At 73.7% G+C, this 55,740-nt stretch carries 54 protein-coding genes, 1 tRNA gene and 2 pseudogenes (2 of these 57 running past the window's edge); 30 read left to right on the plus strand and 27 right to left on the minus strand.

The window, feature by feature from the left end; genetic code table 11:
* Positions 1-260: the 3' portion of a 30S ribosomal protein S14 gene (gene rpsN, locus ACH4B3_RS19985; protein ID WP_398464356.1), read on the plus strand. Its footprint begins 46 nt before the window's first position; the window shows 260 of its 306 coding nt (coding positions 47-306); its start codon lies off the left edge, out of view; the stop codon is at positions 258-260.
* 370 nt (positions 261-630) lie between these two features.
* Here the strand turns inward: rpsN and ACH4B3_RS19990 are convergent, their stop codons facing one another.
* Complete coding sequence (locus ACH4B3_RS19990) at positions 631-1,995, minus strand: GTP-binding protein (protein WP_398464358.1); 1,365 nt, start codon at positions 1,993-1,995, stop codon at positions 631-633.
* Entirely contained in the window at positions 1,988-2,158 is a 171-nt protein-coding gene (rpmF, locus tag ACH4B3_RS19995; protein WP_398464360.1) for a 50S ribosomal protein L32, read from the minus strand. Before rpmF ends, ACH4B3_RS19990 begins: the two co-directional genes overlap by 8 nt.
* A gap of 156 nt (positions 2,159-2,314) precedes the next feature.
* Between rpmF and ACH4B3_RS20000 the strand changes: the two genes are divergently transcribed.
* The 3 genes from ACH4B3_RS20000 to ACH4B3_RS20010 all read left to right on the plus strand — a co-directional run bounded on the left by ACH4B3_RS20000 (position 2,315) and on the right by ACH4B3_RS20010 (position 5,974).
* Positions 2,315-4,075: a bifunctional 3'-5' exonuclease/DNA polymerase gene (locus ACH4B3_RS20000; protein WP_398464362.1), complete on the plus strand. Its 1,761-nt coding sequence runs from the start codon at positions 2,315-2,317 to the stop codon at positions 4,073-4,075.
* Positions 4,076-4,394: 319 nt separating this feature from the next.
* Positions 4,395-5,420 (plus strand): rod shape-determining protein, encoded by a 1,026-nt coding sequence (locus tag ACH4B3_RS20005; RefSeq protein ID WP_398464364.1) that lies wholly within the window; start codon positions 4,395-4,397, stop codon positions 5,418-5,420.
* A 98-nt stretch (positions 5,421-5,518) separates the two neighbouring features.
* Positions 5,519-5,974 carry a tellurite resistance TerB family protein gene (locus ACH4B3_RS20010; protein ID WP_398464366.1) on the plus strand — a complete coding sequence of 152 codons (456 nt, stop codon included), beginning with the start codon at positions 5,519-5,521 and terminating at the stop codon, positions 5,972-5,974.
* An 87-nt stretch (positions 5,975-6,061) separates the two neighbouring features.
* Here the strand turns inward: ACH4B3_RS20010 and ACH4B3_RS20015 are convergent, their stop codons facing one another.
* From ACH4B3_RS20015 to ACH4B3_RS20040, 6 genes are all read right to left on the minus strand, one after another.
* The gene (locus ACH4B3_RS20015; protein ID WP_398464367.1) at positions 6,062-7,297 is read right to left on the minus strand and encodes a hypothetical protein; all 1,236 of its coding nucleotides are present in this window, start codon (positions 7,295-7,297) and stop codon (positions 6,062-6,064) included.
* Positions 7,298-7,541: 244 nt separating this feature from the next.
* A complete protein-coding gene (locus tag ACH4B3_RS20020) occupies positions 7,542-8,060 on the minus strand; it encodes a SigE family RNA polymerase sigma factor (protein ID WP_398464369.1) in 519 nt (172 codons plus the stop codon).
* Between the two features lie 209 nt (positions 8,061-8,269).
* The gene (locus ACH4B3_RS20025; RefSeq protein WP_398464371.1) at positions 8,270-9,082 is read right to left on the minus strand and encodes an alpha-ketoglutarate-dependent dioxygenase AlkB family protein; all 813 of its coding nucleotides are present in this window, start codon (positions 9,080-9,082) and stop codon (positions 8,270-8,272) included.
* Between the two features lie 125 nt (positions 9,083-9,207).
* Positions 9,208-9,939: a 2OG-Fe(II) oxygenase gene (locus ACH4B3_RS20030; protein WP_398464373.1), complete on the minus strand. Its 732-nt coding sequence runs from the start codon at positions 9,937-9,939 to the stop codon at positions 9,208-9,210.
* A gap of 251 nt (positions 9,940-10,190) precedes the next feature.
* Entirely contained in the window at positions 10,191-10,703 is a 513-nt protein-coding gene (locus tag ACH4B3_RS20035) for a methylated-DNA--[protein]-cysteine S-methyltransferase (protein ID WP_398464375.1), read from the minus strand.
* Between the two features lie 538 nt (positions 10,704-11,241).
* Complete coding sequence (locus tag ACH4B3_RS20040; protein WP_398464377.1) at positions 11,242-13,029, minus strand: SpoIIE family protein phosphatase; 1,788 nt, start codon at positions 13,027-13,029, stop codon at positions 11,242-11,244.
* 346 nt (positions 13,030-13,375) lie between these two features.
* On the opposite strand from ACH4B3_RS20040, the gene ACH4B3_RS20045 reads away from it, so the two are divergent.
* Both ACH4B3_RS20045 and ACH4B3_RS20050 read left to right on the plus strand, forming a co-directional pair.
* On the plus strand, positions 13,376-13,951 hold the full coding sequence (locus tag ACH4B3_RS20045) for a PAS domain-containing protein (protein WP_398464379.1): 576 nt from the start codon (positions 13,376-13,378) through the stop codon (positions 13,949-13,951).
* Positions 13,952-14,601: 650 nt separating this feature from the next.
* Entirely contained in the window at positions 14,602-16,212 is a 1,611-nt protein-coding gene (locus ACH4B3_RS20050) for an FAD-binding oxidoreductase (RefSeq protein ID WP_398464381.1), read from the plus strand.
* A 383-nt stretch (positions 16,213-16,595) separates the two neighbouring features.
* Here the strand turns inward: ACH4B3_RS20050 and ACH4B3_RS20055 are convergent.
* From ACH4B3_RS20055 to bldG, 12 genes and pseudogenes are all read right to left on the minus strand, one after another.
* A tRNA-Thr gene (locus ACH4B3_RS20055) sits at positions 16,596-16,669 on the minus strand.
* A 98-nt stretch (positions 16,670-16,767) separates the two neighbouring features.
* Complete coding sequence (locus ACH4B3_RS20060; RefSeq protein ID WP_398464383.1) at positions 16,768-18,342, minus strand: alpha/beta hydrolase; 1,575 nt, start codon at positions 18,340-18,342, stop codon at positions 16,768-16,770.
* A 213-nt stretch (positions 18,343-18,555) separates the two neighbouring features.
* Positions 18,556-18,657 (minus strand): annotated as a pseudogene (locus ACH4B3_RS20065) (DNA-binding protein WhiA); the annotation flags it as partial.
* A gap of 58 nt (positions 18,658-18,715) precedes the next feature.
* Complete coding sequence (locus ACH4B3_RS20070) at positions 18,716-19,996, minus strand: DNA polymerase III subunit delta' (protein WP_398464648.1); 1,281 nt, start codon at positions 19,994-19,996, stop codon at positions 18,716-18,718.
* Positions 19,997-20,522: 526 nt separating this feature from the next.
* Positions 20,523-24,074 carry a dTMP kinase gene (gene tmk, locus ACH4B3_RS20075; RefSeq protein ID WP_398464385.1) on the minus strand — a complete coding sequence of 1,184 codons (3,552 nt, stop codon included), beginning with the start codon at positions 24,072-24,074 and terminating at the stop codon, positions 20,523-20,525.
* Between the two features lie 291 nt (positions 24,075-24,365).
* A complete protein-coding gene (gene topA, locus ACH4B3_RS20080; RefSeq protein WP_398464386.1) occupies positions 24,366-27,227 on the minus strand; it encodes a type I DNA topoisomerase in 2,862 nt (953 codons plus the stop codon).
* Positions 27,228-27,566: 339 nt separating this feature from the next.
* A complete protein-coding gene (locus ACH4B3_RS20085; RefSeq protein WP_398464387.1) occupies positions 27,567-27,764 on the minus strand; it encodes a hypothetical protein in 198 nt (65 codons plus the stop codon).
* Positions 27,765-27,999: 235 nt separating this feature from the next.
* Complete coding sequence (locus tag ACH4B3_RS20090; RefSeq protein WP_398464389.1) at positions 28,000-29,589, minus strand: methyltransferase; 1,590 nt, start codon at positions 29,587-29,589, stop codon at positions 28,000-28,002.
* Positions 29,590-30,095: 506 nt separating this feature from the next.
* The gene (locus tag ACH4B3_RS20095; RefSeq protein ID WP_398464650.1) at positions 30,096-30,662 is read right to left on the minus strand and encodes a small secreted protein; all 567 of its coding nucleotides are present in this window, start codon (positions 30,660-30,662) and stop codon (positions 30,096-30,098) included.
* Positions 30,663-30,866: 204 nt separating this feature from the next.
* The gene (locus ACH4B3_RS20100; protein ID WP_398464391.1) at positions 30,867-33,305 is read right to left on the minus strand and encodes a sodium-translocating pyrophosphatase; all 2,439 of its coding nucleotides are present in this window, start codon (positions 33,303-33,305) and stop codon (positions 30,867-30,869) included.
* Positions 33,306-34,472: 1,167 nt separating this feature from the next.
* A complete protein-coding gene (locus ACH4B3_RS20105; protein ID WP_398464393.1) occupies positions 34,473-34,931 on the minus strand; it encodes an ATP-binding protein in 459 nt (152 codons plus the stop codon).
* 98 nt (positions 34,932-35,029) lie between these two features.
* Positions 35,030-35,371 (minus strand): anti-sigma factor antagonist BldG, encoded by a 342-nt coding sequence (gene bldG, locus ACH4B3_RS20110; RefSeq protein ID WP_009716787.1) that lies wholly within the window; start codon positions 35,369-35,371, stop codon positions 35,030-35,032.
* 54 nt (positions 35,372-35,425) lie between these two features.
* Between bldG and ACH4B3_RS20115 the strand changes: the two genes are divergently transcribed.
* Positions 35,426-37,933, plus strand: coding sequence for a DEAD/DEAH box helicase (locus tag ACH4B3_RS20115; RefSeq protein ID WP_398464395.1), 2,508 nt, complete (start codon positions 35,426-35,428; stop codon positions 37,931-37,933).
* 389 nt (positions 37,934-38,322) lie between these two features.
* Here the strand turns inward: ACH4B3_RS20115 and ACH4B3_RS20120 are convergent, their stop codons facing one another.
* From ACH4B3_RS20120 to ACH4B3_RS20145, 6 genes and pseudogenes are all read right to left on the minus strand, one after another.
* Complete coding sequence (locus ACH4B3_RS20120) at positions 38,323-39,228, minus strand: Rv3654c family TadE-like protein (RefSeq protein ID WP_398464397.1); 906 nt, start codon at positions 39,226-39,228, stop codon at positions 38,323-38,325.
* Positions 39,225-39,764 carry a TadE family type IV pilus minor pilin gene (locus tag ACH4B3_RS20125; protein ID WP_398464399.1) on the minus strand — a complete coding sequence of 180 codons (540 nt, stop codon included), beginning with the start codon at positions 39,762-39,764 and terminating at the stop codon, positions 39,225-39,227. Before ACH4B3_RS20125 ends, ACH4B3_RS20120 begins: the two co-directional genes overlap by 4 nt.
* Positions 39,751-39,972, minus strand: coding sequence for a DUF4244 domain-containing protein (locus ACH4B3_RS20130; protein WP_398464401.1), 222 nt, complete (start codon positions 39,970-39,972; stop codon positions 39,751-39,753). Before ACH4B3_RS20130 ends, ACH4B3_RS20125 begins: the two co-directional genes overlap by 14 nt.
* 315 nt (positions 39,973-40,287) lie before the next feature.
* Positions 40,288-41,094 carry a type II secretion system F family protein gene (locus ACH4B3_RS20135; RefSeq protein ID WP_398464403.1) on the minus strand — a complete coding sequence of 269 codons (807 nt, stop codon included), beginning with the start codon at positions 41,092-41,094 and terminating at the stop codon, positions 40,288-40,290.
* Positions 41,091-42,014 (minus strand): type II secretion system F family protein, encoded by a 924-nt coding sequence (locus tag ACH4B3_RS20140; protein WP_398464405.1) that lies wholly within the window; start codon positions 42,012-42,014, stop codon positions 41,091-41,093. Before ACH4B3_RS20140 ends, ACH4B3_RS20135 begins: the two co-directional genes overlap by 4 nt.
* Positions 42,011-42,766, minus strand: a pseudogene (locus tag ACH4B3_RS20145) (ATPase, T2SS/T4P/T4SS family); the annotation flags it as partial. The pseudogene ACH4B3_RS20145 and the gene ACH4B3_RS20140, both read right to left, overlap by 4 nt.
* On the opposite strand from ACH4B3_RS20145, the gene ACH4B3_RS20150 reads away from it, so the two are divergent.
* The gene (locus tag ACH4B3_RS20150) at positions 42,680-44,131 is read left to right on the plus strand and encodes a recombinase family protein (protein ID WP_398464652.1); all 1,452 of its coding nucleotides are present in this window, start codon (positions 42,680-42,682) and stop codon (positions 44,129-44,131) included. The pseudogene ACH4B3_RS20145 and the gene ACH4B3_RS20150 overlap by 87 nt on opposite strands.
* A 9-nt stretch (positions 44,132-44,140) precedes the next feature.
* Here the strand turns inward: ACH4B3_RS20150 and ACH4B3_RS20155 are convergent, their stop codons facing one another.
* Entirely contained in the window at positions 44,141-44,968 is an 828-nt protein-coding gene (locus ACH4B3_RS20155; RefSeq protein WP_398464407.1) for a helix-turn-helix domain-containing protein, read from the minus strand.
* A gap of 141 nt (positions 44,969-45,109) precedes the next feature.
* Here ACH4B3_RS20155 and ACH4B3_RS20160 point away from each other — a divergent pair, with 141 nt between their 5' ends.
* From ACH4B3_RS20160 to ACH4B3_RS20265, 22 genes are all read left to right on the plus strand, one after another.
* Complete coding sequence (locus ACH4B3_RS20160) at positions 45,110-45,397, plus strand: helix-turn-helix domain-containing protein (protein ID WP_398464409.1); 288 nt, start codon at positions 45,110-45,112, stop codon at positions 45,395-45,397.
* Positions 45,394-46,074, plus strand: coding sequence for a DUF6907 domain-containing protein (locus ACH4B3_RS20165; protein ID WP_398464411.1), 681 nt, complete (start codon positions 45,394-45,396; stop codon positions 46,072-46,074). The genes ACH4B3_RS20160 and ACH4B3_RS20165 overlap by 4 nt, the downstream gene beginning before the upstream one ends.
* On the plus strand, positions 46,071-46,556 hold the full coding sequence (locus tag ACH4B3_RS20170) for a DUF6907 domain-containing protein (RefSeq protein ID WP_398464413.1): 486 nt from the start codon (positions 46,071-46,073) through the stop codon (positions 46,554-46,556). Before ACH4B3_RS20165 ends, ACH4B3_RS20170 begins: the two co-directional genes overlap by 4 nt.
* Positions 46,538-46,897, plus strand: a complete 360-nt coding sequence (locus ACH4B3_RS20175; protein WP_398464415.1) for a hypothetical protein — start codon at positions 46,538-46,540, stop codon at positions 46,895-46,897. The genes ACH4B3_RS20170 and ACH4B3_RS20175 overlap by 19 nt, the downstream gene beginning before the upstream one ends.
* Positions 46,887-47,054: a hypothetical protein gene (locus tag ACH4B3_RS20180; protein WP_398464417.1), complete on the plus strand. Its 168-nt coding sequence runs from the start codon at positions 46,887-46,889 to the stop codon at positions 47,052-47,054. Before ACH4B3_RS20175 ends, ACH4B3_RS20180 begins: the two co-directional genes overlap by 11 nt.
* Complete coding sequence (locus ACH4B3_RS20185) at positions 47,051-47,494, plus strand: hypothetical protein (protein ID WP_398464418.1); 444 nt, start codon at positions 47,051-47,053, stop codon at positions 47,492-47,494. Before ACH4B3_RS20180 ends, ACH4B3_RS20185 begins: the two co-directional genes overlap by 4 nt.
* Before the next feature lie 97 nt (positions 47,495-47,591).
* Positions 47,592-47,879: a hypothetical protein gene (locus tag ACH4B3_RS20190; protein ID WP_398464420.1), complete on the plus strand. Its 288-nt coding sequence runs from the start codon at positions 47,592-47,594 to the stop codon at positions 47,877-47,879.
* A gap of 14 nt (positions 47,880-47,893) precedes the next feature.
* Entirely contained in the window at positions 47,894-48,502 is a 609-nt protein-coding gene (locus tag ACH4B3_RS20195; protein ID WP_398464422.1) for a bifunctional DNA primase/polymerase, read from the plus strand.
* Entirely contained in the window at positions 48,499-50,358 is a 1,860-nt protein-coding gene (locus ACH4B3_RS20200; RefSeq protein ID WP_398464424.1) for a hypothetical protein, read from the plus strand. Before ACH4B3_RS20195 ends, ACH4B3_RS20200 begins: the two co-directional genes overlap by 4 nt.
* Before the next feature lie 236 nt (positions 50,359-50,594).
* Entirely contained in the window at positions 50,595-51,122 is a 528-nt protein-coding gene (locus ACH4B3_RS20205; RefSeq protein ID WP_398464426.1) for a hypothetical protein, read from the plus strand.
* Positions 51,123-51,223: 101 nt separating this feature from the next.
* Entirely contained in the window at positions 51,224-51,739 is a 516-nt protein-coding gene (locus tag ACH4B3_RS20210; protein ID WP_398464428.1) for a single-stranded DNA-binding protein, read from the plus strand.
* Positions 51,740-51,753: 14 nt separating this feature from the next.
* Positions 51,754-51,987 carry a hypothetical protein gene (locus ACH4B3_RS20215; RefSeq protein ID WP_398464430.1) on the plus strand — a complete coding sequence of 78 codons (234 nt, stop codon included), beginning with the start codon at positions 51,754-51,756 and terminating at the stop codon, positions 51,985-51,987.
* On the plus strand, positions 51,984-52,643 hold the full coding sequence (locus tag ACH4B3_RS20220) for a hypothetical protein (protein ID WP_398464432.1): 660 nt from the start codon (positions 51,984-51,986) through the stop codon (positions 52,641-52,643). The genes ACH4B3_RS20215 and ACH4B3_RS20220 overlap by 4 nt, the downstream gene beginning before the upstream one ends.
* 42 nt (positions 52,644-52,685) lie before the next feature.
* Positions 52,686-52,925 (plus strand): hypothetical protein, encoded by a 240-nt coding sequence (locus tag ACH4B3_RS20225; protein WP_398464433.1) that lies wholly within the window; start codon positions 52,686-52,688, stop codon positions 52,923-52,925.
* 114 nt (positions 52,926-53,039) lie between these two features.
* Complete coding sequence (locus tag ACH4B3_RS20230; RefSeq protein WP_398464435.1) at positions 53,040-53,204, plus strand: hypothetical protein; 165 nt, start codon at positions 53,040-53,042, stop codon at positions 53,202-53,204.
* Entirely contained in the window at positions 53,201-53,512 is a 312-nt protein-coding gene (locus tag ACH4B3_RS20235; protein WP_398464437.1) for a hypothetical protein, read from the plus strand. Before ACH4B3_RS20230 ends, ACH4B3_RS20235 begins: the two co-directional genes overlap by 4 nt.
* The gene (locus tag ACH4B3_RS20240; RefSeq protein WP_398464439.1) at positions 53,512-53,703 is read left to right on the plus strand and encodes a hypothetical protein; all 192 of its coding nucleotides are present in this window, start codon (positions 53,512-53,514) and stop codon (positions 53,701-53,703) included. Before ACH4B3_RS20235 ends, ACH4B3_RS20240 begins: the two co-directional genes overlap by 1 nt.
* Positions 53,700-53,861, plus strand: coding sequence for a hypothetical protein (locus ACH4B3_RS20245; protein ID WP_398464441.1), 162 nt, complete (start codon positions 53,700-53,702; stop codon positions 53,859-53,861). Before ACH4B3_RS20240 ends, ACH4B3_RS20245 begins: the two co-directional genes overlap by 4 nt.
* Positions 53,858-54,229 carry a DUF6907 domain-containing protein gene (locus ACH4B3_RS20250; protein WP_398464443.1) on the plus strand — a complete coding sequence of 124 codons (372 nt, stop codon included), beginning with the start codon at positions 53,858-53,860 and terminating at the stop codon, positions 54,227-54,229. The genes ACH4B3_RS20245 and ACH4B3_RS20250 overlap by 4 nt, the downstream gene beginning before the upstream one ends.
* 58 nt (positions 54,230-54,287) lie before the next feature.
* Positions 54,288-54,995 (plus strand): hypothetical protein, encoded by a 708-nt coding sequence (locus ACH4B3_RS20255; RefSeq protein WP_398464445.1) that lies wholly within the window; start codon positions 54,288-54,290, stop codon positions 54,993-54,995.
* Positions 54,992-55,414, plus strand: a complete 423-nt coding sequence (locus tag ACH4B3_RS20260; RefSeq protein WP_398464447.1) for a hypothetical protein — start codon at positions 54,992-54,994, stop codon at positions 55,412-55,414. Before ACH4B3_RS20255 ends, ACH4B3_RS20260 begins: the two co-directional genes overlap by 4 nt.
* On the plus strand, positions 55,414-55,740 hold the 5' portion of the coding sequence (locus tag ACH4B3_RS20265) for a hypothetical protein (protein WP_398464449.1). 180 nt of this gene lie beyond the right edge of the window; the window shows 327 of its 507 coding nt (coding positions 1-327); it begins with the start codon at positions 55,414-55,416; the stop codon falls past the right edge of the window. Before ACH4B3_RS20260 ends, ACH4B3_RS20265 begins: the two co-directional genes overlap by 1 nt.

Consider the following 55,740-nt stretch of genomic DNA (forward strand, 5'->3'; position numbering starts at 1 on the left):
TGGCCGCCCGGTACGCCGCCCGCCGCGCGGAGCTGAAGGAGCTGATCCGCAACCCCGCCACCGCCGAGGAGCAGCGGACCGCCGCCCGGCGCGAACTGGGCCGCCAGCCCAGGGACGCCAGCGCCACCCGGATCCGCAACCGCGACAGCGTGGACGGCCGCCCGCGCGGCTACTTCCGCGCGTTCGGACTCTCCCGGGTGAACCTGCGCGGTCAGGCGCACGCGGGCTTCCTGCCGGGGGTACGCAAGTCCAGCTGGTAGCCGCCGCACCACGGCGGTGCACCGGAACGGGCCGCGGGGCGTCCGGGGGGACGTCCCGCGGCCCGTGGCCCGTGGCCATGCGGCCCGAAGGGGACACCACGGCCAGCGGCCATGCGGCACGAAGCCGACACCACGGCCGGTTGCCAGGGGCGCGAAGCCGACACCGCGGGCCCGTGGCCATGCGGCGCGGAAGGGGACACCACGGCCGGTGGCCGGGGGCGCGAAGGTGACGCCACGGCTCGCGGCCTGGCGGCACAAGAGCCTGGCGGCACAAGAGAGGACACCACGGCCCGCGGCCATGCCGTCGTCCGCAGGGGACACCGCGGCCGGGCGGCGGGTCGCCCGCCGCTCCCCGCAGGGGGCCGCCCGGTCAGCTGCCGGCCGGGTGCGTCCGCTCCGCCGGACCGGCGGGCCGCGCCGGCGCCGGCAGGTCCGCGGGCCGGGGCCGGGCCGGGTGCTCGTGCGCGCGGCCGTCGTCGGCACCGTGGATGTCCCAGGCCGGGAAGGGGTCCTCGCCGGGTGCCTCGCCGCCCGCGAGCAGGCAGGCGTCCAGCGCGGCGCGCAGCGCGGCCGCCGCCAGGCCGGTGCCGATGAAGACGAGTTCCTGGCCCTGTTCCCGGGCCCGCTCCTCGCCCCCCTCGTCCGGGGCGTATCCCTCGCCCCCCTCGTCCCGTACCGCCCCGCCGGCCCGCGCGAGGGTGTCGAGCGCCGCCGGACCGGAGAGCTCCGGGTGCGTCCCGGACGGCTCGAACCGCGCCACCGCCCCGGCCTGCGACCACAGCCCGGTGACACGCGGTCGGGAGCCGAGCCGGAAGAAGCCCTTGGAACGCAGGATCGTGCCGTACGCCCCGCTGTCCAGCCCGCGGGTGACGAACTCCCACAGCCTGCCCGGGTGGAAGGGGCGGTCGGCGCGGTAGACGGTGGAGGAGATGCCGTACTCCTCGGTCTCGGGCACATGGTCGCCGTTGAGCTCCCGCACCCAGCCCGGGGCCTGCTGGGCCCGCTCCAGGTCGAAGCTGCCGGTGCCGAGGATGTCGGCCGGGGCGACCCGGCCGTGGCGCGCGGTGACGACGCGGGCGACCGGGTTGAGCCGGGTGAGGACCGCCCGCAGTCGCTCGGCCTCCGCCTCGTCGACCAGGTCCGTCTTGTTGACCACGATGACGTCCGCGAACTCCACCTGGTCCATCAGCAGGTCGCTGACCGTCCGCTCGTCGTCCTCGTACTGGTCCAGGCCGCGCTCGGCGAGTTCGTCCCCGCTGTCCAGTTCCCGGCCGAAGTCGGCGGCGTCCACCACGGTGACCATGGTGTCGAGCCGGGCCACGTCGCCGAGCGTCGCGCCGTCGTCGCGCGGAAAGGCGAACGTCGCGGCGACCGGCATCGGTTCGGAGATCCCGCTGGACTCGATGAGCAGGTAGTCGAAGCGGCCCTCGCGGGCGAGCCGGTCGACCTCCTCCAGCAGATCGTCGCGGAGGGTGCAGCAGATGCACCCGTTGGTCATCTCGACGAGCCGTTCCTCGGTCCGGGACAGGGCCGCTCCGCCTTCGCGCACCAGCGCGGCGTCGATGTTGACCTCGCTCATGTCGTTGACGATGACCGCCACCCGCAGCCCGTCCCGGTTCGCCAGGACGTGGTTGAGCAGGGTCGTCTTGCCCGCGCCGAGGAATCCCGAGAGCACGGTCACCGGCAGCCGGGGCGTGCCGGCCGGGGCCTGGCGGGCCGTGGTCCGCTCAGCCATCGGGGCGGAGCAGACCGCGCTCGTAGGCGCGGACCAGCCGCTGCGGCACCCGCAGTTCCCGGCCGTCGACGGTGATGGTCACCAGCGCGGCCGGGGCGGCCTTCCACTGGGCCCGGCGGTGGCGGGTGTTGCTGCGGGACATCTTGCGCTTGGGGACTGCCATGGGGGCCTCTCGGAAACCGGATCGATGGACCGCCCAGGCTATATGAAAATGGATTCCATTTCCATGGGTGGGTTGCCGACGCCGCCGCGACACCGCGCCGGCCGCTGCCCGCGCAGGTCAGGGCCCGTTGTCAGACCCTGCTGCCAGACTTCGTTCATGAGGTGGGCGCTGGCAGAGACGGACGACGGGGGTGTTCGTCTCTGCCCGCTCGACTCCTCCGGGCGGGCCGCCGGACCGGTCGTGACGGACGCGGGCGGCCTCGCGTCGGCCATCCGGTCCCGCCCGGGGGTTGATCGCTGGGTCTGGCGGTCCACGGCCGCGGTCTACCCTCGGCTGCTCGCCGCCGGCCTGCGGGTGGAACGGTGCTACGACGTGGAGGCCGCGGAGAACCTGCTGCTCGGCCACGAAGGGCGGTCGGGCCACCCGCGATCGCTGGCCGCCGCGTGGGCCCGGCTGCACGGCCTGCCGGTGCCCGAGGACCCGCCCCAGGCGGCGGCCGGGCGGGGCCCGCACCGGGCCGCGGACAGCCAGCCGTCGCTGTTCGAGACCGAGGGGTCGCCGCTGCCCGCGGGCACCGATCCCCTGGAGGCCCTGCTCGCGGTCTACGCCGGACAGTTGGCCCGCGCCGGGGAGGCCGAGCACCCGGGCCGCATGCGGCTGCTCATCGCCGCCGAGTCCGCGGGCATGCTGGTGGCCGCCGAGATGCGGCGGGCGGGCCTGCCCTGGCGCGCCGACGTGCACCGGGAGTTGCTGGACGAACTGCTCGGCGAGCGCTATCCGGGCGGGCTGGAACCGCAGCGGCTGGCGGAACTGGCGGACGAGGTGTCGCGCGCCTTCGCGGGCTCCCCGGGGGCGCCCGCCGGGGGCACCGGCCGGACCGGCACCGGGACGGCCGGCCTCGCCCGGGTCAGGCCCGACCTGCCCGCCGAGGTGATCCGGGCCTTCGCCCGGGACGGCATCGCGCTGTCCTCCACCCGAGCCTGGGAGTTGCGGCGCATCGACCACCCGGCCGTCGAGCCGCTGCTGCGCTACAAGAAGCTGTACCGGCTGCACACCGCGCACGGCTGGGCATGGCTCCAGACCTGGGTGCGGGACGGCCGGTTCCGGCCCGAGTACCTCCCCGGGGGCACCGTCTCCGGACGCTGGACCACCAACGGCGGCGGCGCCCTGCAGATCCCCAAGGTGGTGCGACGGGCGGTGGTCGCCGACCCCGGCTGGCGGCTGGTGGTGGCCGACGCCGACCAGATGGAGCCGCGGGTGCTCGCCGCGATCTCCCGCGACCCCGGGCTCATGGACGTCGCCGGCAGCGAGCACGACCTGTACGCGTCGCTGTCCGACCGGGCCTTCGCCGGCGACCGCGAGCAGGCGAAACTCGCGCTGCTGGGGGCGGTCTACGGGCAGACCTCGGGGGACGGCCTGAAGCACCTGGCCGCACTGCGCCGCCGATTCCCGGCCGCGGTCGCCTACGTGGACGAGGCGGCCCGGGCCGGCGAGGAGGGGCGGCTGGTCCGCACCTGGCTCGGCCGCACCTGCCCGCCGGCCGGCACCTCGGACGATCCGTACGACGAGGCGGGGCTGCCGCCGACGGAGGACGAGGCCCCGGCCTACGGCAGCAGCGCCGGCGCCCGCGCCCGGGGCCGGTTCACCAGGAACTTCGTCGTGCAGGGCAGCGGCGCCGACTGGGCGCTGATCGTGCTCGCCACACTGCGGCAGGCACTCGCCCCGCTCCGCGCCGAGCTGGTCTTCTTCCAGCACGACGAGGTGATCGTGCACTGTCCGGAGGAGGAGGTGCCGCAGGTCCGCGAGGCCATCCGGGCCTCGGGCGACCGGGCCGGGCGCATCGCGTTCGGCGACACACCGGTGCGGTTCCCGTTCACCCTCGCGGCGGTGGACAGCTACGCCGACGCCAAGGGCTGACCGCCGGAACCGGCGGCGGAGGCACCGCAGCGGCCGAGGCCGCACAGCGACGGAACACCGGCACCGCGCGGCACGGGGCGGACACACCGCGGGACACCCGGCACAGCCGGCTCCGGCGGCCCCGGCTGCTCCGGCGACTCCGGCCGACGGACGCTGACGCCCAGTCGGAAACGCTGGGCTCACCGGGTATTCGGATTTTCTGACGGTCACTCACTCGCGCGGTGCAGCCTAGTACGCGGGACGGCCCCGGTCCGCGCACGATGGTTCCAGGGCCGCCGGGCGGGCGGCCCCCGACACCGCCCACCGGGAGTTACATGCCATGTCCCTCAGCCTGGAGCAACTTCGCCGCTGTTCAGTCGCCGTCGACCTCGGTGCCGCGCGAACCCGCGTCTACCTCAAGGGCACCGGTCTCATCGTCGACGAACCCAGCGTCTGCGCCGTCAACCTGCGGACCGGCGGTCTGATCGCGGTCGGCACCCCCGCCGAGAACATGGCGGGCCGCACCCCCGGCCACATCGCGGTCGTCCGTCCCATCTCCGGCGGCGCGGTGGTCGACATCACCATGGCGCAGCGGATGCTGCGGCAGTTCGTCGGAGAGAAGGTGCGCCGGGCCTGGCGGCGCAAACCGCTGCTGCGGGCCGCGGCGTGCACCCCGTTCGACGCCCACCCGCTCGCCCAGACGGCAGCCGTGGAGACCCTCACCGGGCTCGGCGCCCGGCGGGTGGAGCTGGTCGACACCCTGGTCGCCGCCGCCGTCGGCTGCGGCCTGCCGGTGGAGCAGCCGGAGGCCACCATGATCGTGGTGTGCGGCGCCACCACGACGCAGGTCGCGGTGCTGTCGCTGGGTGCCCTGGTCGCCGCCGAGAGTGTGCCGGTGGGCGGCGACGCGATCGACCGCGCGGTGGTGCAGCACCTGCGCAGCCGGCACGAGGTGATGCTGGCCGGCCATTCGGTCCGCCCCCTCCACCTGGTGCTGAGCGGCCCGGAAGCGGCGGACGGCGCCGAGGTGCACGGCCGCGACGTGGTCACCGGACGGGCCCGTTCGGTGCGGGTGGACGCGGACGGCGTCCGGGACGCCACTCACGTCCCCATGACGGCGGTGATCGACACCATCGGCGCGGTGCTGCGGCGCTGTCCGCCCGACCTGGTGGCCGACCTCGGCGACCGGGGCATCATGCTGGCGGGCGGCAGCGCCCGGCTGCCCGGCCTGGACGGGATGATCGCGCAGGCCACCGGGATGCCGGTGCAGGTGGCGGACCACCCGGACATCTGCGCGGTGGAGGGCCTGGGCGCCATGCTGGAGGGGAAGGTGCGGCCGCTGCCCGTCGGCCCGTCGGCCGCCTGAAGGTCGTGCTGGGCGGAGCCGTCGGCCCCCCGCTCGGGAACTTCATCGCCCCTCGTCACAGTTGACTCGGTGCACCCTCGACACCAAGGAGACGGCACATGGCTCTGTGGGACCGGCTGAAGGATTCCGCCCAGACGATGCAGACCCAGCTCCACGCGAAGAAGAACGAGCTGAAGAGTGGCGCGTTCCGGGACGCGAGCATGGCGATGTGCGCGCTGGTGGCGGCCGCCGACGGGCAGATAGACCCGGCCGAGCGGCAGCGTGTCGCGTCGCTGATCGCCACCAACGACGTCCTGCAGAACTTCCACGCGGACGACCTCCAGCGCCGGTTCGACGAGTACCTGCAGAAGCTGACCACCGACTTCGCGTTCGGCAAGGTCAGCGTCCTGCAGGCGATCGGCAAGGTGCAGAAGAAGCCGACCGAGGCGCGGGCGGTGATCCAGATCGGCATCGTGATCGGCGGCGCCGACGGCGACTTCGACAAGACCGAGCAGGCCATCGTGCGGGAGGCGTGCTTCGCGGTGGGCATCGACCCGGCCGAGTTCGACCTGTGACCGGGCCGGGCCGGGCGGCCCGGCGGCCGGGTGCGCCACGTCGTGCGGCGCACCCCGCCACCGGGCACGCCCGGGGCCCGGTGCCGCTCAGCGCAGCTTCCGCCACTCCGCGCTGAGCGCCAGCTCCTTCAGCTCGTCGATCGGCACGACCGGCTCCGCCCGGGTGGCGCTGCGCCGGTATCCGGCGGCGTTCAGCTCGTTGACCACGACCCGCAGCCCGTCCGGCCGCATGGTGTCCACCTCCCAGGCCACCGTGCCGCTGCCGCCCTTCTCGGCGGGGCCCCGGTCCACCACGACCAGGGTGCCGTCCGGCAGCTTGGTCGCCTTGCGGTACAGCTCCTCCGGGATGTCCTTCCCCCAGCGCTGCACGTTGACCTCAACCAGACCGGCGCCCTTGCCGTCGTCCGCGGTCACATGGGCGTACCCGGTGTCAGTGGCGCTCTGCCCGTCCGTGATGCGCAGCCCCTCGGGGAGCAGCCGCCTGAGCGTCTTGCGGATCGCCCCGGCGGACGGGTCCCGGCGAGCGGTCTGCTCGGCACCCGCCGCGGCACGCGGCCCCCGGTCGTCCTCGATGGCGTCCGCCACCCGCTGCCAGACCTCGTCCCGGGCCAGGGTCCGCAGCTGGTCGGCGGAGAGCGGCGGGTCGGTGCGGGTGACGTCGGCGCCCTTCTCGGCCGGGGCGTTCCACTCCGAGACGAGCACCTGGTAGCCGGCCGGCGTGGCGAGCGTGGCCTGCCACAGCTTGGTGTCCGCCCGGCGGTCCGGGTACTCGTAGCCCTGCGTCAGCATGAACACGCTGCCGTCGTCCAGGCGCTTCAGGGTGCACCGGAGGTCCGGTACATGGGCGGCGTCCGGGCAGGACAGCGCCTCGTCCTCGCGGCTCACCGACAGCGCGACGGCCGCCGCGCCCTTCCCGTCGTCGAGCACCACCTTGGCGTACGGCGCCCCGAGGCCGCCCTTGTCCGCCTCGGTGCCGCGCCCTTCCCGGCCGCTGATCGTGCCCTTGGGCAGCCGCGCCGCGAGCAGGTCGACCATCTCCTGCTCGGACAGGGGTGCGGCGGCCGGCCGCTTGGTGCCGTCGGCGGTACTCGAACGGGCGGCGGGGCCGGCGACCTGGTCACCGCCGGGGGACAGGGCGCCCGACAGGACGAACCCGCCGACGCCCACCAGGGTCATGGCCAGGGCGCCGCCGATCGCGGCGGTGCGGCGGCGGCGGAGCGTGCGGCCGCGGGCGAGTCCCCGGTCGACCAGTTGGCGCCCGTCGGCGCGGAAGGAGTCCGAGGTGCGGCGCAGGGCGTCGCCGAGTTCTTCTTCGATGGGCATGGGAAAACCACCGTTCCGTCGGTGTGGGGCGCCGCGACGGGGCGCGGCGCCGGGGGCGGGGCCGCGTTACGGCGCGGCGACGTGGGCGGGACCGCGGCGAGCGCGGTGCGGCGGCCGGCGATGCCGGCCCGGGGCGGCCGGTGGCTGCGTGGTGACCGGGTGGGCGGCCGGCCGGTGGCTGCGTGGTGACCGGGTGGATGGCGGCCGGTGCCGGACGGCGGGGCCTGCGGGCACCGGGGACGGATCAGCGCGCCACCAGCTCGGCGAGGCTGCCGCCTAGCAGTTCCCGCAGCTTCGCCAGCGCTCGCGTCGAACGGCTGCGGACCGCACCGGAACTGGCGCGCATGGCCGCCGCCGTCTCCTCGATGCTGCGGTCCTCCCAGTAACGGAGCACCAGCACCGCCCGGTCCTTGGGGGGCAGCCTGCCGAGGGCGTCGAGGAGCGTGATCCGCAGCGTGGCGTCCCCCTCCGCCGAGACCGGGGCGGTGGACGCGTCGGGCAGCTCCCCGGTCGGCGACTCCCGGCTGCTGCGCCGCCGCTGGTGCGTCAGAAAGGTGCGCACCAGCACGGTCTGGGCGTAGGCCGCCGGATTCTCGATCTTGGAGATACGCCGCCACGTGACGTACATCCGGCCCAGCGTCTCCTGGACCAGGTCCTCCGCGAGGTGGGTGTCACCGCTGGTCAACAGGCATGCGGAGCGGAAGAGATGCCCGGACCGCCCAGCGGCGAACTCCAGGTACTCGTCCGTCAGAGCCTTCTTCACCGCTCCCCTTCCACCTGCGCGCCGTCGCTTACACCTCATTGACGTGCCGGGCGCGGGGGAATGTTGCAGATGATTTTCCCGGGCCGGGCCGGGCGGGGCGGGCCGAGCGGGGCCGGGCCGAGCGGGGTGGAGGGGAGTGGGGTGGAGTGGGGTGGGGGCGTGCTGAGGCGGGGCCGAGTGGGGCGGGCGCGGCGTGCGGCCGCCCCCGCTCAGCCCGGCAGGCCGGTGACACGCAGGGTGATGTTGAGGCGGCCACCGGAGAGGCCGGTGGCCGGGTCGGCGGTTCCGGGGTGGATCCTGGGCACCCCGTGGTACGCGAGCCGCGACGGCCCGCCGAACACGAAGAGGTCACCGGAGCGCAGCGCGACGTCGGTGTAGGGCCGTGCCCGGGTCTCGGTGTTCCCGAAACGGAAGACGCAGCTGTCGCCGATGCTCAGCGAGACCACCGGCGCCCGGGACCGCTCGTCCTTGTCCTGGTGCATGCCCATCCTGGCCTGGGCGTCGTAGAAGTTGATCAGCGCGGTGTCGGGTTGGTACGCCTCCCCGGCCGCCGGGTCCCGGTACGCGTCCGCCACCGCCCGGCGGCCCAGCCGGGCCAGCCACTCCGGGAAGGGCGCCACCCGGGCGCCGTTCACGTCCCCGGCGGTACGGGTGTACCGGTACGGCTGCCAGTGCCAGCCGACGCACACGGTACGGACCGACATGACGCCGCCGCGCGGCAGCCGGGTGTGGCGCATCGGGACGGGTCCGGTCGCCCATCGGCGGCAGGCCTCGACGAGCCGGCGCTGCTGGTCCATCGGCAGCCAGCCGGGGACATGGACCGCCCCGGGAGCCGGCTCCACGCGGCCGCCCGGACCACCGGCCACCGCACCGCCGGCACCCGGCCCGCCGGTCAGCGGCCCGCCGGTCTCCGGTCCATCGATCCCCGGCCCGACGTCATGCGCGCCGCCGGCATACGGCCCGCCGGCACCCGTGCCGCCGGCCTCCGGTCCGCCGAAGAGGGTGAGTGGCTCCTCGTCCATCGCCGGTCTCCTCTCCACTGGCCTCCGGTCCTCGCCTTCCAGGGTCCCCGCCCCGCGGCCGTCCGGTCACCCCGCCGGGCCTCGCCGGGCGCCCGCGGCGGACCTCCCGCGCCGCGGGCCCCCGGTCAGGCCGCGTCATGGAAGACCAGGCCCAGCGTGTGCCGGGTCCCGGAGCGCACGACGCTGACCCCGTGCCGTACCGCCGAGGCCGACCAGCCGCGGGCGGAGGGCACCGGACGGTCCCGGGTGGTGAAGATCAGGCCGTGCCCCCGGCGCAGCACGGTCGCGGTGCCGCGGGACTGCGCCCGGACCCGCTGCTCGACCAGGAGGAACTCGCCACCGGTGTAGTCGGTGCCGGGTTCGTCGAGCCCGATGACGATCTGGAGCGGGAAGACCAGGTCCCCGTAGAGGTCGCGGTGGAGCGCGTTCCAGTCGTCCTTCCCGTAGCGCAGCAGGATGGGGGTGGGCCGGGTCTGCCCGGCCCGGTGGCACATCTCCAGCCACTCGTCCAGGGTGTCCGGCCAGGGCGCGGGGCGGCCCAGCCGGTGTGCCCAGTCACGGGCGATGGGGAGCAGGCGCGGGTAGCAGGCCCGGCGCAGCTCCTGGACCGGGTCCGGCAGCGGACGGGCGAAGTACCGGTACTGGCCGGCGCCGAACCGGTGCCGGGCCATGTCCACGGTGGAGCGGAAGCGCGCCGGGTCGGCGTAGAGCGCGGCGATGTCCCGGCACTCGTCGGCGGTGAGGAGCTGCGGGGTGAGCGCGCAGCCGTGGGTGTCGAGCTCGGCGGCGAGTGCGGGCCAGTCGGCGGCTTCGACCCGCTCGCCGAGGTGGGTCGGCCGGTGCGCGCTGGTGGTCATCTCTGCTCCGGTGAGGGTCGCCCGGTGGCCCGGCGCGCCGCGCCGCGGTGGGGCGGCGCGGGGCTGGCCCGGGACGGGACGGATCGGTGTCGGGGGCGCGGGGTGAGGTGGGGGTGGGGTGAGGGGTTCCGATGTGGTGCGGTGGCGGGCGGTGTGGTGCGGGGCGCGGCGGGGGGGTTCCGGAGTGGTGCGGGGCGGGACGGCGCGTTCCGGCAGGGGCGGGGCCGGGCGGCCGGCCCAGGACCGGTGGGTCAGGCCGCCGGGGCGGCGACGCCCTCGTGGACCAGCAGTAGCCGCTTGCGCTCCAGCCCGGCCGCGTAGCCGGCGAGTGTGCCGTTCGCACCGATCACCCGGTGACAGGGGCGGACCAGCAGCAGCGGGTTCGCGCCGATCGCGGTGCCGAGCGCGCGGACCGCCGCCGGGGACGCCCCGATCCGCTGGGCGACCTTGCCGTAGCTGGTGGTCGTGCCGTACGGGATCTCCTCCAGGGCCGCCCAGACCCGGCGCTGGAAGTCGGTCCCCCGGTCCGCGGTGAACTCGATGTCGAAGCGGGTCAGAGTGCCGTCGAAGTACGCCCGCAGCTGCCGGACGATCTCGGCGAAGGCGTCCGGGTCCTGCCGCCAGCCGTCCCGCACGGCCACTCCGCCCTTCTGCTCCGGCATGGAGAGCGAGGCGAGAGCCGTTCCGCCGGGTGCGGAGGCCGACGCCTCACCGACGAGCAGCAGCTCACCCAGCGGGCTGTCCAGCATCGTGTAAACCGTCATGATCCACTCTTTCCTTCCCGGCGGGCCACCGCGGCCTCCCGCGACCTGGCGTCCGCGCCGGGACGCTCGGCGGCCGGGCCGGCTCGCCGGCTCCGCTGTGCACTGTCCGGTTCCACTGTCCGGCCTCACACCCTTCGGTGCTGGCGGGATTCGGACATCACACCGCCGAGCGCCCGGGCTCCGCCCACCCCGGCCGCCGCGCCCGCCCCGGCCACCGGGGCCGCAGCGCCCGCCGGGGGCCGCCACGCACGCCGGGCACGCGGACCACCCGCCCCGGCGCCCGCCCGCCGCGCCGGACGGAGCCACGCCGGCCACCCCGGTCGGTCACCACATCGGCCACCCACCGAACACCCACCACCGCAGCCACCCGCCGCACGCCCACCACCACCGGCCACCCGGCCACCCGGCCACCCGGCCACCCGCAGGGTGCCACCTCGCCGGCCGCCCGCCGGACGGCCGCCCCACCGGCCGGTACCCGAAGGTCACACGCAGCCCGGTACCCGACGGTCACGCGCAGGCCGTGCCCGACGGCCCCTTGTCAGCCGGTGCCGAGTGGATACTCCAGCGCCAGTTCGGAGCCCGCGATGTCCTGCTCCGCCCAAACCACCTTCCCGCCCGCTATCCGGCACGACCCCCACCGGCGGCAGAGCGTGTTGACCAGCTGGAGCCCGCGGCCGCCCTCGTCGCTGACGGTGCTGTGCTGGATCTGCGGCAGGTCCGGCCCGTGGTCGGAGACCTCCACCACCAGCCGGTGCCTCCGCACCATCCGCAGGTGGCCGGGGCCATGGCCGTACCGCAGGGCGTTGCCGACGAGTTCGCTCACCACCAGCTCGGTCACATCGGCCACGTCCGTCAGCCGCCAGAGCGCCAGTTGCTCCCGGGCCAGCTGACGGGCCCGTCCGGCGGCCCGGCCGTCCTGCGGCAGCAGCCACTGCGCGACGTCCCGGTCCGGTTCGTCCGGCAGGCTCTGCGCCACCACCACCGCGGTCTCGTCGAACCGCTGCCGGGCCGGTGCGCTCGCCGCCGTCAGCCGCTCCGCGTCCAGTCCGTCCGCCGCCAGACCACCGGTGACGCCCAGCAGCCGCTGCAGACCCTGGTCCAGGTCGTCGCGGCGCGACTTGACCAGGCCGTCGGTGAACAACACCAGCCTGCTGCCGGGGGGCGCGGGCACCCGTACCGCGTCGTACGGGATGACGCCCGCCCCCACCGGCGCGCCGACCGGCACGTCCAGATAGCGCGCGGTGCCGTCCGCAGCCACCATCAGCGGGGGGACGTGCCCGGCCCTGGCCACCGTGTAGGAGCGGTCGACCGGGTCGTGGATGGCGCACAGGAACGTCGCGACCTGGTCCTCCTCCAGGTCCCGGGCGGCCAGGTCCAGCCGCGCCAGGACCCGGTCCGGTGCGATGTCCAGCTGCATCAGGGTGCGCGCCACGGCCCGCAGCCGTCCCATGGTGGCCGCCGCGGGCAGGCCGTGCGACATGACGTCGCCCACGATCAGCGCGGTCCGGCCGCCCGGCAGCGGCACCACGTCGAACCAGTCACCGCCCACTCCGCTGGGGTCGGCGGCCGGGGTGTAGCAGGTGGAGACGTCCAGCCGCACGGTGCGCGGCACGTTGCGCGGCAGCAGGGCCCGCTGCAGGTTCACCACGTGCTGCCGTTCGCGGCCGTAGAGGCGCGCGTTGTCGACGAAAACCGCGGCCCGGGAGGCGATCTGGACGGCCAGCGCCATGTCGGTGCGGGTGAACGGCGGACTGCCCGGCCCGCGTACGAAATCGGCCACCCCCAGCAGCACGCCGCGGGCCAGCAGCGGGACCGCCAGGTAACTGTGCACGCCCGCCCGGCGCAGTTGCTCGGCGGCGCTCGGGTTGGAGGAGACCAGGTGGTATTCGTTCGGCCGGATCCTGCCGACCATCCGGGGCTTCCGCCCCAGGATGACCTCCCGCGCCATCGCCGTCCCGTACTGGGTGATCTCGCCGATCGGGTCCGGCTCCAGCTGCTTCATCTCGTCGATCGCCGACAGCGCCATGGCCCTGAGTTCCGGCGCCACCGACCCGCCGCGCTCGCCCTCCTCGCCCCGCAGCACCGAGTCCAGCAGGTCCACCGCACAGCCGTCCGCGAAGCGCGGCACCATGAAGTCCGCGAACTCCTGGGCCGTCTGCTGAAGGTCCAGCGAGGTGCCGATGCTGCTGCTCGCCTCGTTCAGCCAGACCAGGGTCCGCAGGGCGGAGGGCACGGCCCCGGCCCGACGCTCAGCGATCCGCCCCCGGCGGACACGGGCCGGCGACACCACATGACGGCGCCTGCCGGCCGAACCATTGCCTCCCACGCACTCAGACCGCCTTTCCGCTCATGAGAGCCGACCCCACCAGTGTCTCTCCCGATGGCCGGATCCGCGCCGCAGCGGCAGCGCTCGCCGTGGGCGCGCGGACGGCGGAAAGTGGGAGAACGACATGCCGAGGATTATGCGCGCCGTGATGAACGACGAGGAACCACCAGGAACCGACCAGAAACGCGGCGCGGCCCGCATCGCCACCCGGCGGGTCGTCCCGACCGGCCGCGCGGGGCACCGGAGGAGCCGCGGCAGGCCGCCCGGCGAAACCTCCCGGAACCGCGGAAAACCGCTGGTCGGAGGAGAAATCCCCAAGATGACCCAAGGCATCGGGAAGTGAGCGATGGCGGACGGCACCAAGCTCATCGGCGGCACCCTCGCGGCGCTGCGCCACACGCTGGCGGAACTCGACGCGGGTGTCTGCGCAGTGGACGAGAACTGCGTCATCGTGGCGGTCAGCCCCCGGGCGGAGGACCTGCTGGCCCGGCCCGCCGCGGAGCTCGTCGGCGAGGACCCGCACGACCTGCTCCACCGGGCTCCCGACGGCGCGGTCACGCTGCGCTCGAAGTGCCGGCTGCTCCACGCGTTCCTGAGCCGCCGGACCGCACACGGTACGCGGGAGTGGTTCGCCCGCGGTGACGGCACCGTCGTACCGGTCGCCTGGCTGGCCGCCCCGTACCGGCTCGACGGCGGCGCGGTGGGGGCCGTGGTGCTGTTCCGCGAGAACGAACCCGCCGCGGTCCCGCCCCCGCCGGCCCCCGGCCCCGGGCCCGGGGCCCGGCCGGACCCCGGCCCCGGGCGCCGCGCCGTGCCGCCGCCGGCCGGGCCGGCGGCCCGGGCGCCGGGGCAGGTCGGTACCGACCTCGCCGACCGGCTGACGCTGGTCGCCGAGGTCACCGCCGTGGCCTCGGCACGCTGAGCCGCCACGCCGCGGCACTCGTCCGGCGGCCGCTGGACGACTTCTGCGACGAGCTGATCCGCCGGGTCCGCCCGGCCGAGAACGAAGACGACGTCGCCGTCCTGGCGCTGCGCACCCCCGACCAGGAAGCCACCTGAACCAGGCCCGCACGCGGAAGCGGCCCGGGCCAGGACCCCAGGCGGAAGCGGCCCGAACCAGGACCGGGGAAAGCGCGCCCCTGGCCAGCCCCGACGGGGAAGCGGACCCGAACCAGGCAACCAGCCCCCATGGGACAGCGTGCCTGAACCAGGACGCGGGCTGAACCGGGACGCGGGCCTGAACCAGAACGCGGGCTGAACCGGGCCGCGGGCCTGAACCGGGGCGTGTTCCGTGCCCCGCTCCCGGTGACCGGCACCTGCCGCAAGAGGTCGCCGGTGGCCGGGCGGGCCGCCGGGCGACGACCCCTTGCGTCCGCCGACCCGCTCTGGCTAGGTTCCCGATCATTGCGGTTCGAACAACTTGTCGAGGCGACCTCGTCCGCGTGCCACCACCACCGCCACGGCCACCGGGACGGGCTGCGCCGGCGCCGTTCGCGACGGGCGGCGCCCCGGCCGGCCTCGCCGTGCGGACCGGTTACTCGCCGGGGACGACGCCGCCCAAGGAGGACGCACATGCCCGGGTTAAGCCGCCGTCAGCTGTTCCGCGACGCCACGCTCGCCACCTCCGGGGTGGTCGCCGGACTGGCTCTGGAATCCCCCGCCCTCGCCGCGCCGGCCGCCGGAACGACCACCGACTGCGCCCTGCCGCTGGGCCCGGTGACGGCCCGCCCGGACGACCCCCGCTACCCCTACCTGGTCCAGCGCGGCGCGAAGCGCTGGTCCGGAACCCCGGACTACGTACGCGTGGTGGGCTCCACCCAGCACGTCGTCCAGGCCGTCCAGGAAGCGGTGGACGCCGGCAAGCGGATCGCGGTCCGCAGCGGCGGGCACTGCGCGGAGGGCTGGGTGGACGACCCCGCCGTCCGGGTCGTCATCGACCTGTCCGGGATGACCGAGGTCTCCTTCGACCCCGCGCGCAACGCGTTCGCCGTCGAGGCCGGGGCCACGCTCGGCGAGGTCTACCGGCGCCTGTTCCTCGGGTGGGGCGTGACCGTCCCAGCGGGCTGGTGCCCCGGCGTCGGCGCGGGCGGCCACATCGCCGGCGGCGGGTACGGCGTGCTGTCCCGCTCGATGGGCCTCGTCGTGGACCATCTGTACGCGGTCGAGGTCGTGGTGGTGGACAAGGCCGGCCGGGCGACGGCGGTCGTCGCCACCCGGGACGCGGCCGACCCCCACCGCGACCTGTGGTGGGCGCACACCGGCGGAGGCGGCGGCAACTTCGGCGTCGTCACCCGGTACTGGCTGCGCAAGCCCGGCGGGACCGGCTCCGACCCGGGCGCCCTGCTGCCCCGCGCCCCGGGGAGCGCGATCACCTTCTCCTGCCACTGGCCCTGGCAGGCCTTGGCGCTGGACGAGGCGAAGTTCACCCGGCTGATCCGCAACCACACCGACTGGTGCGAACGGAACAGCGCGCCCGGCACGCCCGCCACCCGCCTCTACGCGGACCTGACGGTGGGCCGCAAGGCCAACGACCTCAACATCACCAGCGGCCAGGTGTACGGCGCCGACGCCGACCGGCTGCTCGACGACTACCTCGCCGCGCTCGGCGCCGGAGTGGGCACCCCCGTCAACGTCGTCCGGACCCACCGGCCCTGGCTCGCCGCGGCGCTGAACGGCCCGGCCGCCAACGACTTCCGGCTCAAGATCAAGTCGGCCTATCTGCGGACCGGCTTCACCGACGGACAGCTCGCGACGATCCACCGGCACCTGACCCGCGAACAGGACCCGGGCCTCCTCTTCGGATCCGTCGGCATCGCCGGCTACGGCGGGCAGATCAGCGCCGTGGCCGCCGACGCGACCGCGTTCCCGCACCGCGACGCGGTGATGCGCATCCAGTACACCGCCGCCTGGGCCGACCCGGAACTCGACACCCGGTACGTCGACTGGCTCCGCGCGCTGTACCGCGACCTCTACGCCGACACCGGCGGCGTACCGGCCCCGGAGGACGGCGCGTACATCAACTACCCCGACGACGACCTGGCCGACCCCGACGTCAACACCTCGGGCGTTCCCTGGTCCACGCTCTACTACAAGGGCAACTACCCCCGGTTGCAGAAGATCAAGGCCCGCTGGGACCCGAGGAACGTCTTCCACCACACCCTCGGCATAGCCCTCCCCAGCTGAACCCACCCCGCACAACCCCCTGCACGGCCTCCCGAACGATCGGAGAAAGGCCAGGTCGGAAACGTCTGCCCTGGCCCTTTTCCGGAGCCACCCGAGGGAGTCACACCCTTGACCTACTCCGCACCGCCTCTGACGCACGCTCGCGCAGCAGCTCTCCCTGGCCTCGAATTCGCCGGCCGCAGCCGGCGCGTCGAGGCATGCGTCCACCACCCACCGCATCCGGCTCCCCTGGCTCCAGGCGCGGTTCAGCGGCTCTGTGGCGTAAACGGTGGTGACGGTACGGCTGCCGAACGCGGCGGACGCCTGCAGCGCCACGAAGACGGGCTCGGCCCCGAGCACAGCAAAAGGCCAGGTCACGGGCTATGTGACCTGGCCTTTTTCGGAGCCGCCTAAGGGAATCGAACCCTTGACCTACGCATTACGAGTGCGTCGCTCTGGCCGACTGAGCTAAGGCGGCAAGCTGCGTAAAGCCAGAGTGGCAGCCGCAGCGTCGCCCAGTCTACACAGTTTCCCGGGACCCTCCGCACGGGCCGGTGAGTGGGGTATCGCCGCAGGTCAGGAGCAGCGTCGGGGGCCGGACGGAGGGGTCCCTTCCAGAAGGTAGGTGTTGATCACCGTGTCCACGCAGTCGCTTCCCCGGCCGTAGGCGGTGTGCCCGTCGCCGTCGTAGGTGAGGAGGGTGGCGGAAGCGAGCTGGCCGGCCAGGGCTTCGGCCCACCGGTACGGGGTGGCCGGGTCGCGGGTGGTGCCGACCACCAGGATCGGGGCGGCGCCCGTGGCGCGCAGGGCGCGCGGGGTGCCGGTGGCGCGGGCCGGCCAGTAGGCGCAGTTGAGGGAGGCCCAGGCCAGGCCCTCGCCGAAGGCCGGGGACGCCTTGCGGAAGGCGGGCAGTGCCTTGGCCACGTCCGCGGGGCCCCGGAACGCCGGTGGCAGGTCCAGGCAGTTCACCGCCGTGTTGGCGTACATGAGGTTGGCGTACTCGCCGTCCTCCCGCTCGTAGTAGAGGTCGGCGAACTCCAGCAGCGCGGTGCCGTCGCCGTCCATGGCGGCGCTCAGCGCGGTGCGCAACCGGGCCCAGGAGCTCTCGTCGTACATCGCCGCGATCACGCCGGTGGTGGCGAGGGGTTCGCCGAGGTCGCGGGCGGCGTCGTCGGTGGGCACCGGTTCGCGGTCCAGCCGGTCGAAGAAGCCGGTGAGGCGCTCGGCGGCGGCCGCCGGGCCGCCGGAGCCCAGCGGGCAGTCCGGCTGTCCGGCGCAGTCCTCGGCGAAGGCCGTGAAGGCCGTCTGGAAGCCGGCCGTCTGGTCCCGGTTGACCTGCTCGGCGGTGAGCGCGGGGTCGAGTGCCCCGTCCAGCACCAGCCGGCCGACGCGGTCCGGGAACAGTTCCGCGTAGGTGGCGCCGAGGAAGGTGCCGTACGAGGCGCCGACGTAGGTGAGGGTGTCGTCGCCCAGCGCCGCCCGCAGCAGGTCCATGTCGCGGGCCGCTTCGGCCGTCGAGACGTGGTCGAGGATCCTGCCGCTGCGCCGCTCGCAGCCGGCCGCGAACCGCTGGTAGGCGGCGACGAGCCGGTCGACCTCGGCGGCGTCGTCGGGCGTCTGGTCGGTCCGGGTGAAGGTGTCCATCTCCTTGTCGGTCAGACACCGCACGGGCTCGCTCCCCGCCACTCCGCGCGGGTCCATCGCGACCATGTCGTACCTGGCGCGCACCAGGGCCGGATAGCCGACGCCGGCGTAGCCCTGCAGGTATCCGATCGCCGAGCCGCCGGGACCGCCGGGATTGACCAGCAGGGAGCCCAGGCGCTCGCCCGGACCGGTCGCCTTCCGGCGGGAGACGGCGAGTTCCAGGTCGTCGGAGGCGGTGGGGCGGTCGTAGTCCAGCGGGGCGCGGAGCGTGGCGCACTCGAATCCGGTCGGAGCGCAGTCACGCCAGCTCAGTTCCTGGTCGTAGTAGCGCTGCAGGGCGGCCGGGGGCGGGGCGGCGGAGGGGCGGGAGGGGTCGGCGGAGGTGTCCGCGCCGGCATCGCACCCGGACAGCAGCAGCGCCGCCGCTGCCAGCGCGCCCGCCGAACGGCGGAGTCCGCGGCCAGCCCCCGGACCTCTCCGCAGGTCGTTCCTCCAGCTGATCCTCATCGAATGGGCGCCCTTCGGTCCTGGTACGCGGCGGCATCGGATGTGCGGAGAGTATCCGGAGCGCTACGTTCCATGCGCGGGCCGAGGGTGCGGAGGACTCGTACGGGTGAGGGGCGGCCCTACCGACCCGTCCGAGGCGGGCCCTTCCGGCCCGTCCGAGGCGGGCCCTTCCGACCCCTCGGAGGCGGGCCCTCCCGACCCGTCCGGGGCGGTGCGGCCGGCCACCGCCAAGTGCTCGGGCACCTCGTCGCCCAGGATCTCCGGTGCGCGCTGTACCCGGCCACCGGCGGCGACGGCGGGCGGCGGGCCCCGGCGGCGACCGCGGGCGGTGCCGCGGACCGCGGGCGGCGGTACGGCGGCCGGCGGGCGGCGGTCAGCCGGCGCGCAGCGCCATCGTCATCGCCTCCACCGCCAGCAGCGGCGCGACGTTCCGGTCCAGGGCCTGGCGGCAGGCCGTCACCGCCTCGATCCGGCGCAGCGTCCGCTCCGGCCGGGAGCCCGCCGCCACCCGCTCCAGGGCGTCCCGTACGTCGGTGTTGGCGATGGCCACCCGGGACCCGATCTGCAGCGCCAGCACATCCCGGTAGAAGCCGGTGAGGTCGGTCAGCGCGAGATCGAGGCTGTCCCGCTGGGTCCGGGTCGCCCGGCGCTTCTGCCGGTCCTGGAGTTCCTTCATGGCTCCGGCGGTGCCGCGCGGCAGCCTCCCGTTGGTGCCCGCGGCGGCGCCCAGGGCGGCCCGCAGCTCCTCGGTCTCCTTCGCGTCCACCTCCTCGGCCAGCTGCTTGGCGTCCTCCGTCGCCGCGTCGATCAGCTCCTGGGCGGCCTTGAGGCAGCCGCCGACGTCGTCGACGCGCAGCGGCAGCTTCAGTACGGCGGCGCGCCGGGCCCGGGCCCGTTCGTCGGTGGCCAGTCGGCGGGCGCGCCCTATGTGGCCCTGGGTGGCGCGGGCGACCGACGCGGCGAGCTGCGGATCGATGCCGTCCCGGCGGACCAGGACCTCCGCCACGGCGTCGACCGGGGGGGTGCGCAGGGTCAGGTGGCGGCAACGCGAGCGGATGGTCGGCAGCACGTCCTCCAGGGACGGTGCGCAGAGCAGCCACACGGTACGCGGAGCGGGCTCCTCCACGGCCTTGAGCAGCACGTTCGCGGCGCCCTCGGTCAGTCGGTCGGCGTCCTCCAGCACGATGACCTGCCAGCGGCCGACGGCCGGGGCGAGCTGGGCCCGGCGGACCAGCTCCCGGGTCTCCTTCACACCGATGCTGAGCAGGTCGGTCCGGACGATCTCGACATCGGCGTGGGTGCCGACCAGGGTGGTGTGGCAGCCGTCGCAGAAGCCGCAGCCGGGCACACCGCCCAGGGCGCGGTCCGGGCTGACGCACTGCAGCGCGGCCGCGAAGGCGCGGGCGGCGGTGGCCCGGCCGGAGCCGGGCGGGCCGGTGAACAGCCAGGCGTGCGTCATCCTGGACCCGCCGGTGGCGCCGGGCCCCCCTGGTCCGGCGTCGAGCGGCTCCGAGCGGCCGGTGACGGCGGCGGTGCCCGCCGCGTCGGCCTGCTGGGCCGACGCCGCCGTGACCAGGGCGTCCGCGTCGCGCGCGGCAGCGGTCAGCTGGACCGCCACACGGTCCTGTCCGACCAGGTCGTCCCACACCGACATCGTCGCCTCCAGCATGACGTTCTCGCGGTTACCCATTGTGGGGCACCGCACCGACAGCGGCGGCCGGCCGCGGCCCGGCGCACGGCGCGGCTCCCGCCGGACCCGCGGTCCCTGCTCCCGGCGCCGCCCGGGCGTGCATGCCCGCCCCGCGGGCCGGCCGGGGGGGGGAGCGAGCCCAGCTCCCGGCGCCCGGCGATGCGCGCCCAGCCCCCACGAGCCGGCCGGGGGAAGCGAGCCCGGCGCCCAGCGCCGCCCGGGCGGGCGCGACCGGCCCCCGCGAGCCGGACGGGGGAATGAGCCCGGCTCCCCGCCGTACGGGCCCGGCCCCCGCGAGCCGACCGAGGGAACGAACCAGGCTCCCCGCCGTAACGGGCCCGGCCCCCGCGGGCCGGCCGGGGGTGGTGGGCCCGCGGACATGACGCTGCCCCCGCGCTCGGCACGGGGGCAGCTCGGCACGGGGGCAGCTCGGCACGGGGCAGTGTGCGGCCACCGGGGCCGGGGCGCCCTGCGGCCCCCCGGCCCGCGCTCAGCGGCGGTAGCGGCCGTCCTCGTCCTCGCCGTACGGGCCCAGGAGTTCATCGGCCAGCGACGGCAGGTCGTCCATCGGCGTCTCCTCGGCCCACTCCGGCCGGCGGCGGCCGCTGCCGCGCTCGGGCGCCTCCGGCGCCGGCCCCTGGAGGTGCGGCAGCTCCCGCGTCCGGTCGTTGTCCGACCCCCCGGCACGCGACCGCGAGGCGTCCTCCTCCTCCGGGCGGAACAGCCACGGCGGCACCCGGTCCGCCGGGTCCGCGGGCCGGTCCGGGTCGAGGCGGACCGGCGGCAGGACCGCGGTCTCGTCCGCCGCGCCGGAACCGGAATCCGCGCCGCCGCCCGGCGGGGCCGGGGGCTGCGGCAGCTGGGTGGTCTCCTCGGCGTCCGGCCCGCCGGACGCACGGCGCCCGTCCTCGGGCCGGAGCGGCGGGAGCACCCTGGTCTCGTCCGCCGCCGTGTCCCGCTCGGCCGGGCCGGACCCGCGCGGATCCGGGGTGCCGGGACGCACCGGGGGCAGGACGGCCGTCTCGTCGGCTTCCCGCCGGTCGGCTCCCGGACGGACGGCGGGGGTCTCCACCGTCGGCGCCTCCGCCGCGGGCGGCCCGGCCACGGGAGTCTCCACCGTGGGGGACTCGTCGCCGGCCTCCGGGCCGCTGCCGGCGGCCGCGTCGCCGCGCTGCCCGGCCGCCGTCGGCGTCTCCACCGTGGGGGCGTCCGGCACGGCCGTCACCCGCGGCGTCTCCACCGTGGGGGCCTCGTCGGACGCGCCGGGCGCCGCCCCGGCCCGCCCGGAGCGGCCGGAGGCGTCCCGGCCGGCGGCCTTCGGGGCACCGCCGCGGGTGAGCCCGTCGGAGCCGTGCCGCGCGACCTCCTCGCGGCCGGCCCCGGCGGCGGTGCCGGTGTCCGCGGCCCGGCGCGCCTGCTCCGCGCGGAGCAGCGCCTGCTCCGCCTCGCGCTGCCTCTCCAGCCGCCGGGCCTCCGCCTCGGCCCGCTGCCGGGCCTGCTCCTCGGCCTCCCGGCGCAGCCGCTCCTCCTCCAGCGCCCGGGCGCGGGCCTCCGCCTCGGCGCGCTGCCGGGCCTGCTCCTCGGCGACCCGGCGCTGCCGCTCCTCCTCGAGGGCGCGGGCGCGGTCCTCCGCCTCGATGCGCCGGCGCTCCTCCTCGGCCCGGCGGCGGGCGTCCTCGGCCCGCTTGCGGGCCTCCTCGGCCTGCCGCTCGGCCTCGCGCTGCCGCGCCTCCTCCAGCTCCCGGCGCTTGCGCTCCTCTTCCTCGGCCCGCGCCTTGGCCAGCGCTTCCTGGCGTTCGCGCTCCAGCCGCTCCTCCTCCGCCTTCCGGGCGGCCTCTTCCTCGGCCCGGCGGCGGGCTTCCTCCTCGGCGGCCTTCCGGGCCTCCTCCTGGGCCTTCACCTCGGCCTCGGACAGCGGCAGCATCCGGTCGAGCCGGTGCCGCACGACGGTGGTGACCGCCTCCGGCAGCTGGCCCGCGTCCACCACGAGGTAGCGGCCGGGGTCGGCGGCGGCGAGGGTGAGGAACCCGGCCCGCACCCGCTGGTGGAACTCGGCGGGCTCGGACTCCAGCCGGTCCGGTGCCTCGGTGAAGCGCTCCCGGGCGGTCTCCGGGGAGACGTCGAGCAGCACGGTCAGGTTGGGCACCAGGCCGTCGGTCGCCCAGCGGGAGATACGGGCGATCTCGGTGGGTGCCAGATCGCGCCCGGCGCCCTGGTAGGCGACCGAGGAGTCGATGTAGCGGTCGGTGATGACGACGGCGCCGCGCTCCAGCGCGGGGCGGATCACCGAGTCGACGTGTTCGGCGCGGTCGGCGGCGTACAGCAGGGCTTCCGCGCGGTGCGAGATGCCGGCCGAGGAGACGTCGAGGAGGATCGAGCGGAGCCGCTTGCCGATGGCGGTGGCGCCCGGTTCGCGGGTGACGACCACCTCGTGGCCCTTGCCGCGGATCCAGTCCGCGAGCGCCTCGACCTGCGTGGACTTGCCCGCCCCGTCGCCGCCCTCCAGGGCGATGAAGAAGCCGGTGGCCGGCGGTGCCTCCACCGCGTCACCGCCGCGCAGCGCCTCGCGCAGGTCGCGCCGGAGCGGCACGCCCTGCCGGTCGTCGGTCTTGCCCAGGATCAGCGCGGCGACCGGCAGCAGCAGCGCGCCGACCAGCATGAGGGTGAAGGCGGCTCCGCCGTGCGCGAAGACGAAGTCCCCGTTCACCAGGCGGTGCGGGCCGATCGCGGCGGCCAGCAGCGGGGCGGTGACCGCTCCGAGCCCGACGAAGACCCGGACCACGGCGTGCAGGTGCTCGGTGACGCGGGCCTGCCGGGACTCCTCGGCCTCCTGGTCGAGCAGGGCGTGGCCGAGCTGGGCGGCGACCCCGGCGGAGACGCCCGCCACCGCGATGATCAGCAGCACCGTGGTCGCGTCGTGCACCAGCCCCGCCGCCAGCAGCGCCAGGCCGGTCAGCGCGATGGACAGGGCGAGCAGCCGGCGCCGGGACAGCCCGGGCAGGATCTTCGGCGCGGTGCGGATGCCCAGCACCGGGCCGCCGCTCAGGGCCAGCACCAGCAGCGAGAAGGCCACCGGGCCGCCACCGAGGTCGGCGGCCTGCAGCGCGGCGACGCCCACGGCCGCGGCGATGGCGCCGGCGATCGCCGCGGAGGCCAGCACCAGGTGCGGGACCGCCCCGGTGCGGCCCCGCTCGGGGCCGCCGGCGGTGCCGCGCGGCCGGCGCATGCCCTCCAGCGGGGAGCGCGCGCGGGGCGTCCGCGCGGCGGGCAGTTCGAGGACGGCGAGGACCGAGACCGCGGCGGCGAACAGCCCGGCCGCCACGTAGGAGCCGAGCGCGGCCTGGTGGTCGTGGAACCACTCGATACCGGAGCCGAGGAGGTTGCCCACGAGGGTCGCGGCGAGCAGCACCGCCGCGGCGATCGGCAGGGTGGCGAAGGTGGTGCGCAGCGACAGCCGGCGCAGTGCGTCGAGGTGGTCCGGCAGCGGCCGGACCGCGGCGCCCTCGGCGGGCGGGGCGGGCAGCAGCGCGGGGGCGGCGTCGTCCTTGGCGACGGTCCAGAAGCGTTCCGCGACACCGACGACGAAAGCGGTGATCAGGAGCCAGGCGAGCGCGTCCCCGGGGGTCCAGTCGATCCACAGCGGGGCGATGACGAGCAGCGCCAGCCGCACCCCGTCCGCTCCGACCATGGTCCACCGGCGGTCGAGCGGACCGCCGGATCCGACCAGCGCGGAGATCGGGCCGAGCAGCACCGCGCCGAACAGCACGGTCGCGAAGAGCCGCACGCCGAGCAGCGCCGCGACCGCGAACGCCGCGCCCCGGTAGCCGCCTCCGAAGGAGCCCTCGGCGACCGCGGCCTGCAGCGAGAGCAGCAGGAGCACCAGCACCGCGAGGGCGTCCGCGACACCGCTCACGAGCTGGGCACCCCACAGCCGCCGCAGCGGAGGGTGGCGCAGGAGGGCGCGTACGGCACGCTCGCGGGAGTCCGCGGCAAGGGCGCCGGATGTGGGGGTCACGTCCGTTGGCTGCTCGGCTCGCGTCATCCCGCCAGCCTATCCGGATCGCGTGAATCCACGTGCCCTGCACCCGAACAAACGCCCGGCGGCCCGGTGACCAGCGGGGGCGTGGCGCACCGCCCGAAGCCGCCGCGCCGGCACCGCAGAGCCACCGGTGCCGGCCCGGAGTCCGACCGCGGGCCCCTGGTGTGCCGGTGACGTTGCGGGGCCGGCCGGTCCCACGCGGCTCCCCGGGGCGCGGGCGACGGCAGGAGCACCGGTGCGGCCCGCGCGGATCCTCCGGGGATCCGCGCGGGCCGCACCGGTGCCGGGCAGCCGCTACTCGGTGGTCGAGGAGCTGTTCGCCGCGGTCTTCTTCGCGGTGGCCGCCTTCTTGGCGGTCGTCGTCTTCGCCGCCGTCTTCTTGGCGGTCGTCTTCTTCGCCGTCGTCGTCTTGGCCGCGGTCTTCTTGGCCGCGGCCTTCTTCGCCGGGGCCTTCTTGGCGGTCGTCTTCTTGGCCGCCGTCTTCTTCGCGGTCTTCTTCGCCGGGCCCTTGGCGCGCTTCTCCGCCAGCAGCTCGTAACCGCGCTCCGGCGTGATCGTCTCGACGCTGTCGCCGGTGCGCAGCGTCGCGTTGGTCTCGCCGTCCGTCACGTACGGGCCGAAACGGCCGTCCTTGACGACCACCGGACGCTCGCTGACCGGGTCCGTGCCCAGCTCCTTCAGCGGCGGCTTGGCCGCGGCGCGACCGCGCTGCTTGGGCTGGGCGTAGATGGCCAGCGCCTCCTCCAGCGTGATCGTGAAGAGCTGCTCCTCGTTCTCCAGGGACCGCGAGTCGGTGCCCTTCTTGAGGTACGGGCCGTAGCGGCCGTTCTGCGCGGTGATCTCCACGCCCTCCGGGTCGGTGCCCACCACGCGCGGCAGCGACATCAGCTTCAGCGCGTCCTCGAGGGTGACGGTGTCCAGGGACATCGACTTGAACAGCGAGGCGGTCCGCGGCTTGACGGCGTTCTTGCCGGTCTTCGGGGTGCCCTCGGGCAGCACCTCGGTGACGTACGGGCCGTAGCGGCCGTCCTTGGCGACGATCTGGTGGCCGGTGGCCGGGTCGGCGCCCAGCTCGAAGTCGCCGCTCGGCTTGGCGAGCAGTTCCTCGGCGTACTCGACGCTCAGCTCGTCCGGCGGCAGGTCGTCGGGGACGTCGGCGCGCCGGCCGGTCTCGCCCTCGGTGTCGCTCGGCTTCTCGATGTACGGGCCGTAGCGGCCGACGCGGAGCACGATGCCGTTGCCGACCGGGAACGAGGACACCTCACGGGCGTCGATCGCGCCCAGGTCGGTGACCAGTTCCTTCAGCCCGCCCAGGTGGTCCCCGTCGCCGTTGCCGGCGTCGGCGGCACCGTTGCCGCCGTCCTCACCGGCACCGAAGTAGAAGCGCTTGAGCCACGGCACGGCCTGCGCCTCGCCGCGCGCGATGCGGTCGAGGTCGTCCTCCATCTTGGCGGTGAAGTCGTAGTCGACCAGCCGGCCGAAGTGCTTCTCCAGCAGGTTGACCACGGCGAAGCTGAGGAAGGACGGGACGAGCGCGGTGCCCTTCTTGAAGACGTAGCCGCGGTCCAGGATGGTGCCGATGATCGAGGCGTACGTCGAGGGGCGGCCGATCTCCCGCTCCTCCAGCTCCTTGACCAGCGACGCCTCGGTGTAGCGGGCCGGGGGCTTGGTCGCGTGGCCGTCTGCGGTGATCTCCTCGGCGGAGAGCGGGTCGCCCTCGGCGACCTGCGGCAGCCGCCGCTCGCGGTCGTCGAGCTCGGCGTTCGGGTCGTCGGCGCCTTCCACGTAGGCCTTCATGAAGCCGTGGAAGGTGATGGTCTTGCCGGACGCGGAGAACTCGGCGTCCCGGCCGTCGCTCGCGGTGCCGCCGATCTTCACGGTCACCGAGTTACCGGTGGCGTCCTTCATCTGGGAGGCGACGGTCCGCTTCCAGATCAGTTCGTACAGCCGGAACTGGTCGCCGGTGAGGCCGGTCTCCGCGGGGGTGCGGAAGCGGTCGCCGGAGGGGCGGATCGCCTCGTGCGCCTCCTGCGCGTTCTTCACCTTGCCGGCGTAGGTGCGCGGCTTGTCCGGCAGGTAGTCGGCCCCGTACAGCTGGGTGACCTGCGCCCGGGCGGCCGCGACGGCGGTCTCCGACAGCGTGGTGGAGTCGGTTCGCATATAGGTGATGAAGCCGTTCTCGTACAGCTTCTGCGCCACCTGCATGGTGGCCTTCGCGCCGAAGCCCAGCTTGCGCGACGCCTCCTGCTGGAGGGTGGTGGTGCGGAACGGCGCGTACGGCGAGCGCCGGTACGGCTTGGACTCCACCGAGCGGACCGTGAACCGGGTGTCCGCCAGCGCCGCGGCCAGCGCCCGGGCGGCCGGCTCGTCGAGGTGGAGGGTGTCGGTCCGCAGCTGCCCGTTCGGGCCGAAGTCACGGCCCTGGGCGACGCGCCGCCCGTCCACCGACGCCAGCCGGGCGCCGAAGGTCGCCGGCTCCCCGGCGCCACCGCGGCCCGGGGAGAAGGTGCCGGTCAGGTCCCAGTACTCGGCGGAGCGGAACGCGATGCGCTCGCGCTCCCGCTCGACGACGAGACGGGTGGCCACCGACTGGACCCGGCCCGCGGACAGCCGGGGCATGACCTTCTTCCACAGCACCGGCGAGACCTCGTAGCCGTAGAGACGGTCGAGGATGCGGCGGGTCTCCTGGGCGTCGACCAGGCGCTGGTTCAGCTCGCGCGGATTGGCGACGGCCTCCCGGATGGCGTCCTTGGTGATCTCGTGGAAGACCATCCGGCGCACCGGGACCTTGGGCTTGAGCACCTGCTGCAGGTGCCAGGCGATGGCCTCGCCCTCCCGGTCCTCATCGGTGGCGAGGAAGAGTTCGTCGGAGTCGGCCAGCAGCTCCTTGAGCTTCTTGACCTGGCTCTTCTTGTCGGCGTTGACGACGTAGATCGGCTGGAAGTCGTGCTCGACGTCCACACCGAGCCGGCGCACCTCGCCGGTGTACTTCTCGGGCACCTCGGCGGCGCCGTTCGGCAGGTCGCGGATGTGCCCGACGCTGGCCTCGACGACGTAGCCAGGGCCGAGGTAGCCCTTGATCGTCTTCGCCTTGGCAGGCGACTCGACGATGACGAGTCGGCGGCCGCCCTGTGCGGTCTCGCTGGTCGGGGACAACTTCGCTCTTCTTTCCGGTCGGCGCTCGGTGAACGGGACCTCTACGGCTCCGTGTCATTACGGTGACGCTGCGGAGTGTGACGGTACATCCCGCCCCCGTGTCAAACGGAAAAAGCCCACAACGCCACTCGAACGGTAACCCGACAAGCGGCCTGTGTGCCGCCCGGACCGGTACACCACCCCCTCGAACACGCTGCGGAGTCGTTGTCCACTCCTCGGTCCGCGCCCCCGCCGGGCCCCCGCGCGGACCCTTTTCCGGCCCGGCGACGGCGGTCCGCGAGGCCGCCCGGGGCGTCCGGAAATCGGGCAGGAAGCCAGGTCAGACGGGGCGGAGCCCGATCAGACGTACCCGAGGCACCAGAACGCGCCGCCGAGCGAGGCGGCGCTGAAGAGAACGGAGAGTACGGGACCCACGACGGGATGTGCGCCCGCCGCCACCGGCAGACGGCGCCGGACGCGGTCCGCCGTCCACAGCAGCAGTCCGGCGCCGAACAGGGCGAATGCCGCCGCGGCGAAGATCGCAGGTCCGCTCTCCATGAGCGGCAGCGTGCCACCCGGGAGCGGCCCGGGCACGAACCCCCGGTGAACTCCGCGCGTCCTGTGCGTCCGAAAACCGTCTCCGGCGGTCTCCGGCGCAACCGGCGCGGCCCGGCGGGGCGGGCACGCCCGGTCACGATCCCGCGGCCGGTCACCCGGTCACGAACCGTGGCCGGTCACCCGGTCATGGTCCCGCGGCCGGCCCGCACCGCCCCGCGTTCCGCCGCCGGAACGCTCAGGACTCCCCCACCGGGATCAGGAATCCCTGCTCGACCAGCAGCCGAATGGCTTCCGGCGTGCGGTCCCGCAGCAGCACCGGGTCCTCGCCGAGCAGCTGGGCGATGGCGTCCAGGATCCGCCCGGCACTGAGCGACCCGTCACACACGCCCGCGAATCCCGCGCCCACCGTGTCGACCTTGGTGGCCCGCCGCATACCCCGGTTCTGCCGCAGCACCACGTGCTCCGGGTCCTCCGCACCGGGCAGCCCGACCTGCTCCTGCACCACCTCGTCGGCCAGCCGGAAGCGGGCGCCGAGCAGGGCCGCGTCGTCGTGCGCCCGGAGGTAGTCCTGGCGGTCGAAGTGGTCGGCGACCACCGCCCCCAGCGGCTGCTCGACCGGGTGCGGCCACTCCTCCACGACCACCGAGGGCCGCTCCGCCCCGGACTTGCGCAGCGTGATCCAGCCGAAGCCGACGGCCTTCGTCTTCCGGGCCTGGAACTCCTCCAGCCAGGCGTCGTACCGGGCCGCGTACCGCGCCGGGTCGCCCAGGTGCTCCCCGGCGTCGCGCAGCCACAGCTCGGCGTACTGCGTCACGTCCTGCGTCTCGCGCTGCACGATCCAGGCGTCGCACCCCTCGGGCACCCAGGACCGCAGCCGGTCGCGCCAGTCCTCGCCCTCGACGTGCTCCCAGTTGGCCAGCAGCTGGCACCAGCCGCCCGCGTTGAGGTGGGCGGCGGCCTGCTGCACCAGCGTCCGGCACAGCGCGTCCCCGCCCAGCCCGCCGTCGCGGTACACCAGCCGGCCGGCGGGCGAACCGTCGCCGGACGGGTCGCCGGGGAGCCGGGCGGGCGAGATCACGAACGGCGGGTTGGAGACGATGAGGTCGAAGGTCTCGCCGTCGACCGGTTCGAACAGCGACCCCTCCCGCAGGTCCGCCTCCGGCGCGCCGGACAGCGCCAGGGTCAGCCGGGTGAAGTGCAGGGCACGCGGGTTGAGGTCGGTGGCGGTGACCCGGGTGGCGTGCCGGCCGGCGTGCAGCGCCTGGATACCGGAACCGGTGCCCAGGTCGAGGGCCTTGCCCACCGGCTGCCGGATGGTGACCCCGGCCAGCGTGGTGGAGGCGCCGCCCACCCCGAGGACGAGCTGCGAACGGTCCACTTCGCCGGCCGCGGCGAGCCCGTTCGCCCCGCCGACCGCGCAGCCCAGGTCGGAGACGATCCACCAGTCCTCGCCCGCCGGGCCCCCGTACGGGCGGACGTCCACCACGGCACGGACCTCGTCGGCCGAACCCTCCGTACCGTCACCGGAACGGACCAGCCAGCCGTCCGCCAGGCACTCGGCGACCGGCAGCACGGCGCGCGCCCGCTCGTAGGGCACCCGCCGCTGCAGCAGGAACAGCCGCACCAGGGTCGCGAGCGCGCCGTCCTGCCGGGTGGCGCGCTCGGCGGGCACGGTCTCCCCCCGGGCGAGCGCCGCGTAGGCGGGCGCGCCGAGCAGGTCGAGCAGCCCGTCGGCGGTGAAGTCGGCGGCCAGCAGCGCCTCCCGGAAGCGGGGGGTGCGGTCGGGATCCGCGGTGGGCAGGGCGGTCGGCAGGTGCGTACTCACGGCTCCATTGTCGGGGCAACCGCGGGCAATCGGTGAAGTCCGGCCGCCGCCCGGCGAGGTGTCGGAAGCCGGGACGCGGTGGCCGGTGGGCCGGGATGCGACCGGTGGGCCGGGACGCGACCGGTGGGCCGGGATGCGACCGGAGTGCCGCCGGTCGTGCGGACCGGGCCATCGCCGCGGTGGCCGGTGGGCCGGCCGGGCGGGGCGGACCGGGCCATCGCCGCGGTGCCGAACGCCGGGCCGCGGTGGCCGGTGGGCCGCGGTGGCCGGTGGGCCGCCCGGGCGGGGCGGGCGACCGCCCGCGGCCGGGCGGTGGCGCGCCGCTCGGCGGCCGCCGTGCCGTCGCTGCGGCGGCACCACGGCCGGCGGAGCGACGGCACCGCTGCCTTAGGGACCTCGGCGGTGGGCCCGCCGGACCGGCGGACCGTCCCCGGCGTCGTGCGGCGACCGCCGGCCCGGCCGCCGCGCCGGGTGGCGGGCAGGCGGGGCCGGGCGCGGTCAGCCGGTCATCCGGTCGGGCTGGCGGACGCCGCGACCTTCTGGCAGCCCGGCTGCTTGGCCATGGCCTGGCCCAGCTCTCCGGCCTGCAGCTTCTGCAGCGACGTGGTGGCCGACTTGACGATCTTCGGGGGCTCCTCCTGGATCTCCCGGAGTCCCTGGGCGAACTTGCCCTTGTCGGCGGTGTTCAGCTCGTCGACGGCCGTCTTGAGGTCCGCGTAGCGCTTGGACGCCGCGTTGAGCCCCTTGACCGCCTCGCTCTGGGTCTTCACACCGTTGTCGACGGGCGGCTCACCGGCCTTCTGGACCGCCTTGGCCAGCTCCGCGTAGCCGTCGGAGATCTTCTGGTACGCCGCCGAGCTCGCCTGCTGGTACTTCTTCGGGTCCTGTTCGTCCGTGACGGCTTCGATCTCCGTGCTGGCGTCCAGGATGTTCTTCAGCTGCGGTTGCGCCGAGTCACAGACCTGCTTGGCCCACTCGTTGGCCTTGTCCTCGCCGTCGTCATCGCTGCAACCGCTCAGGGCCAGTACGAGTGCCGCACCGCCGGACAGTGCCGCAATGAGCTTCTTGTTCACCGGATAGGTCCCTTCCATGGCTCTCGGCCTCGGAAACATACACGGCCGGGCTCTGGAGACCGGCGGGAGAGCGTCCCGTATGAGCGTCATTGGAACCATTTGCGGCGAGCTGGGTGTGTCGTGTCACTCGTCATGCGGACGGACGGGCTGCGCGTCAACACGCGCGGCCCGCCCGTCCGTTCACTGCGGTGCGGCGGCCTGGGGTCAGGACACCACCGCCGGGTCGGCCGGCTGCGCGACCCGCTCGGAGTTGCCTTCGTCACCCACCGCGATCCCGCGCCGCTTGGACACGTAGACCGCGCCGACGATGACCACGATCGCCGCGACGGCGATCCCCGCCCGCAGCCCCGGGCTGGCGTCGTCGCCGTAACTGAACTTCACCACCGCCGGTGCGATCAGCAGCGCCACCAGGTTCATCACCTTCAGCAGCGGGTTGATGGCGGGGCCGGCGGTGTCCTTGAACGGGTCCCCGACCGTGTCGCCGATCACCGTCGCGGCGTGCGCGTCACTGCCCTTGCCCCCGTGGTGACCGTCCTCCACCAGCTTCTTCGCGTTGTCCCAGGCGCCGCCGGAGTTCGCCAGGAACACCGCCATCAGCGTGCCGGCGCCGATCGCGCCCGCCAGGAACGAGCCGAGCGCACCGACACCCAGCGCGAAGCCCACGGTGATCGGCGCCATGACCGCCAGCAGGCCCGGTGTGGCGAGTTCCCGGAGCGCGTCCTTGGTGCAGATGTCGACCACCCGCCCGTACTCGGGCTTCTCCGTGTAGTCCATGATCCCGGGCTTCTCGCGGAACTGCCGGCGGACCTCGAAGACCACCGCGCCCGCCGAACGGGACACCGCGTTGATCGCCAGCCCGGAGAAGAGGAAGACGACGGCGGCGCCGAGCACCAGCCCGACCAGGTTGTTCGGCTGCGAGATGTCCAGGCTCAGGTTCATCTCCCCGGCGACGTCCGCGTTCACGTCGGCCACCGCCTCGGCGATGGCGTCACGGTACGAACCGAACAGCGCGGCGGCGGCGAGCACCGCGGTGGCAATCGCGATGCCCTTGGTGATGGCCTTGGTCGTGTTGCCGACCGCGTCCAGGTCGGTGAGCACCTGGGCGCCCGCGCCCTCCACGTCACCGGACATCTCGGCGATGCCCTGCGCGTTGTCGGAGACCGGCCCGAAGGTGTCCATGGCCACGATGACGCCGACGGTGGTCAGCAGACCGGTGCCGGCCAGGGCCACCGCGAACAGCGCCAGCATGATGCTGGTGCCGCCGAGCAGGAAGGCCCCGTAGACGCTCAGCCCGATGAGCACCGCCGAGTACACCGCGGACTCCAGACCGATCGAGATGCCGGAGAGCACCACGGTGGCGGGGCCGGTCAGCGACGTCTTGCCGATGTCCCGGACCGGCCGCCGGCTGGTCTCGGTGAAGTAGCCGGTGAGCTGCTGGATGAGCGCGGCGAGCACGATGCCGATCGCCACCGCGACCAGGGCCAGCACCCGCGGGTCGCCGTCGTGGCCGAGGATCTCCTGGTCGGTGACCCCGTCCAGATCGGCGTACGAGGACGGCAGGTAGGCGAAGACCGCGCCCGCCACCAGCACCAGCGAGATCCCCGCCGAGATGAAGAAGCCGCGGTTGATCGCGGACATGCCGCTGCGGTCGGAACGGCGCGGCGCCACCGCGAAGATGCCGATCATCGCGGTCAACACCCCGATCGCCGGGACGATCAGTGGGAAGGCCAGACCCGAGTCGCCGAAGGCCACCTTGCCGAGGATCAGCGCGGCGACCAGCGTCACCGCGTACGACTCGAAGAGGTCCGCGGCCATGCCCGCGCAGTCGCCGACGTTGTCGCCCACGTTGTCCGCGATGGTCGCGGCGTTGCGCGGGTCGTCCTCCGGGATGCCCTGCTCGACCTTGCCGACCAGGTCCGCGCCGACGTCGGCGGCCTTGGTGAAGATGCCGCCGCCCACCCGCATGAACATGGCGATGAGTGCGGCGCCCAGGCCGAAGCCCTCCAGCACCTTGGGCGCGTCGGCCGCGTAGGCCAGCACCACGCACGAGGCGCCGAGCAGGCCCAGCCCCACGGTGAACATGCCGACCACTCCGCCCGTCCGGAAAGCGATCTTCATCGCCTTGTGGGAAACGGCCGTCAGGTCCGGCTCGCCGGAAGGAGAAGAGGGGGAACCTCCCTCGGCACCGCCCGTGGCGGAAGCGGGCACCGGGGTCGCCTCACGGGCCGCCGCAGCCACTCGGACATTGCTGCGCACCGCGAGCCACATCCCGAGATAGCCGGTGGCCGCCGAGAATGCGGCACCGACGAGAAAGAACAGGGAACGACCCAGGCGCTGCGACCAGTTGTCCGCGGGCAGCAGCATGAGCAGGAAGAACACGATGACGGCGAATCCGCCGAGCGTGCGCAACTGCCGTGCGAGATAGGCATTGGCGCCTTCCTGCACGGCGGCAGCGATCTTCTTCATACTGTCCGTGCCCTCGCCGGCGGCGAGTACTTGTCGTACGAGCACCACGCCCACGGCAAGGGCGGCCAGCGCGACAGCGGCGATCACCAGCACGATCACGCGGTTGTCGTCGGTCAGTTCCGCGGCGGCCAGAGTTGATGAGAAGTCAAGCTGATGAGGGGTGAGAGGCCCCGCCATTCGTCCTCCTTGACGTTTGGCACATGGGCGCGCAGCTGCACTGCGACCGCAGAACAGCCGCCACGCTCAGGCGTCCTGAGCTCAAGATGTGGACGGATTGTAGGTAGCCGCACCCGATCAAAACAGGGTCCCGGAAAGGTAATTCGCCTGCACCAGCGAAGATCAATAGGTTTGCCGTTCACGAATTCCCCCGGACGAAGGAAACTCGTTAATCCGCTGACCCCCCGCAGGCGATCATTTAAGGGATCAATAAATGATCTCGGAGTCCTATGAACGGACCTGTTCAGAGCCGCTCCGCAATGCCCGGCACACCACCGGAACGAGTGATGCGCCGACGGGCTCGCCAGGGGGCCCGGAACGGATCCGGCACCACCGCGCAGACCCCGCGCGCCCTCGCACGGCGGTGCCGCCACCCAGCACAGCGACCGGAACCGTCCGGTGACCACCCCCACCACCGAGCCGCACCGGCCGGCCGCAGGGAGCGGGGAGACGGGGACCGGGAGCCGGGGTCCCGGGGCCGGGTCCCGGGAGCGGGGAGTGGGATTCCGGGGGCGGGAGCGGTCCCGGGAGCGGGGTTTTCAGGAGCCGGGTTCCGGGAGCGGGCCCCGCGGCCGGGTCCCGGGAGCGGTGAGGTTCCGGGGCCACTCCGCACCCGGACCGCCGTGGGTGACCCGGCAGGCGAGGAAGGGGTGACCCCGGCAGGCGAGGAAGAGTCCGGAAGGTCCCCCAGGCAGGGTCGGACAGACCGCCGCGGGCAGGGGAACGTCCCCGGAGGGCCGGCCGCGGCGGAGGAGGACCGGGACGAGGGGGGCTGCCCCGGTCGAAGGTGGGTGGCCCCGGAGAGACGGGGACGACCTCGGACGGGGGTGGGCGGGCCCGGACGGACGTAAGGCCCCGAGCAGGGGTCGGTGCACGGACCGGCCGCAGGGACAGTCCGGCGGAGGAACTGGAGCAGGGGCGCAGACGAGCGAACCGGCGCGGCGTCTGAAAGGCGAGTGTCCGGCCCGGCAGCACCGGGCCCGCGAGCGCCGACCGGAACGAGACAGCGACCGGTACCGGCCGCCACGGAAAGGGAACCCTCCACGCGGCAGGGTGAAACAGGAGGCCGACGGCCGATGCCTGCCGGAACGGAACCGACCACGGCGAGGTCGGCGCGGGCGTGGCCTACTACGGCAAGGTCGGCGCGGGTGTGGTGGGCCAGCTCATGCGGATGACCCCGCCCGCCGCGCTGGTCGACACCTCGACCTCGTCGACGAGCCCGCTGATGACCGCGAGCCCCATCTCGTCGTCACTCTCGGCCGCCGTGTCGTCGGCGCCCTCAGCGGAGGGTTCGGCCCCCGGCGAACCAGGGGCGGCGGGTCCGGCAGTGGTGCTGCGCGGCGCCGCGTCACCCACCTCGATGGAGAACTTCTTCTCCTCCTCGTTCAGAACCACGCTCACCGGCGACGTGATCCCGTTGCTCCGATGGAGCCCTACCGCGCGGCTGCAGGCCTCGCCGACGGCGAGCCGCACTTCGTCGAGCGCGGCTTCGTCCACCCCGGCCCGGCGGGCTACGGCCGCCGCCACGAGGCGGGCCGTCCGTACGTGCTCGGGCAGGGCACTGAAGCGCAGTTCGACGGTGGCCATGCCATCCCCCTCGGATGTACGGGCGTACGTCTCAGGGGGGCCGGGCGATTCCGCCCGGTACCCCCTTCGGTCTTCCCGCGGAGACTGAATAAAAGTGATCAGTCGGTCGCCGCGACAGCGTCTTCGACCGAGGTGTGAATCGGGAACACCTTGGTCAGTCCGGTGATACGGAAGATCTTGAGAATGCGCTCCTGGTTGCAGACCAGGCGCAGGGAGCCCTCATGGGCACGCACCCGCTTGAGCCCACCTACGAGCACGCCGAGCCCGGTGGAGTCGAGGAAGTCGACGCCTTCCATGTCCACGACCAGGTGGTAGCTCCCGTCGTTGACAAGCTCGACCAGCTGCTCGCGCAGCTTGGGCGCGGTGTATACATCAATCTCGCCACCGACCTCGACGACCGTGCGGTCGCCTACGGTCCGGGTCGACAGGGACAGGTCCACGGATCCTCCAGCACCTTGCATCGAGCGGTCGCCCCCCATGGATCGGCAGCCGCGATGGCATTCAATCACTTACCAGCAGGCGCGCACGACGCCTTGAGCCCATTGTCTGTCACTCCGGTGACACACTCGGTGTCGATGGCCCAGAACCAACTCCCGCCCCAGGCGGGCATACGCCCCTCACCCCGGACCGTACTCGGGCGGATCGCTCGCGGGGCAGACAGGGCTGCGCGCATCACTCATACGGAGCACTTGCCCCCGCGCATCGGCAGCCATGCCCGCTGGCCTGAACGGATCCGTCCGGAAGTGGTTGCCGCCATTCGGACGGCAGGTGTCGACCAGCCCTGGGAACACCAGGCCCGTACCGCCGAACGAGCGATGAACGGTGAGTCGGTGGTGGTCGCCACCGGCACCGCCTCCGGAAAATCGCTCGCCTATCTGGCACCGGTGCTGAGCGCGCTGCTGGACGGCACACCGACGTCCCAGGAGAGCACCGGGCGCTCCGCGGGTGTCTCCCGGGGCGCCGGCGGGCGCGGAGCGACCGCCCTGTACCTGTCCCCCACCAAGGCCCTCGCCGCCGACCAGCGCCGCACCGTGGCCGAGCTGTCCGCGCCGCTCGGCCACGCGGTGCGGGCGGCCGTCTACGACGGGGACACCCCGGTCGAGGAGCGCGACTGGATCCGCCGGCACGCCAACTACGTCCTCACCAATCCGGACATGCTGCACCGCGGGATCCTCCCCGCCCATGCCCGATGGTCCTCCTTCCTGCGCTCCCTGCGCTTCGTGGTGGTCGACGAGTGCCACACCTACCGGGGAGTCTTCGGCTCGCACGTCGCGCAGGTGCTGCGCAGGTTGCGCCGGATCTGCGCCCGGTACGGGGCGTCCCCGGTCTTCCTCCTCGCCTCCGCGACGGCGGCCGACCCGGCGGTGGCCGCGACCCGGCTGACCGGCGTGCCGGTCAGCGAGGTCACCGAGGACGCCTCGCCCCGCGGCGAGGTCGTCTTCGCCCTCTGGGAGCCCCCGCTGACCGAGCTGCACGGGGAACAGGGCGCCCCGGTCCGCCGGACCGCCACCGCCGAGTCCGCCGACCTGCTGACCGATCTGGCGGTCCAGGGCGTCCGCACGATCACCTTCGTACGCTCGCGGCGCGGCGCGGAGCTGATCGCTCTGATCGCCCAGGAACACCTGGCCGCCGTCGACCGGTCCCTCCCCTCCCGGATCGCCGCCTACCGGGGCGGCTATCTGCCCGAGGAACGCCGCGCCCTGGAGCGCGCGCTGCACTCCGGTGAACTCCTCGGGCTGGCCGCCACCACCGCCCTCGAACTCGGCATGGACATCGCCGGCCTGGACGCCGTCGTGATCACCGGGTACCCCGGCACCCGGGCCTCCTTGTGGCAGCAGGCCGGCCGGGCCGGACGGGCCGGCCAAGGCGCACTGGCGATCCTGGTGGCCCGGGACGACCCGCTGGACACCTATCTGGTCCACCATCCGGAGGCCCTCTTCCAGCGGCCGGTCGAATCGACCGTGCTGGACCCCGACAACCCGTACGTGCTCGCCCCGCACCTGTGCGCGGCGGCCGCCGAGCTGCCGCTGACCGACGCCGACCTGGATCTCTTCGGCCCCGCCGCGGTGGAGCTGATGCCCCAGCTGGAGCAGCGCAGGCTGCTGCGCCGCCGGGCGACGGCCTGGCACTGGACACGCCGGGAACGCGCCACCGACCTCACCGACATCCGCGGCACCGGCGGGCGGCCCGTCCAGATCGTGGAGGAGGCCACCGGACGGCTGCTGGGGACGGTGGACGCCGCCGCGGCGCACACGACCGTCCACGACGGCGCGGTCCACCTGCACCAGGGGCGCAGCTACCTGGTGCGGCGCCTCGTTCTGGAGGATTCCGTCGCCCTCGTCGAGGCGGCCAGCCCCCCGTATTCGACGACCGCCCGGGACACCACGGCGATCTCCATCCTGGAGACCACCACCGAGGTGCCCTGGGGCGACGCCCGGCTGTGCTTCGGTTCCGTCGAGGTCACCAACCAGGTCGTCTCCTTCCTCCGTCGCAAGCTCATCACCGGTGAGGTGCTGGGCGAGTCCAAGCTGGACCTGCCGCCCCGCACCCTGCGGACGCGGGCCGTGTGGTGGACGGTGACCCAGGACCAGCTGGACGAGGCCCGCGTCCTGCCCGAGGCGCTGGGCGGGGCCCTGCACGCCGCCGAGCACGCCTCCATCGGCCTGCTGCCGCTCTTCGCCACCTGCGACCGGTGGGACATCGGCGGCGTATCCGTCCCGCTCCACCCCGACACGCTGCTGCCCACCGTCTTCGTCTACGACGGGCACCCCGGCGGCGCGGGCTTCGCCGAGCGCGCCTTCCACACCGCCGCGCGCTGGCTCACCGCCACCCGCGAGGCGATCACCGCCTGCGAGTGCGAGTCGGGCTGCCCGTCCTGCATCCAGTCACCCAAGTGCGGCAACGGCAACGATCCGCTCGACAAGAAGGCGGCCATCCGGTTGCTGGCCACCCTGCTCACCGGCGCTCCTCCGACCGCCGAAGACCCCGGGCAGGCCGACTGACGCCCCCGGCCGGTCACCCCCGACCTCGTCCCCGGCACCTCCTCGATTCACGGCCCCCGGCGTGCGCGAGCCCCATCCCGCCTCCTTCCATGGCCGTCATCGGCTGGGGTGTCACCGGCTCGTGGCTGTCATCAGCTCGGTGGTGCCATCGGCTCGGTGGTGCCACCGGACTCGGGGGCCACCGGCCCGTAGCTGTCGCCGGCTCGGTGGTGCCACCGGCTTGTCGGGGTCACCGCCTCAGGGGTGCCACCGGCTTGTGGCTTCCATCGGGGCGTGAGTCTCGTCCGCTTGTGGGTCTCACCGCTTGTGGGTCTCACCGCCTCGTGGGTGTGTGACCGGCTCGGCTCGTAGGTCTGTGACCAGCTCTGGTTGTGACCGGCTTGTGGTGGTCACCGGTTCTCGGGCGGTGGCATCACGGCCGGATCGTCCGCACGGGCACCCTCGCGGGGTGACTGGCCCGGCGCGGGACCGCGCTCCGGCGGTATCGCCTCCGCCGGCCCCGCCCGGGAGCGCACCCGGGATGTGAACGGCCCGGTCCGTACCTCCGCCGTGAGGTCCGCGATCTCGCCCTGGACCCCGCAACGCACCACACGAGCCCCCTGGGCGCCCGCCACGCGCTCGGCGAGGCGGCAGGCGGCACGCGGGCCCTGCAGCGCGTGATCCGCGGCTGCGAGCGCTGCCAGGTCCGCCGCGCCGCCCGCGCGATGGCGGGCCACCGTGACCTGCCCCAGGGTGAAGAGCGCGGCGAACACCGCGCACAGCGCCGTGGCGGCGACCGCGGCCCACACCGTCGCCGAACCGCGGTCCCGCTCCCGCCAGGAGCCGCGAGCGCGACCACCGTCGGGGCCGGGCCCGGCGGTGGGGCCGCGCCCGGCGGCGGTCAGGTGCACCGGTACGGCGGCGGCCGACACGGGTACCGGCGCGGGCACCGGGGTGAGGCCGTGGCCCGGGTCGGGGTCCGGGTCGGGATCGGGGACGAGGACGGGGACGGGGACGGGGACGGGGTCACCATGCAAGGCACGAGGGTGGTCGATGCCGGGATCCGAGCCACGAACGGGATCGGTGCCGCGCTCCTGGCCGGGGTGCGGGCCGAGGTCGCGCGCCGGATCGCGGTCCTCGATGTGGTTCCCGTCGTTGGGGTGGTTCCCGTCGTCCCAACGGTCGAGGTGATGGTGGCCGCCGCCCAACCGGCCCCGGTGGTCACGACGGGCCGGCTCGCGCTGGGCGCCGCGGTCCCGACCTCGATGGTCGCCAAGGTCCTGCTGCCGGCAGGTCTGACCGAGGGCGATCTTCATGACACCTCCTCCTTCCCGCCCCGGGAGCCGTGTCCGGGCCACACCGCAGCGGCCTCACCATCCGCGGCCGCTCCCCCGGGGTCCTTCGCAGGGACCCCGCCGGCACGGTCCTCGGCCAGGGCCACCGCCTCGCCGTGCAGCCGGACGGACAGGGCGCCCGGGCCGGCCGTGTCCACTTCGACCCGCACCCGGATTAGGTCGCCTTCACGTCGCAGGATCACCTCGGCGCCGTCCGGGGCGGCGGAACGGGCGGCGGCGACCGCGGCGGCGGGCGATTCGGAGCGAGCCGCGGCCCGGGCCCCCGCCCGGGCCGCGTCCACGCACCTCAGCTGGTCGGAAGCCGCCATCAGGCCCCAGATCAGCGTGACGGCGAAGAGCACCAGGACCGGCGCCGCGACGGCTGCCTCCGCGGTGACGAAACCACCGTCGCCGCTCGAAGGCCGTCCCTCCGGCCGCCCCTGCCACCGTGACCACCCAGGCCACTCCGACCGCCGCTGCCGCTCCTCGGCGCCGGGGGTCGCCTCAGAACTGCGCATTGAGCGCCCGCTCGATCACCGAACGGAGCGCGTTACTCACCGGGGCGCTCGTCACCACCTTGTAGAGCACCAATCCGAACGCGCAGGCCCCGACGGTTCCCACCGCGTACTCTGCCGTCGTCATGCCTGCCTGGGCCCTGGAGCGCAGAGCCACGCGCACCGCCTTGAACCGCCGGGCGCACCACGTCCTGAGTGTCATGCCGAGCATTACGTCCCCCTCGTTTCCATTCCAGCTTTCGGTGTGTTCGGTCTGCTTCGGTCTGGTCGGTCGTCTTCCGGGTCGTCCGCTTCCTGGTCATCCCAGGGACGCCGTCCTGTTCCGGTGTGCTGTGTTCCTTTCGGTTCGCTCGATACGAGCTCCTCTCGGCTTGGCCCTGTTGGGCCGGGCGTCTCCGGCCCGGCCGGTTCTGTCCCGGCCGGCACCGGTCGCGTCCCGGCCTCGCCGGGTTCGTAGCCGTGCCGGCCGGTCAGACCGGCACCTTGGGACACGGCTCCCCGCGCGGCGGGGTCGTCGGCGGGTGTTTCAGCCGCTTCCCGTCAGGCCGCTGCCGAGTCCGATCACCATCGGGACCACGCCGGTCAGCAGGAACGCGGGCAGGAAGCACAGACCCAGTGGAACCGTGGTGAGCACCTGGGCGCGTCCGGCCCGGGTACCGGCGGCCCTGCCGCGCTCAGCGCGGCAGTCGGCAGCGATCCGGGAGACCGCCTCCACGGCCGGGGCACCCGTGGTGCCGGCCCGCTCCAGGCAGTCCGCCAGCCGGGTTGCACCCGGCAGGGCGGCCAGGCGCCCCCATGCCTCGCCCGGGTCGCCGCCGAGGCGCAGCTCGGCCGCGGCCCGGGTCAGCCGATCGCCGACCCGCCCATTCAGCGATGTCCCCACCGCCTCCGCCGCCTCCCGGGGCCCGGCTCCGGCCGCCAGGCAGGCCGCCAGCAGATCGGCGGCCAGCGGGAGCTGGGGGACCGGCGCTCGTTCCGCCGCAGCCTCGGCCGCCGCCTGTTCCCGACGTCGGCGCAGCCACCAGACCATGGCCCCGGCCCCGGCGAAGCCCGCCACCCAGCCGATGACGCCCCCGACCAGCACGATCCCGGCCGGTAGCACCGCGACCGAGGCGGTCCAGGCCGGCAAGGCGCTGCGTCGGCCGCTGCCGCGCCGGCGGGCGCGCGGGGCGGCCGAGCCCGGTTCGTGTCTCCTCGGACTCTCGACGATCATGGTGAGGCGTCGCCGGGCGGCACGGGAACGCCGGGCCTCGATGATCGTCGCCGCTGTGCACAGCGCAGCCGTCCCGATCGAGAACGTCATCCCCAGCCTGTGGATAACTTCCGGGCTCATGACCCACGCTCCACCGCTCCGCGTTCGGCCGCGGCCCGCACCAGCCTCGCGGTCCAGACGAGACCCGCCCATTCCAGGAGACCGCCCACCACCAGGCAGGCGACTCCGATCGGGGTGTGGAACAGCACACGTAACGGAGCTGCCCCCATCACGGTGCCGATCAGCAGCACGAAGACCGGCAGAATCGCGAGCACCAACGCCGTCGCCCGCTGGGAGGCCAGCTGGGCACGCAGTTGCTCGCGCTGGTCCCGTTCGGCCCGGAGCGCCGCGCCCACCCGGTCGAGCCCGGTCGCCAGGCCGGCCCCACCGTCGACGGCCACCTGCCAGCACGCCGCGACACCGGTCAGCCCCTCCGCACCGGGCGTGGCCGCCGCACTGCGCAGTGCCCCCGGCACGTCCCCGCCGAATCGCGCTGCGGCGGACACCAGCGGCCAGCCGTCGCCCAGGTCCTCGACGGGCACGGCCATCAGGGCTTCGCCGGGCTGCCGGCCGGCCCGCAGTTCGCCCGCCACGGCACCGCACAAGTCGATCACGTCGCCGACCCGACGCTCCCGCTCCTGGCGCCGCCGCCTCACCCGTAGCCATCGGCCCACCAGGGGCATCGCGACCGCCGCGCCGACGAGGGGCATCACCGACTCTCCGAGCACGGCCAGCACACCCCCGGCGGGCAGGCACAGCACCTCCCGCCCGATCCGGCCGCCGTACCGCGCGCGCCAGTGCCGGCGCAGCGCCGCGAAGGCCTCCACCACGCACCCCCGCGGGCCGGTCTCGCCAGGCGTCAGCGTGCCGCCCCCGGCGAACAGCAGATGCGCCCTGCGTAATTCACGCTGCCGTCCGACCACGGCCCACAGCGCAGCGGCGGCGCAGAGCAGCGCGGTGCACAGTGGCAGCAGGCCGGGGCCTTCACCGGTGCCGGTCACCGGGCTCCTCCGTTCCGCAGGCACAGGGCGCGGAGCCGCGGCCAGCCCGCGGCCCGCTCACAGCCGTCACCGCCCCACATCACGGCGGGCACGGTGGTGACCCACCCGGACCGGTCCCGCTCCAGCACGTGGATCTCGGCGATCCTGCGTCGGCCGCCACGGCCCCGCACCAGGTGGATCACCACGGACAGGGCGGCGGCCAGCTGGCTGTGCAGCGCGGCGCGATCCAGTCCGGCGGTCGATCCGAGCGCCTCCAGGCGCGCGGGTACATCCGCCGCCGCATTGGCGTGCACGGTGCCGCAGCCGCCTTCGTGCCCCGTGTTGAGCGCGGCCAGCAAGTCGGTGACCTCCGGCCCCCGCACCTCGCCGACGACGAGCCGGTCCGGGCGCATCCGCAACGCCTGGCGCACCAGGTCCCGCAGTGTCACCAGCCCGCGGCCCTCCTGATTGGCGGGTCGGGTCTCCAGCCGCACCACATGCGGGTGGTCGGGGCGGAGTTCGGACGAGTCCTCGGCCAGCACGATCCGCTCGTCCTGGGCGACCAGCCCGAGCAGGGTGCTGAGCAAGGTGGTCTTCCCGAACCTTGGACCAAGACACCTCTGCGGGTGCAGACTTGGGTCATGACGCAGAGCAACCAGCCGCTCAGGGCGGTCATCTACACCCGCATCAGCCAGGACCGCACCGGCGCCGGCCTCGGCGTCGACCGGCAGCGCGAGGACTGCGAGGCCCTGGCCGCCCGAAACGGCTGGCAGGTCGTCGAGACGTACAGCGACAACGACGTGAGCGCCTACTCCGGCAAGCTCCGCAAGGGCTACCGGCGCATGCTCGCCGACCTCGACGAGGGCCGGGCGACCATCGTCATCGCCTGGCACACGGACCGCCTCCACCGCTCGCCGACCGAACTCGAGGAGTACATCAACCTGTGCGAGCAGCGCGGCGTCACCACGCAGACCGTCCAAGCCGGGGCCCTCGACCTCGCCACGCCGGGGGGCCGCCTGGTCGCGCGGATGCTCGGGAACGTGGCCCGGCACGAGTCGGAGCACAAAGGTGAGCGCGTCGCCCGCGCCCGCATGCAGAAAGCCAAGGCCGGCGAATGGGGCGGCGGAATTCGCCCGTTCGGGTGGGGCGTGCCCACCGGCGAGACCACCAAGAAGGTCGACCGCCGAACGGGCGAGGAGACCGAGGTACCCGTGCTCGACATGGACAAGGGCGTGCCCGAGGAGTTCGCCGCCATCGACACCGGGCACGACATCCTGTTGGCCGGCGGGTCGCTGAACTCCTGGGTGAAGTGGCTCGCCGACAAGGGCATCACGAGCACCCAGGGAAACCCGATCGGCACGACCGAGGCCCGGGACATTCTGCTGCGGCCCCGGAACGCGGGAATCGCCGTCTACAAGGGCGAGGAGGTCGGCAGGGGCAACTGGGAGGCTGCCGTGTCCGAGCCGAAGCACCGGGCGGTCGTGGCGATCCTGAAGGACCCCTCGCGGCGCACTACGCCGGGTTCAGAGCCGAAGTGGTTCGGGTCTCTGATCTACCGGTGCGGCCGGCCGGGGTGCACGGCCTATGCCTACGTCACCCAGTCCGGCGGCCGCAGGTATCCGTCGTACCGGTGCCAGACCAATCACGGCGGCGGCCGGCACGCGCAGAAGCTCGACGACTACGTCCAGGACGTCATCGTCGAGCGGCTTTCCCGGAACGACGCGCAGGATCTGCTGCTGCCCGGCCCCGGCGACGTTGACGTGGCCGCGCTGCAGGCGGAGAGCGAGGCGATCCGCCGGCGGCTGACCGACCTGGCGGGACTGTTCGGTGCGGGGCAGATCACGATGGCGCAGTTCACCGAAGGGTCGGATACCGCGCGGGCCCAGCTGGAGGGCGTGAACAAGCAGCTCGGCCGTGCGGCGACGCAGGATCCGCTGGTGCCACTGGTCGGTGCGCCGGACGTGCGAAAGGCGTGGGACGCGATGGAGCTGTCCCAGCAGCGCTCGGTGCTGCGGGAGCTGCTGGAGGTCACACTGCTACCGCCGCGGCAGGGCCGGATGCCAGATGGCGGCTATTTCGACTATGACGCTATCCAGTTCCGGTGGCTAAGAGGGCCGGAACCGTATTACGCCAAATAGCGCAACCTCCTACTCCTCGGTCTCGATGCGACCCGTTAGCCTCTCAACCAACTTCTCCGCTTCTACCAGTTTTCGAGTCAACCGCTCATTGAGCTTTTGCAGCTTCTCCTCATAGTCCGGGTCTCTGATATATCCCATAGCGTCCAGCCGCCTCGCCACTCCGAAGCTAACTTCGTCTATGCGAGCAGCGGTGAGCGCTTCCAGCATTTCTTCACTCAGGCCCGCTTTGCGGGCATAATCCTCGAACCGTTTCGCGGCTTCCGCCCTTCGAAGCTCGTTGTCTTCCTTCAGTATGGCGTCCCGTGCTTCGCTCCGGGGCGGCTTAGGCTCCCCTGCCCCCAGCTGCCACGCGGCAGGGGCGAAGTCAAGATCTACGTTTTGCGAAACCGCCCCTTGAGCTCGCTCCAAAAATTTGGCCGGCGGGTCGACCGCGAGCACACATTTAAGATATTCCACTGGCGGAAATGAGTGCAGCACCGGATCGCCCTCGCGAGAGCGGAAAACAATTAGGTGATCCTCTTCGGGCGGCATCAGGAAGTAGGAGAAAGGGACATCGAAAATCCTGCTGAAAAGGGCGATCTCTTCAGCGTCGAATTTACGCGGGCGGCCCCCCTGCCAGGCGCGCTCAGCGGCACTCACGCTGGCATTCGACCAAGCGCGACCCGTGTACCTACCGAGCGCTTCCCCGAGCTGCTGCTGCGTCCAACCCTGAGCCCGTCGAGCGCGAAGCAGGTTGTACGACACCAGCTCGTTAACCGTCATGGCGGGCACGGGTGGCGCGTCCCGTACTTGCTCGGGGCCGTCGACGGGGCGCGCGTAGAGCGGGTTCTCAGCCATGCCTCCACCGTAGACCAGGAGTCAACGAAACCTGAAGACGGGGCTTCCACGTTTGGTTGACTTCTGGCCACCACGAGACCTAGCCTTCACGACATGCAGAGAAGTTCAACCAGAACGTTCACTGCGCCGCCACTGCGCGCCGTGCGTGCAGCCAAGGGGTTGAGCCTGAGGCACGTAGCCGAACGGTCTGGCATAGACCCGGGGCACCTCTCGAAGGTCGAGCGCGGCGAGAAGCATCTGTCAGTGGAGTCCTTGCACCGCTTGGCGGTCGTACTTGAACTCCGAGAGCTTGCGACGCTGCTTGCGCCCTACGTGGTGAAGCCGCGGAAGCCGAACAACGACGACGGCGCCAGGGATGCAGCCCAGGCGCCGTCTGTCGAGCACATCAACGAATCCACAGCTCAGCAGACTGGGAGTGCTCAGAAATGAAGCTTACCCGGGCGTCAGTACCCACGCCCAGCAACCAGCCGATACCGGCCAAGGTCACCGCCCCGTCGGCCCTCGACGCCCTGCCGGCGGACGTCCCTGTGCCCGTCGTCCTCACCCCGGCCGCGCACTCCGCCCTCGACGGGCGCCCGTCGACCACCTGGATCGCGCTGCAGGCACTGGCCGTCGCGCAGAACCTCTGCCTGCACACCGCCGACGGCCCCCACGCCTCCGGCCTGACGGCCGCCATCCTCGCCGACCGTCACACGCTGGTCGTCCCGCCCGGGCAGGATCCGGCCGTCACCTTCACCCAGGCGTGCACCGCCCTCGCCGAGCAGTACGGCGTCGACATCACCCCATGCCCGGACGGCCGGCCGTGGTGCACCTCGGCTCTCCTGGACCACGCCGACCCGCGCGAGCACATCCACCGTGGGCCCGAGCACGAGATCAGCGGCTCCTACGGATCGACGCCGCTGGCCTTCCAGCTCACCCAGTGGGACGACGACGAACCGACCCTGACCTTCCAGGCCGGGGGCGAATGGCGCGATCTGGGGCTGGAGGACGTCGACCGGCTGCAGGCCGACCTGACCCGCCACTGTCAGATCCTCGCCGCGGTGCGCGAGCAGCTGGCCGCGCTCATCGCCGCCCACCGGGGCGGCCGCGGGGCGGTGGCCCTGTGAATAGCGTTTCGCATTCCGTTTCCGGTGCCGAGCAGCCTTCCGCGCGAACCTGGGCCCTCGGGCTGGCCGGCGGCGGGCAGGTCACCGGCCCGCTGCCCGCCTGGGCGGACGACGACCCCAGCGCGACCGGACTCACCCCGGAGCAGCTGCGCATGCGGCTGGTCGACATGACCCACTGGCATGCGGTCGACGGCACCGCCCTGGACGTCTTCCTTCCTGCCCAGGTGTCCGGCGAGGACACCGGCGCCGTGCACCCGGAGCCCGTGCTGGCGGCCGCCATCCACCTCGATCCCTACGCCGAGGACCCGGGCCACCGGGTTCCGCTGGCGACGGTGGCTGTGCTGGAGGACTGCGTGATCGCCGACCTGGACCCGGGCGGCCTCGCGGACGTCATCGCCAAGCTGCGCGCCCAGGTCGACCGCCTCGACCAGGTCCACGCCGACCTCGTCCAAGCGCGAACCGAATGGCGGGCGGCGCAGTGATCGCCCAGACCAACGCCGCAGCGGCCGGGGACACCCCCGGCCGCCCGGCCCGGCCCCGGGTCCCGTCCCCCAAGGACGTGCTCGGGATGGACGGCAAGACGTACCCGCCTCGGCTCAGCGATGACGACCGGCGTTTCCTCGCCGGGCGCGTCCACTGCTTGAGGCACGACGAAGGCCTTTCCGTCCGGCAGATCATCGACCGGCTCATAGCTGATCACGGCGTGCAGCGCTCCGTCGGCTGGGTCTCCAGCACGCTCGGGAAGCCCTGCGTCGCCTGTGTTCAGGTGGCGATGAATGTCCCACCTGAACACCTCACCCCGGGGGTGCCGAGTGACGACTGAAGACTCCAGGCGGCGGGCCCGGCCCGAGCGTCCGGTCGGCTACTGGGAGCGCATCGACCGCATCGTCGACCAGGCGCCGCCCCTCGATGACGCCCAGCGCGCGCGACTTCGCGTGATCTTCCACCAGTCCACACGCCGTGAGGGGAAGACAGCATGACCGAGCGAGCCCACGGCCAGTGGCCGGTCGAAAAGCCCGTCCCCCTCGACACGTTCCCCGTCCCGGTCTGCAACCAGCAGCCGGCGGAGAAGCAGCCTCATCCCGAAGTGCCCGTCCCGGACGTCCGCCTTGTCGTCACTGTCGACCTCACCGGCCCCTACGACAGCAGCAGCGACGTCACCCGGGACCTGTACGAGCAGACCCGGCACTCCACCGACTGCCACACCGCGATCGTCCACCTCGGGGAAGACGCCCAACGCTGCAGCCCCGACCTCGGGCACGCGATTGCCGCACGGTTCTTCCTCGCCGCCCGAAGCATCGAGATCCACGTCCCGGCCGGTGCCCGGTGGGCGTTCATCGCCAGCGAGGTGCAGCAGCACCTGCGCAGCTTCGCCTCGGACCACGCCGCGATGCTCAGCAAGACGCGAAGCCCTGGCTGACCCCGGGAAGCGCGCACGGTCCCGGACCAGGGAGCCCGAGACCGTGCGCGCACTCACGAATCCCACCAGCCCCGCTCGTAGAAGAGAGCACGTGTTCGTGAACAGCACTCCCACCCTCTTCGGGGAGGACACCGGGCAGGCCGAGACGGAGACCCAGCCGCCGGTCCGCCTCGACATGGCCGCCGCCGCGGCCCGCCTTGTCGTCTACCGCGATACCCAGCACGAAGACGGGCAGCCCCGTGCGCATCTCGTCGTCGACTGCCCGTTCTGCGGCTACCAGCACATCCACCCCGCCGGCCTCGCCGCCGTGCCCCACGTCTGCCCCCGCAAGTCGCGCTGCGTCGGCCGCCCGGCCGGCACGTACTACTTCCCGGCGGTGGCCTAGTGAAGCCACAGCCCTTGGCCATCCCGCAGGACCTGCCCGGCGCGGCCGTGGCCTACGCTGCCGCGGGCATCCGCGTCTTCCGGGTTCGCCCCGACAAGGCGCCCTTCGCGAACTGCTCCCGGTGCCGCCCGCCAGCGGAGCAGCGGCCGAACCCCTTCTACATCCCGCACCGGCCCGAGGGATGCCGCTGCACGGCGCGCACCTGCCACGGGTTTCACGCGGCGACCACGGACGTCGACCTCGTTCGTCGGTGGTGGGCGGAGCAGCCGGACGCGAATATCGGCGCCCCGTGCGCGCTGAACGGCTGGGCAGTCCTCGACATCGACCCACGCCACGGCGGCGACCAGTCCCTCGCCGTCCTGGAGCAGCGCGTCGGCGTGCTGCCCGGCACCGTCATGCAGATCACCGGCGGTGACGGTCTCCACATCGTCTACCGCACCCCGGGCGTCTCCCTGCCGGGCACGCTCGGGCCCGGCCTGGACGTGAAGCACAACGGCTACATCCTCCTCGCCCCGTCCGTGCACGGCAGCGGTGGCCGGTACCGATGGTCGGGGCCCGGGCGCTTCGTGCAGCCCGAGGCGGCCTGGCCTGCAGTCCTCACCCCACAGAGGAGGGCAGCGTGACGTCCGAGGCCATCCAGCAGGGCGTGGACGCCGCTCTGGCCAAGCTGCACGGCGGCGGCCAGGCGCGCGCCACGGCGACGTTCACCGTGTCGTCCGACCGGATGGACGCCTACACCCGCAAGGCTCTGCAGGACGAGTGCGACGCCATCGTGGGCGCCCCGGACGGCGACCAGAACAACACGATCAACCGGGCCGCGTTCAGCGTCGGCACGCTCGTTGCAGCGGGCGCGCTCGGCGAGGCCGAAGCCCGTGAGGCGCTGCTCTCCGCCGCCCGGGCGGGCAACCATCCCGAGGGCCGGGCCCGGCCCAGCATCGAGTCCGGCCTGCGCAGCGGCCAGCAGCACCCCCGCACGCCGTGGCCGCCGGCCTCGCACAGCGCGGCGGCCGCCGATCTGCGCGACCTCCTCGGCGGCGACGGCATCGACTGGAGCGACATCGAGCACGGGTACACAGAGCCGGGCGACGAACCCGCCGAGCCTGCGGCGGAGCCGGACGGCACCACTGGCCCGGCCCCGGTGCCCGGGCTCATCCCTGAGGAGTTCTGGGCAGCCCGGCCCGAGCTGCGGCACATCCGCCAGGCCGGCCACTCCCGCACCCGGTCCGGCGACGTTGCCCTGCTGTCGGTCCTCACCCGCCTGTCGTCCCTGGTGTCGCACCGGATTCGAGCCGACACCGGCATCGCCGGGTTCGCGTCTCTGAACCTGTTCGGCGGGATCATCGGCCCGTCCGGTATCGGCAAGTCCACAGGCGTGGAGGTTGCCGACCGGCTTATGCCCGCGCCCGTCAATCTGGACTTCCGGGACGGGCTGCCGCTCGGCTCCGGCGAGGGCCTCGCCGAGGTGTTCATGGGCGTCGTCGAGGAGGAGACCGGCGAGGTCCGGAAGCGGGGCGGGACGGAGACGCCCGTCACCGTCAGCGTCCGCAGGCAGGTTCGGCACAACGCGTTCTTCTACGTCGACGAGGGCGCCACGATCACGCGGCTTATGAAGGAGCGGTCCGGGTCGACGCTCGGCGAGACGCTGCGCAGTGCAGCCGTAGGCCAGACGCTGGGGCAGACGAACGCTAGTAAGGACACCAGCCGGTACATCCCCAGCGGCTCGTACAGCCTCGGCCTGCTGGTCGGCTTCCAGCCGGAGACCGTGGCGCCGCTGTTCGAGGAGGTCGCCGAGGGCACCCCGCAGCGGTTCGTGTGGGTACAGGTCATCGACCCGGCCATCCCCGACGTTCCGCCGCCGTGGCCCGGCGAGCTCACCGCCTGGCGCGAGGCCGCCGCCGCGCCGCCCGGCGACGAGGCGAGCCGATTCGTTCTGGTGTCCTTCGACGAGTCCATCAAGGCCGAGCTGCGGGCCGCCGACCTCGCCAAGGTCCGCGGGCACCTGGACCCGTCCGAGTTCAACCAGCTCGACTCGCAGGCCCCGGTGATGCGAGTGAAGCTCGCGTCGCTGCTGGCCATCCTCAGCGGTCGACGGCACGTCACCCCGGAGGACTGGTGGCTTGCCCAGTTGCTGTGGGAGGCGTCGTGCGCGACCCGGGACGCGGTTCTGGCGTACAGCGCGGCGCAGCGACGGGCCGAGCAGGAGCGGCGCACCATGGCTCGCATCGAGGAGGAAGTGCGCGTCGACCACGCGAAACAGCTCGCCGAAGCCGCCAGGACGGACCGGGCTGTCGAGCGGCTGGCGCTGCGGCTCGGCACTCTGGTGCGCGAGCAGGGGCCGCAGACCCGCAAGGCGGTGCGCGCCAGGGTCGCCGGCCGGGACAAGAAGTACCTGTCCGATGCGGTGGCCTACGCGGTGCTGCGGGAGTGGGTCATCGAAGCGGACGGCAGGTTCGCACCCGGCCCTGTCCCCCCGTCTTGAGGGGGGACAGCAGGGGGGGGACATCCCAAGGGGGGGACAGCTTTTGTCCCCCCGTCCCCCCTTGGGAGGGACTCGAAGTAGTTCCCCGCGGAAACCATCTCGTTCGCACGTAACCGTCTGACCAGCACTAATAAAAGATCAAGATCAATTACTACTCGACTCGCATAGCGCGCGAGAGGAGGGGGGACAAACAGCGTCCCCCCTGTCCCCCCCCCGCCGATCTCTAGGAGAACGAAATGACCAATGACCTCCGCAGTCGGGCAGCCGCCATTTTCGGCATGCGCGAAGGAGCCGTGGCGTGGCCCTACGGACTGGAGACACCACACCCGCGACGAAGCGGGCTCAGCCGCGAGCGTCTCGCGAAGGCGACCGCCCACGCCGAAGCGGCGCAGCACGCCATCGTTGAGTGGGCCGAGCGGTACCGCCTGCGCTACAGCCGCACCGGCTGCTGCCAGCTCTGGCTGCTGCGCAAGGTCAGTCGCAAGTGCCCGATGGGTACCTGCCGTAACAACGGCGGCCTCGACTACGTGTGGCTCGACCACGTCAACGGCTGGCTCAAGGACAGTCGCCCCGCGGTCCTGACGAGCGCTCCCTACTCCCCCGGGTACGACGCCGAGAATCCCGAGATCCGCGACTGCCTCGCCACCGACAAACGACTGCGCGCAACGTTCGGCCCCGGATGGTACGGCCACGGCACCAGGCAGATCGTCCTGTGGCGCACGGACCGCATCGACCACATCGAACCGGCTGAACTGCCGAACTAATCGCGGACCCTACGGCCGAGCCCGCGGAAGCCGGGCCCGGCACCGCCCAGCATCCCGCACCAGGCTTTCAGTCCTGAAAGCCTCATTCGAAGGAGGCCGCCATGGCAGGCGAGACCAGCATCACGATCGTCGGCAACCTCGTCGATGACCCCGAACTGCGCTACACCCCGGCCGGCGCCGCCGTCGCAAAGTTCCGGATCGCGTCCACCCCCCGCACCTTCGACCGCCAGACCAACGAGTGGAAGGACGGCGAGAGCCTGTTCCTCACCTGCTCCGCGTGGCGGCAGGCCGCTGAGAACGTCGCCGAGTCCCTGGCACGCGGCATGCGCGTCATCGTCCAGGGTCGACTCAAGCAGCGCTCTTACGAGGACCGCGAGGGCATCAAGCGGACCGTGTACGAGCTGGACGTGGACGAGGTCGGCCCGTCCCTGGCCCGCGCCACCGCCGCGGTGACCAAGAACCCGGCCGCGGGCGAGCGGGCCGCATCCGGCCCGGCCGGCGGCCCCCCGAAGGCGCCGCCTTCGGGACGCCCCGCATCCGCCCCGACCAGCGGCTGGGGCGCCCAACAGCCCGCCGTCGGCGCCCCGGCGGGGTACTCCGACGAACCGCCCTTCTGACCCCGGACGACGTCATGAACGGATACGAGATGCAGATCCTCGTCAGCGGGTTCGCCCTCGGCGGCCAAACCGCCATGGCCGTCTACGCCTTCATCAGCTGGCGGGCCGCGGCCCAGGCCGAGCGCGACTCCCGCCGGGCACGGCGCACCAGCGGCGCCGACCAGTACCGGCTCAGCCTCGCCCTCTACCAGCTGCAGCACCGGGCGAAGGGCCAGCCAGTGGCGACACAGCGAAGGTGGAGCGCATGAGCGAGTGCGGGATGTGCGAGCGGCAGCTGGCCGAGGACGCCCACCTGTGCCCCGGGTGCACGAGGGCCACCGGCCAGCGGCTGGACCGGATGCCGACCCTGTACGCCGCGCTCGCCGGGTTCCTCGCCCCGGGCGGCCGGCGGCCCGAGCTGGGCCGGACGGTCACGGTGGAGGCGCAGCTGCCCGTCGCCGAGCCGGTGCTGGTGCTGCGCGGCCCCGGGGGGATGGTCGGCGTCCTCGAGGACTGGCGCAGCGCGCTGCACGCCGATCTCGGCTGGAGCGAGCCGAAGCCGCAGGGCCCGATCGGTGAGCGGATCAGCACAGCCGCCGCTGGGCTGCACGCGAACATCCTGTGGATCGCGTCGTGCTGGCCGATGGCCGGCGCGTTCGCCGAGGAGCTCCGAGACCTGGAGCGGTCGGTCCTGTCGGTCGTCTCCCCGCCGGAGCGGACGATTCGGCTCGGCAACTGCCCGGCGGTGTACGAGGACGGGGTGGTGTGCGGGGCGGTATTGCGGGTCCCGCCGGGCGTGGCCGAGGTGCGGTGCCGGTGGTGCGAGGCCGTGTACCCGCCGGCGACGTGGATGGACCTGGCTCGGGCGCAGCAGGCGGTCAACGAGGGTGCACCGAACGGGATTTCGAGCGACGAAGCGGCCTGACCCGCTTGCTATGCAACCCTAGGTTGGATAGCGTGGTTCTCGATGGAAACGCCACCTTGGCGCGAGCGAGTACGCGCGGAGGAGGAGCTGCTGGAACAGCTCCGACTCCAGACGTCACAAGCAGCGAAGCGCCGCGCAGCGGCCCTGCTCGACGGCGTGGCCGACCTCGGCAGCGTGTACGCGGTTGCCAAGGAACTCGGCCGTAGCCACACCGCCATCGACAAGGCGATCAAGAAACACCGGCCGCCCGCTGGAACGGACCGGCCCACCACAACCGAATAACGCAGAACGGGAGCCGGGCGACAGCTCCCCCAGGTGCTGGAACACCTGAGGGGCGCGCGCGCCGCCCGACTCCCTGACCGAAGTACCACCTGACCTAACCAGGAGGACTCGACCATGGCCGATACTGCCATGCCCGCGCGCCACGGCGCGCCCCCGCCCGCCGACCGGCGCCTGATCGCCGTCGGCACCATCCGCCACCGCGGCGGCCGCACCATCACCGTGCGCGCCACCCCGGCCGGCGTCACCGGCACCATCGCCCCGACGGCGGTGGCCCAGTGACCGAGACGACCGAGCACACCATCCCCGAGCCCGTCCGCGACCTGCTGCAGGCCGTCCGCGCCGCGCTCGACATCCCGCACCCCGCGACCTACGGCGACCGCGACCGGCACGCCCAGGTCCTCGCCGACCGGGCCATGCACACCGTCATCGCCCTGGCCGACGTCCTCGACACCGAGGTGTCCGCGTGCCTCGGCATCGAGTGGACCACCACCTACCTGCGGGCCCGCCTCGCCGAGCACCCCCCGACCGGCTACCAGCACGCCGGAGAGCGGCGCACGGGCGGCCCCGTTGGGGGTGATGCGTCGTGATGCGCATCCTGCAGCGGCCCACCTTCGTGCCGCCGCTCGACATCGCCCTGGCCGGCGCCCGCCAGGTCCACGCCGACGCCGAGCGCGCCGACATCCATGACCACGACGCCATCGTGGAGTCGCACGCCGCCGCCACCGAGGCGCTGCGGCAGCTGCTCGCCGCCCTCGACGCCGAGGAGGGCCGGCCGTGACGCAGATGCCGAACGCCCCCCGCCTCACCGAGGCCGAGCGGAGCATCCTCCACGAGGACGCCACCGTCGACCGCTGCCACGACGACTACGACAGCGACGAAGCCCGCGAGCTCCGCGCCCGCTTCGACGCCCACTGCCGGCAGCAGGCCGACCGGTGACCCGCCCCCGCACCGTCACGGTGCACACCCGCGACCACGGCCCCGTCACCCTCTTCGAGCCGCCCTGGTGTCTCGGACAGCACCGCGATGGCGAGTACCGGGCCGACCTCGTCCACGAGGGCCAGGAGACCGCCCTGCGCGCCCCTGTGCCCGCCGGTGGCCACGTCACGGTCATGACCGCGGCCCTCGTCGCCTACCCGCACGCCACCGCCCGCGGCACCGAGCCCACCGTGGCCGTCGAGCTCAGCGGCGACTGGTACCACTACGCCCCCGCCGGCCTCGACCAGCTCGCCGCCGCCGCAGTCGTCCACGCCACCGAGCTCCGCGCGCTCGCCCGGCAGCTCACCGTGTTCCGCGCCTCCTTCTGACCAACCCCTCGTCCCGGGCCCGCCCCGAGCAGGGGCGGGCCCCGGAAGGACCCCGCACATGCACCCCGAACCCGACGCGACTCGGGAATGGCTCACCCGCATCTCCCTGGCCGCCGGCATCGCGTTCACCGCGACCGCCGAGTACGAACTGGCCCGCACTCTCGGCGCCGAAAAACCGATCGCCGTCATGCTGCCGCTGGCCATCGACGCCTACGTGGTGGCCGCCCTGCGCTGGTTCCGCCCGCTCGACATCGCCCTGTCCCTGACGCTCATGGGTGCCGCACAGGTCGCCGCGCACCTCTTGGACGCCGAGGTGGTCCAGGTCGACATCCCCATGGTCGTGGTCGTCTCGCTGCTGGTTCCGGTGGCGATCTGGCGCACCCACGCCCTGGCCCGCGACGCGACCCACCCTGCCCGCCCCGGACCCGATCCGGCACCGGCAGCGGAACCAGCGCAGCACGCCCCGCAGGCCCCCGTGATCATGGTTCCGCTACCGGTTCCGCACACCCGCGGCGAACCCTCCTGGAAGGCCGCCCCCATGCGCTCCGCGGCCCCGCCCCCGGAACCCGCCCCCGAACCGACCGTGGCCGACTACCTCGCCCGACAGCACCGGGTCCGCGTCGAGCAGATCCGCGCCGTCGCCGCCCTTCTGGACGCCGATCCCAATCTCAGCGGCAAGGCGGCCGGCGAAGCGATCGGAACCGGCGACCGCTACGGCAGGCGCGTGCTGAACGCGGCCAAGGAACTCAACGGGGTCCGGCCGTGACCGAGCCGCACGCCTTCCCCCCGCCGCCGCAGCGCCCGCCCACCATCGGCCGCACCACCTGGTGGACCAACCAGCCGGCCGAGCCCCGTGTTGTCATCGTCACCGCCGACCCCCCGGCCGCCGAGGCACCCGGCCGCCGGTTCCTGCCCGACGGCTGGCGGTGGCGGCCGCTGGCCGCCCTGGCCGCCACCGGCCCCGGCACCTGGTGGGCCCAGCAGCTCGCCGACCCCGAACTGTCCACCGGCGGCGCCATGGTCCTGTGCGGCCTCACCATCACGATCTCCGCCGCCCTCGACCTCGCCCGCGGCCAGTGGCTCACCCGCGTCGCCCTGTACTCCGCCGTCCTCGGCACCGCCCTCGCCCTGCCCGCGCGCCCCGTCCTGACCGTCATCACCTACCTGATCACCGGAGTCTCCTGATGAACGTGGCACTCACCGCCGGCGGCCTGCTCGTTGGCCTCGTGATCCTCGCCTGGTACGGCGTCCGCTGGTGGCACGCCAACAAGAACAAGAAGCAGAGCAAGGACTGGAAGGCCCTCGGCCCCCTCGGCTACGGCGTCCTGCTCGGCATCCTCGGCGCCGCGGTCACCGGCGGCATCCTCGGCTGGGTCTTCACCCGTGTCCGCTCCGCCAGCAACGCCACCGGGGAGAAGGTCCTCGGCTCGGCCACCGGCGCCAACGGCCACGCCGTCGCGTCCACCCAGCTGCCGCCGCTGACCGTCGGCGGCGCGATCCTGACCGTCCTG

Origin of the sequence: Streptomyces sp. NPDC018031 (assembly GCF_044327625.1) — a bacterium.
Classification (GTDB): domain Bacteria; phylum Actinomycetota; class Actinomycetes; order Streptomycetales; family Streptomycetaceae; genus Streptomyces.

Bases quoted from the DNA above. Each gene is read 5' to 3' on its own strand.
- ACH4B3_RS19990 (WP_398464358.1), bottom strand. From the start codon at position 1,995: ATGGCTGAGCGGACCACGGCCCGCCAGGCCCCGGCCGGCACGCCCCGG.
- rpmF (WP_398464360.1), bottom strand. From the start codon at position 2,158: ATGGCAGTCCCCAAGCGCAAGATGTCCCGCAGCAACACCCGCCACCGC.
- ACH4B3_RS20000 (WP_398464362.1), top strand. From the start codon at position 2,315: ATGAGGTGGGCGCTGGCAGAGACGGACGACGGGGGTGTTCGTCTCTGC.
- ACH4B3_RS20005 (WP_398464364.1), top strand. From the start codon at position 4,395: ATGTCCCTCAGCCTGGAGCAACTTCGCCGCTGTTCAGTCGCCGTCGAC.
- ACH4B3_RS20010 (WP_398464366.1), top strand. From the start codon at position 5,519: ATGGCTCTGTGGGACCGGCTGAAGGATTCCGCCCAGACGATGCAGACC.
- ACH4B3_RS20015 (WP_398464367.1), bottom strand. From the start codon at position 7,297: ATGCCCATCGAAGAAGAACTCGGCGACGCCCTGCGCCGCACCTCGGAC.
- ACH4B3_RS20025 (WP_398464371.1), bottom strand. From the start codon at position 9,082: ATGGACGAGGAGCCACTCACCCTCTTCGGCGGACCGGAGGCCGGCGGC.
- ACH4B3_RS20030 (WP_398464373.1), bottom strand. From the start codon at position 9,939: ATGACCACCAGCGCGCACCGGCCGACCCACCTCGGCGAGCGGGTCGAA.
- ACH4B3_RS20035 (WP_398464375.1), bottom strand. From the start codon at position 10,703: ATGACGGTTTACACGATGCTGGACAGCCCGCTGGGTGAGCTGCTGCTC.
- ACH4B3_RS20045 (WP_398464379.1), top strand. From the start codon at position 13,376: ATGGCGGACGGCACCAAGCTCATCGGCGGCACCCTCGCGGCGCTGCGC.
- ACH4B3_RS20050 (WP_398464381.1), top strand. From the start codon at position 14,602: ATGCCCGGGTTAAGCCGCCGTCAGCTGTTCCGCGACGCCACGCTCGCC.
- ACH4B3_RS20060 (WP_398464383.1), bottom strand. From the start codon at position 18,342: ATGAGGATCAGCTGGAGGAACGACCTGCGGAGAGGTCCGGGGGCTGGC.
- ACH4B3_RS20070 (WP_398464648.1), bottom strand. From the start codon at position 19,996: ATGTCGGTGTGGGACGACCTGGTCGGACAGGACCGTGTGGCGGTCCAG.
- tmk (WP_398464385.1), bottom strand. From the start codon at position 24,074: ATGACGCGAGCCGAGCAGCCAACGGACGTGACCCCCACATCCGGCGCC.
- ACH4B3_RS20085 (WP_398464387.1), bottom strand. From the start codon at position 27,764: ATGGAGAGCGGACCTGCGATCTTCGCCGCGGCGGCATTCGCCCTGTTC.
- ACH4B3_RS20100 (WP_398464391.1), bottom strand. From the start codon at position 33,305: ATGGCGGGGCCTCTCACCCCTCATCAGCTTGACTTCTCATCAACTCTG.
- ACH4B3_RS20105 (WP_398464393.1), bottom strand. From the start codon at position 34,931: ATGGCCACCGTCGAACTGCGCTTCAGTGCCCTGCCCGAGCACGTACGG.
- ACH4B3_RS20115 (WP_398464395.1), top strand. From the start codon at position 35,426: ATGGCATTCAATCACTTACCAGCAGGCGCGCACGACGCCTTGAGCCCA.
- ACH4B3_RS20120 (WP_398464397.1), bottom strand. From the start codon at position 39,228: ATGAAGATCGCCCTCGGTCAGACCTGCCGGCAGCAGGACCTTGGCGAC.
- ACH4B3_RS20125 (WP_398464399.1), bottom strand. From the start codon at position 39,764: ATGCGCAGTTCTGAGGCGACCCCCGGCGCCGAGGAGCGGCAGCGGCGG.
- ACH4B3_RS20130 (WP_398464401.1), bottom strand. From the start codon at position 39,972: ATGCTCGGCATGACACTCAGGACGTGGTGCGCCCGGCGGTTCAAGGCG.
- ACH4B3_RS20135 (WP_398464403.1), bottom strand. From the start codon at position 41,094: ATGAGCCCGGAAGTTATCCACAGGCTGGGGATGACGTTCTCGATCGGG.
- ACH4B3_RS20155 (WP_398464407.1), bottom strand. From the start codon at position 44,968: ATGGCTGAGAACCCGCTCTACGCGCGCCCCGTCGACGGCCCCGAGCAA.
- ACH4B3_RS20165 (WP_398464411.1), top strand. From the start codon at position 45,394: ATGAAGCTTACCCGGGCGTCAGTACCCACGCCCAGCAACCAGCCGATA.
- ACH4B3_RS20175 (WP_398464415.1), top strand. From the start codon at position 46,538: ATGGCGGGCGGCGCAGTGATCGCCCAGACCAACGCCGCAGCGGCCGGG.
- ACH4B3_RS20185 (WP_398464418.1), top strand. From the start codon at position 47,051: ATGACCGAGCGAGCCCACGGCCAGTGGCCGGTCGAAAAGCCCGTCCCC.
- ACH4B3_RS20205 (WP_398464426.1), top strand. From the start codon at position 50,595: ATGACCAATGACCTCCGCAGTCGGGCAGCCGCCATTTTCGGCATGCGC.
- ACH4B3_RS20210 (WP_398464428.1), top strand. From the start codon at position 51,224: ATGGCAGGCGAGACCAGCATCACGATCGTCGGCAACCTCGTCGATGAC.
- ACH4B3_RS20215 (WP_398464430.1), top strand. From the start codon at position 51,754: ATGAACGGATACGAGATGCAGATCCTCGTCAGCGGGTTCGCCCTCGGC.
- ACH4B3_RS20220 (WP_398464432.1), top strand. From the start codon at position 51,984: ATGAGCGAGTGCGGGATGTGCGAGCGGCAGCTGGCCGAGGACGCCCAC.
- ACH4B3_RS20225 (WP_398464433.1), top strand. From the start codon at position 52,686: ATGGAAACGCCACCTTGGCGCGAGCGAGTACGCGCGGAGGAGGAGCTG.
- ACH4B3_RS20230 (WP_398464435.1), top strand. From the start codon at position 53,040: ATGGCCGATACTGCCATGCCCGCGCGCCACGGCGCGCCCCCGCCCGCC.
- ACH4B3_RS20240 (WP_398464439.1), top strand. From the start codon at position 53,512: ATGCGCATCCTGCAGCGGCCCACCTTCGTGCCGCCGCTCGACATCGCC.
- ACH4B3_RS20255 (WP_398464445.1), top strand. From the start codon at position 54,288: ATGCACCCCGAACCCGACGCGACTCGGGAATGGCTCACCCGCATCTCC.